Origin of the sequence: Bifidobacterium pluvialisilvae (assembly GCF_019331695.1) — a bacterium.
Lineage (GTDB): Bacteria > Actinomycetota > Actinomycetes > Actinomycetales > Bifidobacteriaceae > Galliscardovia > Galliscardovia pluvialisilvae.
In genome coordinates this window covers 172897-230567 of the sequence record NZ_JAHBBI010000001.1, presented here as the reverse complement: position 1 = coordinate 230567, position 57671 = coordinate 172897, and the positions used below count along the sequence as shown (strand labels likewise).

General features: G+C 63.6%; 46 protein-coding genes (2 of these 46 only partly in view). 20 read left to right on the top strand and 26 right to left on the bottom strand.

Annotated elements, in window-relative coordinates:
* The 3 genes in view from KIH77_RS00890 to ybaK are tightly spaced (at most 48 nt apart) and all read left to right on the top strand, a layout consistent with a single transcriptional unit that may run on beyond the window.
* A protein-coding gene (locus tag KIH77_RS00890; protein WP_219099203.1) for an alpha/beta hydrolase crosses the window boundary here: on the top strand, positions 1-262 show its 3' end. It extends 1115 nt beyond the left edge of the window; only the last 262 of its 1377 coding nucleotides appear in the window; the start codon falls outside the window, past its left edge; its stop codon occupies positions 260-262.
* The gene (locus KIH77_RS00885) at positions 259-2826 is read left to right on the top strand and encodes a bifunctional lysylphosphatidylglycerol flippase/synthetase MprF (RefSeq protein WP_236024352.1); all 2568 of its coding nucleotides are present in this window, start codon (positions 259-261) and stop codon (positions 2824-2826) included. Before KIH77_RS00890 ends, KIH77_RS00885 begins: the two co-directional genes overlap by 4 nt.
* A 48-nt stretch (positions 2827-2874) precedes the next feature.
* Entirely contained in the window at positions 2875-3381 is a 507-nt protein-coding gene (gene ybaK, locus KIH77_RS00880; RefSeq protein WP_219099202.1) for a Cys-tRNA(Pro) deacylase, read from the top strand.
* 48 nt (positions 3382-3429) lie between these two features.
* Here ybaK and KIH77_RS00875 read toward each other — a convergent pair whose 3' ends face one another.
* Positions 3430-4416 (bottom strand): 4-hydroxy-3-methylbut-2-enyl diphosphate reductase, encoded by a 987-nt coding sequence (locus KIH77_RS00875; protein ID WP_219099201.1) that lies wholly within the window; start codon positions 4414-4416, stop codon positions 3430-3432.
* Between the two features lie 131 nt (positions 4417-4547).
* Here KIH77_RS00875 and KIH77_RS00870 point away from each other — a divergent pair, with 131 nt between their 5' ends.
* Entirely contained in the window at positions 4548-5501 is a 954-nt protein-coding gene (locus tag KIH77_RS00870) for an aldose 1-epimerase family protein (RefSeq protein ID WP_219099324.1), read from the top strand.
* A gap of 86 nt (positions 5502-5587) precedes the next feature.
* Positions 5588-5662 (top strand): 50S ribosomal protein bL37, encoded by a 75-nt coding sequence (locus KIH77_RS10605; RefSeq protein ID WP_369299097.1) that lies wholly within the window; start codon positions 5588-5590, stop codon positions 5660-5662.
* Between the two features lie 89 nt (positions 5663-5751).
* Here the strand turns inward: KIH77_RS10605 and KIH77_RS00865 are convergent, their stop codons facing one another.
* Together KIH77_RS00865 and KIH77_RS00860 are read right to left on the bottom strand one after the other, a co-directional pair.
* Positions 5752-6069, bottom strand: coding sequence for a hypothetical protein (locus KIH77_RS00865; protein ID WP_219099200.1), 318 nt, complete (start codon positions 6067-6069; stop codon positions 5752-5754).
* On the bottom strand, positions 6066-6722 hold the full coding sequence (locus KIH77_RS00860; protein ID WP_236024380.1) for a sigma-70 family RNA polymerase sigma factor: 657 nt from the start codon (positions 6720-6722) through the stop codon (positions 6066-6068). Before KIH77_RS00860 ends, KIH77_RS00865 begins: the two co-directional genes overlap by 4 nt.
* Before the next feature lie 173 nt (positions 6723-6895).
* On the opposite strand from KIH77_RS00860, the gene KIH77_RS00855 reads away from it, so the two are divergent.
* The 3 genes from KIH77_RS00855 (at position 6896) to KIH77_RS00845 (ending at position 10436) form a co-directional block, all read left to right on the top strand.
* Positions 6896-7648, top strand: coding sequence for an exonuclease domain-containing protein (locus tag KIH77_RS00855; protein ID WP_219099198.1), 753 nt, complete (start codon positions 6896-6898; stop codon positions 7646-7648).
* A gap of 167 nt (positions 7649-7815) precedes the next feature.
* Positions 7816-9375 (top strand): UDP-N-acetylmuramoyl-L-alanyl-D-glutamate--2,6-diaminopimelate ligase, encoded by a 1560-nt coding sequence (locus KIH77_RS00850; protein ID WP_219099197.1) that lies wholly within the window; start codon positions 7816-7818, stop codon positions 9373-9375.
* Positions 9376-9434: 59 nt separating this feature from the next.
* On the top strand, positions 9435-10436 hold the full coding sequence (locus KIH77_RS00845; RefSeq protein ID WP_219099196.1) for a lipid II:glycine glycyltransferase FemX: 1002 nt from the start codon (positions 9435-9437) through the stop codon (positions 10434-10436).
* A gap of 77 nt (positions 10437-10513) precedes the next feature.
* Here KIH77_RS00845 and KIH77_RS00840 read toward each other — a convergent pair whose 3' ends face one another.
* Positions 10514-11734: a DegT/DnrJ/EryC1/StrS family aminotransferase gene (locus KIH77_RS00840; protein WP_219099195.1), complete on the bottom strand. Its 1221-nt coding sequence runs from the start codon at positions 11732-11734 to the stop codon at positions 10514-10516.
* 130 nt (positions 11735-11864) lie between these two features.
* Here KIH77_RS00840 and KIH77_RS00835 point away from each other — a divergent pair, with 130 nt between their 5' ends.
* Positions 11865-13115 carry a carboxylate--amine ligase gene (locus KIH77_RS00835; protein ID WP_219099194.1) on the top strand — a complete coding sequence of 417 codons (1251 nt, stop codon included), beginning with the start codon at positions 11865-11867 and terminating at the stop codon, positions 13113-13115.
* 89 nt (positions 13116-13204) lie between these two features.
* Here KIH77_RS00835 and smc read toward each other — a convergent pair whose 3' ends face one another.
* Together smc and KIH77_RS00825 are read right to left on the bottom strand one after the other, a co-directional pair.
* Entirely contained in the window at positions 13205-16810 is a 3606-nt protein-coding gene (gene smc / locus KIH77_RS00830) for a chromosome segregation protein SMC (protein WP_219099193.1), read from the bottom strand.
* Between the two features lie 117 nt (positions 16811-16927).
* Positions 16928-18355 (bottom strand): bifunctional folylpolyglutamate synthase/dihydrofolate synthase, encoded by a 1428-nt coding sequence (locus KIH77_RS00825; RefSeq protein WP_219099192.1) that lies wholly within the window; start codon positions 18353-18355, stop codon positions 16928-16930.
* A gap of 283 nt (positions 18356-18638) precedes the next feature.
* On the opposite strand from KIH77_RS00825, the gene KIH77_RS00820 reads away from it, so the two are divergent.
* The 6 genes from KIH77_RS00820 (at position 18639) to KIH77_RS00795 (ending at position 25115) form a co-directional block, all read left to right on the top strand.
* Complete coding sequence (locus KIH77_RS00820; RefSeq protein WP_219099191.1) at positions 18639-20255, top strand: aminopeptidase P family protein; 1617 nt, start codon at positions 18639-18641, stop codon at positions 20253-20255.
* Position 20256: 1 nt separating this feature from the next.
* Complete coding sequence (locus tag KIH77_RS00815; protein WP_219099190.1) at positions 20257-20760, top strand: NUDIX hydrolase; 504 nt, start codon at positions 20257-20259, stop codon at positions 20758-20760.
* Positions 20761-21176: 416 nt separating this feature from the next.
* Positions 21177-22217 (top strand): NAD(P)-dependent alcohol dehydrogenase, encoded by a 1041-nt coding sequence (locus tag KIH77_RS00810; RefSeq protein ID WP_219099189.1) that lies wholly within the window; start codon positions 21177-21179, stop codon positions 22215-22217.
* A gap of 195 nt (positions 22218-22412) precedes the next feature.
* Positions 22413-23729, top strand: a complete 1317-nt coding sequence (locus KIH77_RS00805) for an MFS transporter (RefSeq protein WP_219099188.1) — start codon at positions 22413-22415, stop codon at positions 23727-23729.
* Positions 23730-23870: 141 nt separating this feature from the next.
* Positions 23871-24752, top strand: a complete 882-nt coding sequence (locus KIH77_RS00800; RefSeq protein ID WP_219099187.1) for a helix-turn-helix domain-containing protein — start codon at positions 23871-23873, stop codon at positions 24750-24752.
* 72 nt (positions 24753-24824) lie between these two features.
* Positions 24825-25115 (top strand): hypothetical protein, encoded by a 291-nt coding sequence (locus tag KIH77_RS00795; protein WP_219099186.1) that lies wholly within the window; start codon positions 24825-24827, stop codon positions 25113-25115.
* A gap of 35 nt (positions 25116-25150) precedes the next feature.
* Here KIH77_RS00795 and KIH77_RS00790 read toward each other — a convergent pair whose 3' ends face one another.
* The gene (locus KIH77_RS00790; RefSeq protein WP_219099185.1) at positions 25151-26377 is read right to left on the bottom strand and encodes an ROK family protein; all 1227 of its coding nucleotides are present in this window, start codon (positions 26375-26377) and stop codon (positions 25151-25153) included.
* Between the two features lie 224 nt (positions 26378-26601).
* Here KIH77_RS00790 and KIH77_RS00785 point away from each other — a divergent pair, with 224 nt between their 5' ends.
* Positions 26602-28104, top strand: a complete 1503-nt coding sequence (locus KIH77_RS00785) for a xylulokinase (protein ID WP_219099184.1) — start codon at positions 26602-26604, stop codon at positions 28102-28104.
* Positions 28105-28203: 99 nt separating this feature from the next.
* Here KIH77_RS00785 and KIH77_RS00780 read toward each other — a convergent pair whose 3' ends face one another.
* The 4 genes from KIH77_RS00780 to KIH77_RS00765 form a co-directional block, all read right to left on the bottom strand.
* Positions 28204-28818 carry a TetR/AcrR family transcriptional regulator gene (locus tag KIH77_RS00780; protein ID WP_219099183.1) on the bottom strand — a complete coding sequence of 205 codons (615 nt, stop codon included), beginning with the start codon at positions 28816-28818 and terminating at the stop codon, positions 28204-28206.
* A 221-nt stretch (positions 28819-29039) separates the two neighbouring features.
* Positions 29040-29870, bottom strand: coding sequence for a carbohydrate ABC transporter permease (locus KIH77_RS00775; RefSeq protein WP_236024379.1), 831 nt, complete (start codon positions 29868-29870; stop codon positions 29040-29042).
* Positions 29870-30814, bottom strand: coding sequence for a carbohydrate ABC transporter permease (locus KIH77_RS00770; protein ID WP_219099181.1), 945 nt, complete (start codon positions 30812-30814; stop codon positions 29870-29872). Before KIH77_RS00770 ends, KIH77_RS00775 begins: the two co-directional genes overlap by 1 nt.
* A 51-nt stretch (positions 30815-30865) precedes the next feature.
* Positions 30866-32170, bottom strand: a complete 1305-nt coding sequence (locus tag KIH77_RS00765) for an extracellular solute-binding protein (RefSeq protein WP_219099180.1) — start codon at positions 32168-32170, stop codon at positions 30866-30868.
* A gap of 282 nt (positions 32171-32452) precedes the next feature.
* On the opposite strand from KIH77_RS00765, the gene KIH77_RS00760 reads away from it, so the two are divergent.
* On the top strand, positions 32453-34414 hold the full coding sequence (locus KIH77_RS00760; protein ID WP_219099179.1) for a right-handed parallel beta-helix repeat-containing protein: 1962 nt from the start codon (positions 32453-32455) through the stop codon (positions 34412-34414).
* A 205-nt stretch (positions 34415-34619) separates the two neighbouring features.
* Here the strand turns inward: KIH77_RS00760 and xylA are convergent, their stop codons facing one another.
* Entirely contained in the window at positions 34620-35966 is a 1347-nt protein-coding gene (gene xylA / locus KIH77_RS00755; protein WP_219099178.1) for a xylose isomerase, read from the bottom strand.
* Between the two features lie 264 nt (positions 35967-36230).
* On the opposite strand from xylA, the gene KIH77_RS00750 reads away from it, so the two are divergent.
* Positions 36231-38537, top strand: coding sequence for a zinc-ribbon domain-containing protein (locus tag KIH77_RS00750; protein WP_219099177.1), 2307 nt, complete (start codon positions 36231-36233; stop codon positions 38535-38537).
* A 173-nt stretch (positions 38538-38710) separates the two neighbouring features.
* On the opposite strand, the gene KIH77_RS00745 is transcribed toward KIH77_RS00750, so the two are convergent.
* The 6 genes from KIH77_RS00745 to KIH77_RS00720 form a co-directional block, all read right to left on the bottom strand.
* On the bottom strand, positions 38711-40303 hold the full coding sequence (locus KIH77_RS00745) for an ABC transporter substrate-binding protein (RefSeq protein ID WP_236024378.1): 1593 nt from the start codon (positions 40301-40303) through the stop codon (positions 38711-38713).
* A 173-nt stretch (positions 40304-40476) separates the two neighbouring features.
* Positions 40477-42111 (bottom strand): ABC transporter substrate-binding protein, encoded by a 1635-nt coding sequence (locus tag KIH77_RS00740; protein WP_219099176.1) that lies wholly within the window; start codon positions 42109-42111, stop codon positions 40477-40479.
* A gap of 243 nt (positions 42112-42354) precedes the next feature.
* A complete protein-coding gene (locus tag KIH77_RS00735) occupies positions 42355-43977 on the bottom strand; it encodes an ABC transporter substrate-binding protein (RefSeq protein ID WP_219099175.1) in 1623 nt (540 codons plus the stop codon).
* A gap of 191 nt (positions 43978-44168) precedes the next feature.
* A complete protein-coding gene (locus KIH77_RS00730) occupies positions 44169-44504 on the bottom strand; it encodes a hypothetical protein (protein ID WP_219099174.1) in 336 nt (111 codons plus the stop codon).
* Between the two features lie 234 nt (positions 44505-44738).
* On the bottom strand, positions 44739-45968 hold the full coding sequence (locus tag KIH77_RS00725; protein WP_219099173.1) for an MFS transporter: 1230 nt from the start codon (positions 45966-45968) through the stop codon (positions 44739-44741).
* Positions 45969-46013: 45 nt separating this feature from the next.
* The gene (locus KIH77_RS00720) at positions 46014-46691 is read right to left on the bottom strand and encodes a nucleoside/nucleotide kinase family protein (protein WP_219099172.1); all 678 of its coding nucleotides are present in this window, start codon (positions 46689-46691) and stop codon (positions 46014-46016) included.
* Positions 46692-46916: 225 nt separating this feature from the next.
* Here KIH77_RS00720 and KIH77_RS00715 point away from each other — a divergent pair, with 225 nt between their 5' ends.
* Positions 46917-48203 carry an ROK family transcriptional regulator gene (locus KIH77_RS00715; protein WP_219099171.1) on the top strand — a complete coding sequence of 429 codons (1287 nt, stop codon included), beginning with the start codon at positions 46917-46919 and terminating at the stop codon, positions 48201-48203.
* Between the two features lie 117 nt (positions 48204-48320).
* On the opposite strand, the gene KIH77_RS00710 is transcribed toward KIH77_RS00715, so the two are convergent.
* The 4 genes from KIH77_RS00710 to KIH77_RS00695 form a co-directional block, all read right to left on the bottom strand.
* Entirely contained in the window at positions 48321-50063 is a 1743-nt protein-coding gene (locus KIH77_RS00710) for a dipeptide ABC transporter ATP-binding protein (RefSeq protein ID WP_219099170.1), read from the bottom strand.
* Entirely contained in the window at positions 50060-51196 is a 1137-nt protein-coding gene (locus KIH77_RS00705) for an ABC transporter permease (protein WP_219099169.1), read from the bottom strand. Before KIH77_RS00705 ends, KIH77_RS00710 begins: the two co-directional genes overlap by 4 nt.
* Position 51197: 1 nt before the next feature.
* The gene (locus tag KIH77_RS00700) at positions 51198-52223 is read right to left on the bottom strand and encodes an ABC transporter permease (protein ID WP_308283121.1); all 1026 of its coding nucleotides are present in this window, start codon (positions 52221-52223) and stop codon (positions 51198-51200) included.
* Positions 52224-52447: 224 nt separating this feature from the next.
* Complete coding sequence (locus KIH77_RS00695; protein WP_219099167.1) at positions 52448-54073, bottom strand: ABC transporter substrate-binding protein; 1626 nt, start codon at positions 54071-54073, stop codon at positions 52448-52450.
* A gap of 370 nt (positions 54074-54443) precedes the next feature.
* Here KIH77_RS00695 and KIH77_RS00690 point away from each other — a divergent pair, with 370 nt between their 5' ends.
* Complete coding sequence (locus tag KIH77_RS00690; protein ID WP_219099166.1) at positions 54444-54794, top strand: hypothetical protein; 351 nt, start codon at positions 54444-54446, stop codon at positions 54792-54794.
* 55 nt (positions 54795-54849) lie between these two features.
* Here the strand turns inward: KIH77_RS00690 and KIH77_RS00685 are convergent, their stop codons facing one another.
* The 4 genes from KIH77_RS00685 to KIH77_RS00670 form a co-directional block, all read right to left on the bottom strand.
* The gene (locus KIH77_RS00685; protein WP_219099165.1) at positions 54850-56379 is read right to left on the bottom strand and encodes an aryl-sulfate sulfotransferase; all 1530 of its coding nucleotides are present in this window, start codon (positions 56377-56379) and stop codon (positions 54850-54852) included.
* Between the two features lie 151 nt (positions 56380-56530).
* Entirely contained in the window at positions 56531-57274 is a 744-nt protein-coding gene (locus tag KIH77_RS00680; RefSeq protein ID WP_219099164.1) for a TlyA family RNA methyltransferase, read from the bottom strand.
* A gap of 15 nt (positions 57275-57289) precedes the next feature.
* Positions 57290-57448: a hypothetical protein gene (locus KIH77_RS00675; protein WP_219099163.1), complete on the bottom strand. Its 159-nt coding sequence runs from the start codon at positions 57446-57448 to the stop codon at positions 57290-57292.
* Between the two features lies 1 nt (position 57449).
* Positions 57450-57671, bottom strand: partial view of an HAD-IIA family hydrolase gene (locus KIH77_RS00670; protein ID WP_219099162.1) — the 3' portion only. 846 nt of this gene lie beyond the right edge of the window; 222 of the gene's 1068 nt are visible here — the last part of the coding sequence; the start codon falls outside the window, past its right edge; the stop codon is at positions 57450-57452.

Here is a 57671-nt window from a genome sequence, read left to right as displayed (position 1 = left end):
GCAGCTGGATACCGAATCCATCAGGAACATCGGCGCCATCGCGCCGGTGGCGAAGTCCATCGGCATGGACGTCACCGCCTTCACCGTGGCGGACACCGGGCACGACTGGCACGCCGTGAGGCAGGCGTTCGAGGCCGGCCTCGGCAGGCTCGGCGCGCGCATGGGGTTGTCGGACGAGTCCGACGGACGGATCGTCGCGTCGGCGAATATTCGCATCATGGCCGTCACGGCCGCAGCACACGATACAGGGAGGAAGCAATGACACGTTGGAAGCCGATCATGCAGGACGCCGCGGCATGGGTGCGGGCGCATCCGCTGACCGTGGCGTTCACGGCGTTCGTCTTGCTGGCGAACATCGCCCTCGCGGCTTGGAGCATGCTGGGCGGGCACGCGTTCCCGCCGTCGTTCGGACGCATCAGCTACAGCCGTCTCGCCGCGGGAATGCTCTACGTCGTGCCGTTCTCGCTGACGCTGGTCGCCCATCCGCTGCGGCTGCTCATCGACGTGCCGGCGCTCCTGGCCGCCGGCTCCGCATCCGAGTCTCGGTTCGGCGCGGCCAAGACCATGTGGATCGCGCTGCTGTGCTCCCTCGGCGGCATCGCCGCCGGCATGGGCGTAAGCGTCATGGTCAACGGCCACTCCCCCGCGTGGGGAACGCTGGTCCGGTTCGGCTATGTGCTGGGGCCATTGACGCTGGCCGTGGGGCCGCTTATGGCGGCGAGCGCCTTCTCGTCGCTGATGTGGCGGCGCCGCATCCGCGTGGTCACGTATGCCATTGTGGCGGCGTTCGTGTTGTATCGCGGGGAGCCGGGCGACTATTGCATCGCCTTCGCCGCCGCGTTCGGGCATCTGCTCGGCTATCTCATGGCGCCGGCCGCCGTACGGGCTTCTGCCACGAACGCGGATGGGGATGGGAACGGGGAATCCGACGGGGACGATCCGCGGGATATGGATGGACCACGGCCGCACATCACCGCGTTGGAGGCGCGCAAGATGGTGGGTGTGCTCTGCGCCGTCTGCGCGCTCGGCCCGCTGGTGGCGCTGGCGTCGCCGATGCACCGCGGCCCGCTGTCCACGCTCGGCCTGTTGCTGGGCCCGAACCGAATTGACTACTCACGTCTGCACGAGTGCCTGTCGGGGGCCGGGCGGGCGGACTGCTTCCTGCAGTATCGCGTGCAGCGCGTCTCCATGCCCGGGGGCGTCATCGTGTCGGTGCTGCCATTGCTGCTCATGCTCGTCGTGGCCTACGGTCTGTATCGCGGACGGCGCACGGCCGCCGTGCTCAGCGTGCTGCTCAACGCCTGCACGGTGGCGCTGTCCTTGGTCTATTGCTTCATGCTGCCCATCGCCCAGTCCCCCGATGGTCTTCGCGCGCTGATCGCGCATGGGGCGGTGCGTGCCGCGTTCGCCACGGCCACATTGCCGTTGGCGTGCGTCATATTGGTCTGCCTGTTCCGTCGATGCTTCCCGCTGTCCACCAGACGAGGACGGATTCTCGAATCCACCGGACTGGTCGTCGTCGCGTTCCTTGCATTATGCGGAGCCTATCTCGTCGTCGGCGTCACCAGACCCTACGGATTCACCGTCGCGCCGACGCCGGCCATGCTGCTCGCCGACCTGCCGCAGCGGTTCCTGCCCATCGGATTCCTCAACGGCATCCAACCGTACTTCCTGCCGACCACGCCGGTGACGTCGATCGTCTATCAGGGCATCGGGCCGGTGTTCTGGGCCGTCATGACCGTGGCTGCGTTCTGGTGCCTCACCGACAACGCCATGGAGGGGCTCGAGGAGCGTCGCCGCGCCTCCGCACTGGTGGAACGCGACGGCGAATCGATGTCGTTCATGGGCACGTGGGACGGCAACCGCTACTGGTTCTCGCCGTCCGGGCGTTCGGCGATCGCCTACCGCGTGGCCTACGGCATCGCCCTGACCGTGACCGGCCCGTTCGGCGAGCGCGACGAATGGTCGGACGACCTGTCCCGGTTCGCCATGTTCTGCGCCGAACACTCATGGACGCCGGTGTTCTACAGCGTGCATGCGCATCAGCGCGACGAGCTCGCCGCCATGGGGTTCTCCTCGCTCGACATCGGCACCGAGATGGTGGTCTCCCCCGCCGAATGGCAGACGCGCGGCAGGAAATGGCAGGACGTGCGCACCGCCATCAACAAGGCGAAGCGCGTGGGCATCACCGATGTGATGTGCACATTCGACGAGGCCCCGTTGAACGTGCAGACGCAGATCGTCGACATCTCCGAGCAATGGGCGGAGGAGAAGTCGCTGCCGGAGATGAGGTTCACGCTCGGTGGCGTGGACGAGCTTATGGACCCGCGTGTGCGGCTGCTGTACGCCGCTGACGCCGACGGCGTCGTACAGGCCGTGACCAGCTGGCTGCCCACATGGCGCGACGGCGAGATCGTCGGCTGGACCCTCGACTTCATGCGTCATCGCGACGACAGTCCCAACGGTGTGATGGAGTTCCTCATCGCACGCATGGCCGAACGTCTGCGCGACGAGGGGGCCGGGTTCATGAGCCTTTCCGCCGCGCCGCTCGCCGGCATATCCGTGATGGCGATGGAGGGGAGGCCATCCGGCGCCGCGTTCCTCCAGCATGTGCTCATGGCCGTGGCCGACATCATCGAGCCGGTGTATGGGTTCCATTCGCTGTTCCGGTTCAAGAGAAAGTTCCAGCCTCATGAGGAGGGCGTGTACGTCGCCTACCCGGATTCCGCGAAGCTGCCGCAGATCGCGCTCGCCGTGGTGCAGAGCTATCTGCCCGACATGAAGCCGGCCGACGTGGCGCGATTCGTGCGCGCGCTGGGCCGGTAACGCCGTCGCGGCCGCCAAGGTTCGCGGCCGCGAGTATTACTGGTGGTCATGGGCAAGAAGAAGCATGACAAGGGCAAGGGGTCCACGCCGGCCACGCTGCAGCTGGAGCGTGCGGGCGTGGAGTTCCGCCTCTACGAGTACGAGCATTCGAACGACCACATGGACGACGGCTATGGCATCGAGGCCGCGGAGAAACTCGGTTTCGACCGGCATCAGGTGTACAAGACGCTGTTGGCCGATACCGGCGACGAGCTGGTGACCGGCGTGGTGCCGGTGAGCGGGCACCTCGACATGAAGGCCCTGGCCGCGGCCGTGGGGGCGAAGAAGGCGGCGATGGCCGACCCGAAGAAGGCCATGCGGCAGACCGGCTACGTGGTCGGCGGCATATCGCCGCTGGGGCAGAAGACCCGTCACCGCACCGTGCTCGACGAGGGTGCGCTTGAGTTCAAGGAGATTCTGGTGTCGGGAGGCAAGCGGGGGCTGAGCATCGGCGTGGACCCGCATGACCTCATCGCCGTGCTCGACGCCGTGACCGCCCCCATCGCCACCTGGTGACCGCCACTTGGTGACCGCCGCCTCGTGACGGCCGCCGGCGCAGCCTGCCTACCGCGAGGCCTTGCGCAGCTCCGCCGGCAGCACGAAATGCATCCGCTCCTTCGTGGTGGTCACATAGGAGACCTCGTCGTATCCCAGCGGGCGCAGGGCGTCCACGACGCCGGACACCAGCTCCTCGGGCACGGATGCGCCCGAGGTGACGCCGACCGTCCCGGCGCCGTCGAACCACGCCGGGTCCAGTTCGCCGGCGTCGTCCACGCGGTGGGCGTGGCCGCGACCGGCGAGCGCTTGTTCGGCGACCTCCATGAGCCGTACGGAGTTCGAGGAGTTCGCCGATCCGACGACGACCACGCAGTCGGATTGCTCGGCCACGGACTTCACTGCGGTCTGGCGGTTCTGCGTGGCGTAGCAGATGTCGGAGCTCGGCGGCTCGATGATCCACGGGAACCGCGTCTTCAGCGCCTCGATGACCGTGCGGGTCTCGTCGATGGACAGTGTGGTCTGGGAAAGATAGACGAGCTTCGTATCCGGCCGGAAGTCCAGCGCCGCCACGTCGTCGGCATGTTCGACCAGGTGCACGTGCTCCGGGGACTCCCCCACCACGCCGACCGCCTCGTCGTGGCCGCGGTGGCCGATGTAGACGATCTCGTAGCCCTCGCGCACATAGCGCAGCACCTCGCGGTGGACCTTGCTCACCAGCGGGCAGGTGGCGTCCACCACGTGCATGCCGCGCCGGCGAGCCTCCTTCTGGATGGCCGGCGATACGCCGTGCGCGGAGAACACGACGGGCACGCCGTGCTCGACGGCCGAGTCGGGTATCTCGTCCAGCTCCTCGACGAACACGGCGCCCTGCGCGGCGAGGTCGCCCACCACATGCCGGTTGTGCACGATCTGGCGGCGCACGTAGACCGGCGGGACGCCCTCGGGCAGCGCCGATCCGTCGGAGGTCCGCAGAATCGTCTCCACGGTCTGGATGGCCCGGTCCACCCCCGCGCAGAATCCCCGGGGATCGGCCAGAACGATTCGATTTCCCATACCGCCGCCTTCCATGAGAGCCCAGCATAACGAACTCATAACATAGTAGGACATCAGGATTCGACGGGGTAGACTTGGGCGATGACGATACCATTCGTTCAACACACACGATTCACTATGGGAGTGATGAGATCATGGCAAAGAACCTGCCTCCGCGCACCGGCCAGCAGTATTCGATTTCCTACGGCGACTACAAGGCCGTCATCACCGAGCTGGGCGCCACCATGCGCAAGGTGACCTACAAGGGCAAGAACGTCATCGTGCCGCTCGGACCGGACGACCCGGTGACCTGCTGCCACGGTCAGCTGCTCGTCCCGTTCCCGAACCGCATCGAGGGTGGCGTCTACACGTTCGAGGGCAAGACATACGAGCTGCCGATCGACGAGCACGACAGGAACACCGCCATCCACGGCTACGGCTACCGGTCCTACTGGAAGCTCGAGGAGCTCACCGAATCGTCCGTCACGCAGTCGTGGCGCGTACCGAACATGAACGGCTACCCGTTCGATGTGATCGTCACCGCGAAGCACGAGCTCGCCGAGGACGGCCTGCACATCACGGTGAGCGCATACAACAACGGCGACGCCAACGCGCCGTGGGCCCTGGCCATCCACCCGTGGCTCGACAACGGCTTCAACGGCTACGGCGACGAGATCGACGGCCACAACGCTCAGTGCCATCTGACCGTCCCCGCCGACACGCACGTGACCGTGGACGAGAACCTCATCCCCACCGGCACCGAGGCCGTGGACGGCACCAAGTACGACCTGCGCGACAACCCGCTGCTCGTCAACCAGCCGTTCGACGACGCCTGGACCGACCTGCACCGCGACGCCGACGGTGGCGTCCACGCGACGTTCACCCGTCCCGACGGCCTGCAGATCAAGGTCGGCGGCGACGAGACCGTCACCTCCTTCCAGGTGTGCACCGGCACGAAGTTCCCGGCGTTCAAGCACCCGGCGGGCACCGCCGTCGAGCCGCAGACCGCCTACGCCAACGCCTTCAACACCGGCAAGGACCTCATCGTCATCAAGCCGGGTGAGACGAGCGAGACGAAGCTGTTCATCAGCGCCTCCGAACTCTGATTCCACGTTTTCCGCCCCGAGTTGTATTCTGAAACGATGTGTGAGATAATCCACAAGGCTTATCTATCAAAGTAAAGGAGTCCAACATGGGCAAGCGCGGACGTCTGCGTCGTGACCGCCGTAAGAAGGCTGCAAACCACGGCAAGAGGCCGAACGCCTGATTTTCTCAGGCTTCATCAAGCTCGAAGGCCCCATGGATTTTCGCTTTCGCGAGATTCCATGGGGCCTTTTTCCATGCCTGGCGCATCCGTCACCGCTGCGGGCCGGGATGGGCCGCTCCTTCCTGGGCGGCGGACTGGATGCAGCGGTGAAGCCGTTCGATGAGGCATTCCGGGGCGTTGACCGGTCGTAGATAGGCGCGCAACGCCTCGATCATCGCCTTCTCCCGCGCATCGCAGCACGTGTCGATGTCGAAACAGCCGTCCGTGTCTGTTCCGGGCGCCGTGGACGTGGAGGCGTCGTCGTCGACGCTGATGACCGTCTCCTCCACCACGGTGCGTCGTATGGCGCCGGAAGCGTCGCCGGAGACGCTCACGCTGGTATGGCGTTCCACATGCCCGTTCATCATCGCTTCCCTTTCCTGTCGTTCTTGTTCCCGGTACCGCCGCCTGTGGCGGTTCCGTCTCCATTATCGCCCGGATGGGCCCCGCCGCCGTTCGCGTTCGGTGAAACCGACCGTCTCCTCCGACCGGCGTCGGCCACATACCCGCGCTCCCTCGCATAGGAGGCGAGCTCCTGCTTGAGCTGGGCCCGCGCACGGTTGAGACGGCTCATCACCGTGCCGATCTTCACCCCCTGCTCGTCCGCCACCTGCTGGTACGACTTGCCGTCGATCGCCGCGTCGATGAACACCTGCCGGCGTTCGGGGCTGAGCTTGTTCAGCGCGGCCATGATCTCCTCGGGGGCGAACGCGTCCTGATACGTCTCCTCGGCGGACTTGAGCCCCTCGGAGCTGTGCTCGGACGCGGAGTAGATGTCCCAGTCGTCGTATTCGCCGGTCGAGTCGTTGGCCCGCTGCGGACGCCGCTTGGCCTTCTGGTACTGGTTGAAGTAGAGGTTGCGTTCGATGGTGGTCATCCATGCGGCGAAGTTCGTGCCCTGCCTGAACGAACCGTAATGCTTGTACGCGCGCTCGAAGGTGTCCTGCACCAGGTCCTGCGCGTCGTCGGGATTGTTGGTGAGCTTCATGGCCTGCCGGTAGAGTCCGTCGACCACAGGCATGGCAAGCCGTTCGAACTCGGCACGTCTCGTGCCGTTCCCCGTCTCTTCGGAAGTCTTCGCATCAACCACGCCTTCCATTGTGCCACGCCGAACCGTCACGCCGTCACCGCGACGAATCACCGTCGGCTCACGATTGGCCGTATTTGTCTGGCAGCGCCGTGACAATACGGTACATGACCGATTTGCTTGAGGCTATTGACAACGCGCCCTCCCAGCCCGATGACCGCACCCTGGCGGAGTCATGGCTGCTCGGCTTCGACACGGAGACCACCGGCGTCGTCCCCGGCAGGGACGCCATCTGCTCGGCGACGCTCGTGCTGCGCGACCCGGCGAAGGGCCACGACGGCGACGTCCTGGGCGAATGGCTCATCGACCCGCATCGGCCCATCTCCCCAGGGGCCTCGCGCGTCAACGGGTTCACCGACGAGTTCCTGAAGGCCAACGGCGGCGACCCCGTCGAACTCGTCGAGCGGATTGCGCGGATCGTGGCGGCCGCGCAGAACAAGGGCATCCCGCTGCTCGCCTACAACGCGCCGTTCGACGTGCACATGCTGCAGGGCGACCTGCACCGCTGGGGGCTCGCACCGCTCGAGGAACGCCAGCATTCCGGCCTGCGCGTCGTCGACCCACTGGTCATCGACCGCAGAATCTCGCATCGCAAGGGCAAGCGCACGCTCACCGCCACGACGGAATACTACGGCGTGGTCCCCCACGGCGACTTCCACGACGCCACCGCAGACACCGTGGCCGCCGTCGACCTCATGGAGCCGATCACCCGTCTGCACGCCGACGTGGCGGCCCTGCGGCTCGGCGAGCTGATGGCATGGCAGCGCGCCGCCCACGAGCAGTGGCGGGAGTCGTTCAACCGGTGGCTGGCCTCGCGTGGACGCCGTCCCGTGACCGAGGGCTGGTTCCCGGAGGACTGACGGCATCCGACGCCCGCCCCGTCGGAGGCTTTCTCACCAAATCGGTACACGACCGGCATCATCCGCGAACACGCGGGGATGTAGACTGGCAGTTGGTTTCCGTGACCGTCCGGCTACGGATGTCGAACGATGCATACCTATCGGCGCATGAAAGAACTATGGAAAATATGACCCTTACACTCACTTCGGCCGTAGACCTGCTCAGGAAGCATCATCTGCTTCGTGAAATCATCACCCCCACCATGTGGACCATCGATCCGAAACGGCTCCCCGAGACCGAATTCACCGCGGTCTCCTATGATTCACGCGCCGTCGACGGGGGCACGCTGCTGTTCTGCAAGGGACGTTTCAAGGCGGAATACCTGGCGAAGGCCGATGAGGCGGGGCTCCCCTGCTATGTGGCCGAGACGGATTACTCGGACACGACCAAGGCCATCGGACTCATCGTCGACGACGTGCGCAAGGCCATGAGCCTGCTGTCGGCGGCATTCTACGGCCGTCCGCAGGATTCGCTCACGGTGATCGGCGTGACCGGCACCAAGGGCAAGACGACCACGGCATACTTCACGCAGGCCATCCTCAACGCCGCGTCGCACGGCAAGGCAGCGCTGTTCTCCTCCGTCGACAACTGCCTTGACGGCGAACATTACGAGGAATCGGACCTGACCACGCCGGAATCCATGGACGCGTTCCGCATGATGCGCACCGCCGTCGACAACGGCATGAAATATCTGGTCATGGAGGTCTCGTCGCAGGCGTACAAGGTCGACCGCGTCCACGGTCTGACGTTCGACGTCGGCGCGTTCCTCAACATCTCCCCCGACCATATCAGCCCCATCGAGCACCCCACGTTCGAGGACTACCTGTACTGCAAGCGCCAGCTGATTGCCAACAGCCGCCGGCTGGTGCTGAACGCCGACACCATGCACGCGGACCTGCTGCGCGAGGACGCCGCGGCGCACGGCATCGACGTCGACACGTTCGCGCTGCATGACGGCCACGGCGACGGCACGCCCGCCGACACGGTGGCCTCCCCCGCGGACGCCGACCACATCGATTTCGACATCGCGTACAAGGGCGACGACCTCGGCAAATTCCACCTGGCGATCGACGGCGACTTCAACTACGCCAACGCCGCGGCGGCCATCACCATCGCACGGGCGGCCGGCGTTTCGCTCGACGACGCCGAGGCGCTGCATGCGCTCGGATCGGTCCGTATCGCAGGCCGAATGGAGCAGTTCACCGACACGCAGAGCGACACGCTCGCCATCGTGGACTACGCCCACAACTACGCCAGCGTCACGGCGCTGCTGGACTTCGTGGACGAACGGTACGGCAGTCGCCACCCCCATATCACGTTGATCACCGGTTCGGCCGGCAACAAGGCGTACGACCGCCGCGAGGAGATCGTCAAGGCGGCACAGGACCGCATCGGCAATTTCGTGTTCACGGCGGAGGACACCGACACCGAGCCGTTCATCGACATCTGCATGCAGATGCAGGGCTACATCACGAACAAGGACGTCGCCTCCACGGTCATCTCCGACCGTCCCACCGCCATCATGAGCGCCGTGTACGACGCCCGCGCGCATCAGGACCGCTTCGACGTGATCCTGATCATCGGCAAGGGCGACGAGCGCTGGATCAAGGAACACAACAAGCACGTGCCGTTCGAGGGCGACGACCATATCATCGAACGGCTGTTCGGTCTGGGCGACAACGCCTGACAGGCATATGGCAACGCCCATCGAACTGTATGCAAACGAAAGACCCGAGTGGAGGTTTCATGATTTCCGTTGAGAAGACGTCGTTCGAGGACTGCGACCGGCTGGCGTCGGCGGCAGGCGTCACGCTGCCGATCGAGCAGACCGAGGTGTGGGCAAAGTTCCAGAAGGACATCCCCGGCCGTGAGCCGTGGGGCGTGCTGGTCGCGAAGCGCGACGGCGAGCCGGTGGCCGTGCTGCTGCTCATCGACATGGAGACGCACGGCTACCATTATCTGCGTTCCATGCACGGCCCGGTGTGGCTGGACGGCAAGCCGGAGCAGGCGCTGGAACGCGACGTGGTGAAGGCCATCGTCGATTTCGTGCATGGCGAGGACAAGCGTCAGGCGTTCCTGCGTCTCGACGTGTGGTTCGGCGAGGACTACGACACCGTGCTGTCCACCGTGCCGTACGACCAGACCGTGGTCATCGACGTGACCGGCGGCGACGAGGAGATCCTCAAGCGCATGAAGCGCCGTGGCCGCCGCGACGTGCGCAAGGCGCTGCGTGAGTGCCCCGCCGACAGCGCCGACGAGACCGAGCAGGCGCTCAAGGACTTCACCGAGTATTACGACGTGATGGTGGAGACCGGCAAACGCGACGGTTTCACCCCGGCGCCCATCACCGACTATTCCGACATGATCGGCGCGCTCGGCCCCGACCACTGCCGCGTGTTCGCCTCCCGCATCGACGGCCGCGTGGTCGCCTGGTCCATCGTCACCGTGAACGGCACGCATGCGGTGCGCTACTACGCCGGCATGCGCAACGAGGTTATGCGCCTGCACGTGACCGACAAGCTCCTGTACAACGAGTGCTGCATGCTGGGCTCGCAGGGCATCACCGAATACGACCTCATGGGCATCGGCTCCGACTTCGCGCCGAGTCTCAAGGGCCTCAACGAGTTCAAGTGCAAGTTCACCGACGAGATCACGCCCGTGGCCGCCGGGCACGACATGCCGATCAAGAAGGCGTTCTACCGTTCCCTCAAGGTCGCCAAGTCCGTCAAGGACGTGCTGAGGAAATAGCTCGGCGCCCCTGCCGTACGGTAAAAGGCGTCGTCCGGTTCGTTCCGAGCGACGCCTTTTCCGTTACCGGCCGGCCGTCACGCGATGACGGAACGTACGGCCGTGACGATCTCGCCGGCCTTGTCGAGGCTGACCTCGGTGGGCAGGCTCACCGCGCCTTCGACCAACCGTCCCGTGACCGGCACCGTGGAACGGTCGAGCGCATCGAGGCCATAGGCGTGGTCGTCGGTGACGCCGGGGAACAGTTCGGGACGGTACCAACGTTCGGCGTAGCCGCCCACGGCGCGTACGGCGGCGATGACGCGTTCCGCCTCCGCGGTGTCGTGCGCGAACAGGGGGAACCTCAGCAGCGGCTGGGCGTCCCCGTCAAGGATTCCGCCGGGGATATCCAGGCCGGCGAGGTCGCGCAGCCCGTCACGATACACGGTCGTCACACGGCGACGCCCCTCCTCGTTGGCGTCCAGTCCGCGAATGCCCGCCACGGCCCGTCGCACCATCCACGGGGTCATGCCCATGGGTTCATAGGCGAGCCCGCCCCGCTGCTCGGACGCGGCGATCGGCGGCTCGTACAGGCCGATGTCCGTCAGCAGCGAGCGCATGCGGCCGCCCGATCCCCCGGGCAACCGTCCCAACACACGGTTCTCGTTCACATACAGCCGGGTGACCATGTCGATGCGCCGCGGCGGCACCGGCAGATGGTCGAGATGGCGGCGAAGGTCGGCGTCGAGCTGGGGATCGGTCTCCGCCAGCCGTGGATTGACCCAGATGGCGCCGCCGAACCGCGTGGGCAGTATCTTCTCCACACCGAAGGAATGCACGGATACATCGGCGAGCGGTGAGCCGTCACCGGCGACGGCCATGCGCGTCACGCAATGCGCGCAGTCCTCGATGACCAGGGCGCCGTGCTTCCGCGCGAGGCCGGCGATCCTGCGCGAGGAGGCGTCGTCTATCAATCCGAACGTATGCTGCAGCATGACCGCGCGGAGGCCTTCGTCGGAATGCCCCGACACGTAGTCCTCCGCGGCGTCCGCATCAATCGACAACGTGTCGGCGTCCACGTCGACGTACCGTGGCGTGAACCCGGAACATACGATGGGGTCGACGGCGGTGCAGCAGGTGAACAGCTGGGTCATCACGGCCCCGCGGCCCCGACGTCCGTCGACGGATCGGAGGACCGTCAGCATGCCGTACCGGGCCTTGAACACGGGGAACCAGTCGCGGGCGTCCGTTCCCGTCCGCCCGGCCAGGGCGTCGCGAAGCTCCGTGGTCCGCTGACGGGACGTCAGTCGATCATTCATGAATCCTCTTTTCTTGACGACAACGACACCATTGTAAAATGGCTGGAGCCTCGCAACGGGGCATCCTCTTCCCGGGATGTCGAAGAATCCTGCGAACGCAGGTCATAGCACGACAAAGGACGTATCACATATGGCAACTTTCCAGCCGGTCATTCTCGGCGGCGACCTCGGCGCATACGCGCTGGCCCGCGAACTCAACGACGCATACGACGTCAAGCCGATCATGGTGACCGCATACAATCCGAACGCGATCCGGGATTCGTCGATCCTGACGCGACACGAGTTCGCCGAGGCCAACGAGGAGGGGCCCCTGATCGACGAGCTGCTGCGGCTGGGTGAGGACCTCAAACGCCGCAACCCGCGGAGGAAGCTGCTGCTGCTGGCCAACACCGACTGGCGCATCCACGTGATGGCCACGCACCGCGAGGAGCTGGAACGGTATTACGTGGTGCCCATCCCGCCGTTGGACGTCATCGAGCAGGTGAGCGACAAGCAGGAGTTCGAGCGTCTGGCCACTGCGCAGGGCATGCCGGTGCCGAAGTCGTTCTACGAGGACTTCTCCCACGCCGGCGACGAGGGATGGACCCCGCAGCCGACGCCCGCCGACCTGACGTTCCCCGTGGTCGCCAAGCCGGCCGACAGCTCCGAATACGAGAACCTGCTGTTCGAGGGACGGCAGAAGGTGTACCGCATCGACACGGACGAGCAGCTGACCGCACTGTGGCACACGTTGGCCGACGCGGGATTCCGAGGCACGTTCGTGGCGCAGGAGCTCGTGGAGGGCGACGACACCGAAATGTATTCGGTGACCGCGTACGTGGATTCCACCGGGACGGTGTCGCTGCTGTGCTCGGCGCACGTGCTGCTCGAGGAGCATCACCCCGCCACGCTGGGCAATCCGTGCGCCATGATCACCGAACCGATCGACGAGATCCTCCGGCCGGCGAAACGGTTCCTTGAATCGCTCCCCTACCGCGGATTCGCCAACTTCGACGTCAAGCGCGACCCTCACACCGGCAGGTTCTACTTCCTTGAGGTCAATCCGCGCATCGGCCGCAACAACTTCTACGTGGCCGGCGCCGGCATCAACCCGATGGAGGTGCTGGTCTCCGACGTGATCGACGGGCATCCGATGGCGCCGCGCACGGCCGACGGCGAAGTGCTGTACTCGATCATCCCCAACCGTCTGCTGCTGCGCTACGTGGTCGACCCGGACCTCAAGGCGCAGGTGCGCAGGCTCCAGAAGGCCGGCCGCATCAACCCGCAGCGCAATCCGAAGGACGGCGGATTCAAGCGTTGGCTGCATCTGACCGAATCCGAGCTCAACCAGTACCGCAAGTTCGGCAAGTACTACCCCAAGCCCACCAACACCGGCTTCTAGGATTGTTGAACGAACGACGTCCCATCAGCGAATACGAGTGCGGGGCGGGATGGATTCCCCTGAATCCTCCCGCCCCGCACTGCATCCGTCTATTTTCTATCGGCGATCCGTTCCCGTGATCGATCCAGCCGCTGGGATATCACCGCGGTGACGCCGTCGGCGCGCATCGTCACACCGTACAGGGCGTCGGCGATGCCCATGGTGCGCTGCTGATGCGTGATGACGATGAGCTGGGCATGTTCGCGCAGCCGGTCGAACGCCCCCAGCAGGCGGGTCAGGTTCACGTCGTCAAGCGCCGCCTCCACCTCGTCCATCACATAGAACGGGCTGGGACGGGCCTCGAAAATGGCGAACAGGAACGCCAGGGCCGTCAGCGAGCGCTCTCCGCCGGAGAGCAGGCTCAGCTGCCGGACGCGTTTGCCGGCCGGACGCGCCTGCACAAGCACGCCGGTGGTGAGCAGGTCGTCCGGGTTCTCGAGTTTCAGCGTGCCCTGGCCGCCGGGGAACAGGATGGCGAACATCCGCTCGAAGGCGGCGGCCGTGTCGTCGAACGCCTTGCGGAACACGTCGACCATGGTGGCGTCGAGCCGGCGTATCAGCGCCATGAGGTCGTCGCGCGAGGTGATGACGTCGTCGCGCTGGTCGTTGAGGTACCTGTTGCGCGCCTCCAACGCCTCGAACTCCTCGGTGGCGAGCGGGTTCACCCGTCCAAGCTTGGCGAGGTCGCGTCTGGCCCGTTCGAGTCGTCTGGTCTGGGTTTCGCGGGAGTACGGTTCCGTACGGGTTTCGCCGTCGGGGTCGTCTCCGGGCAGCGGCACGGGTACGTCGGGCCCGTATTCGCGTATGACGTCGTCGACGCCCATGCCGAGGACGTCACGTATCTTCTGCGCGGTCTGCCCGTGCTCGGCGGCGAGTCGTTCCCGTTCGAGGTCGAGCTCGTGCTCGTGGACTCGCAGTGTGCTGACGGTGGGGGCGAGTTCGTCGCGTCGGGCGCGCAGCCTGGCGAGTTCGCCGTCATGGGCGGCGATGGTTCGTTGGACATCGTCACGCTCCCGTTCCACCGCTCCGATGCGTTCGCCGAGACGTGCCGCGGCCGTGCGGGCCATGGCGGCTATGCGAGCCGCATGGTCGGCTTGTTCGCGACGGCGCCGGTTGAGTTCTTCGACGCGAACGCGACGTTCCTCGGCCTGTTTCGCGTTGCCGCGCAGAAGGTCGGCCTGTCGCTCGTAGGATTGCAGCCGGTGCGTGGCTTCGGACCATTGCATTCTGGCGTCGGTTTCCGCCTCGCGCAGGGTCGTAAGCGTCGTTTCGAGTTCGCGTTCGCGGGTGGCGAGTTCGTCGGCATCGGCCTGGTTGTCGTCTTGCCGGCTTTCGGCCTCCCAAGACCGGTGGAGTTCGTCGAGGGTTCGGCGACGTGCGGCGCTGTTGTCGATGAGCATCTGCATCCGGTTCCGCGTCGCCGTCTGTCGTGTGACGATGTCGTCGATACGCTGTTGGGCTGCGACAATCGCCGTCTCCAGCTGTCGGACCGCCATGCGTCGTTCATTGAGCGCGGTCTGCTCCCGTTGGACGCGCTCCCCCGCCATGCCGCTTTTACGTTGGGCTTCGGCGAGGGCTTCGGCGAGGTTTCGCTGTTCCTCGCGCAGGGATGCGATCTGTGCGAGCGCCTTGTCTCGCCGTGCGGCGAGACTCAGGTCGCTGTGGGCAGAGGTCCGGCCTCCGGATGCGGCCACGCCGGCGACGAACAGTTCGCCGCCGATGGTCACGGCCCTGTGCCATCCGGCGTCGATGGCATCGATGGCCTGTTGGCGGGTGCGCACCGCCGCCGTGTCGGCGACCAGCCGTCGCACGGCGTTGACGACCGCTTGCGCCACGGTATCGTCGGCGCTGTTGTGGCCATCGGCGCTGTTGTTGATATTCGCACCGTTGTTTGGGGACAGCAGATCGGCGAGGCTTCGTCCGGAAGGAGTTGCCGGCGACATCGACGACGGCTCTTCGACGTCCGTCCGGATCAGCACGGCCCTGCCGGTGCGGTCGTGTTCGATGGTTTCCAATGCGCGCAGCATGGTGTCGCCGTCCCGCACGATGACGGCGTTGGCGAAGGTGCCGAGCGTGTGGGAAACCGCGTCCTCCCAGCCGTCGTCGACGTGGAGGAAGTCCACGAGATTGCCCAGGGACCGTTCCGTGATGGCTTTCGTTGCCTGGGAGGAGCCGCGCGATTCCAGGGTGTCGGCGAGCGCGTCCGCCTTGGCTTGCAGGGAGACGATGGCCGTGTCCGTCTTCTGCTTGCGCGCTTCGATGTCCGAGGCTTCGTTCCGCGCCTGTTCCAGCGCGGCCTTCGCCTGGGTGAGACGGTCGTCGGATGGCTGGTGGTCGTCGTCGTGCAGCATTCGCTGCTGCCGGTCCTTGTCGGCCTTGGCTTCGTCCAGCTGTAGGCTCAGCGAGCGCAGCTGTTCGGTCTGTTCGGTTTTCTGCGTGTCGATTGATTGGACCGTCGCCTCCTCCCGTGCGATGAGTTCACGGAGTTTGGCGAGTCGCGCCTCCTGCCGTTGGGCGCTGCTGCGCAGTTCGGCCGCGGTGCCGCGGACCGCGGCGAGACGGTTTTCGGCGTCGATGCGGGCCGCCGTGGCATTGTCGAACCGTTGCTTCGTCCCCTCCACGATGCCGCGTTGCTCCTGTGCCTGATGGTCCAGTTCGTCGGCGCGGTTGAGCATCGGCTCCGGGTCGTCCGCCAGGGGCGTGATCTGCCCGGTCAAGGAGCGTTGCCGTTCGTCGGCCAGCATGGCCAGTGACCGCAGTCGTTCCTGGATCTGGCCCATGTCGTGCCAGACGGTGTTGAGTCGTGCCATGGCCGGGTTGGAGTCGCGTGTTTCGGCTTCGATGCGTTCGATATGCAGGTTGACGTCCGCCAGCGCCCGCTGTGATTCGCGCAGCTCCCTGCGGATGCGGGTGAGTTCGGCGCGGTTGCGGGTCTGCCGTCCGGCCGTTTGCGTGGCGTCGTCGGCAAGCAGGCGCGCCTGGGCGTCGCGCAGGGTCGCCTGGATGAGGTCCGCCTTGCGGGAGATACGGGCCTGGCGGCCGAGTGGTTTCATCTGACGTCGGATTTCACCGAGCAGGTCGTCGAGCCGGGCGAGGTTGGCCTCGGTGGACGCCAGTTTGCGCAGGGCCCGTTCCTTGCGTTTGCGATGCTTGAGGATGCCGGCGGCCTCCTCGATGAACGCGCGGTGCCCGGCGGGGGTGGCGTGCAGGATCTGGTCGAGTCTCCCCTGCCCTACGATGACGTGCATCTGGGCGCCGAGGCCGGTGTCGCTGAGCAGCTCCTGGATGTCGAGCAGTCGGCATGGGGTGCCGTTGATGGCGTATTCGGATCCGCCGTTGCGGAAGATGGTGCGCGATATCGTCACTTCCGTATAGTCGATGTCGAGCATACGGTCGGTGTTGTCGATGGTCAGCGACACCTGTGCGCGCCCCAATGCCGGACGCGAGACGGTTCCCGCGAAGATGACGTCCTCCATGGAGGTGCCGCGCAGGTTCTTCGCACCCTGCTCGCCCATGACCCAGGTCAGGGCGTCGACGATGTTGGATTTGCCCGATCCGTTGGGACCCACGACGGCGGTGATTCCCGGCTCGAACCTCATCGTGGTGGCCGAGGCGAAGGATTTGAATCCCTTGAGGGTGAGTTCCTTGAGATACATGGTGATGCCTGTGTGGTGACGTGGCCGTCATGCATGCCATGCATATGTGCATGGCTGACATATGCATTCATGCATGACGGCGGTAAGCGTGGATGATGCTGTATGACGTCGACGCGCTCAGTCCTGTTCCGCACGTTCGGACTTCGGCTTTTTGAGGTCCTCGTTCACCTGTTCCTTGAGCAGGTGGCGGGCGTCGCCGGCGGTGACGAAGCTGCCGCAGACGAGCACGCCGTGGCCGTAGCCGACGCCGGTCTCATCGGCGGAGTCCACGAGGTCCACCGCCGTCTGAATGGCGTCGGGCAGGAAGTCCTTGCGGATCACACGGTCCGGTCCGAACACGTCGATGGCGATCTTCTCGAGGTCCTCGGCCGGCATGACGCGGCTCTTCCACGAGTTTTCGGTGACGACGATGGTGTCGAGCATGGGTTCGAGCACGCCGAGCACGTCCTCCACGTCCTTGTCGGCCATCATGGAGACCACGCCGACGAGCTGCTGGAAGTCGAAGTTCTCCTCGATGGCGTCGCGCAGCGCGTTGACGGCGTTGAGGTTATGGCCACCGTCCACGATGATGGTCGGCGAGGTGCGGACCACCTCGATGCGCCCGGGGACCTTGACGGAGCTCAGCGATTCGGCCACGACGTCGCCGTCGAGCGGCCCATTGACCGGTACGACGACCTCGGCCGCGGCGAGTGCGCTCAGCGCGTTATGCGCCTGATGCTCGCCGAACATGGAGACGGGAACATCCTCGTACAGGCCGTTGGGCGTGCGCAGTGTGACGAGCTGGCCGCCGACGGCGGGCTTGCGGGAGACGACTTCCATCTCCTCGCCGTCGCGCACCAGCCCCTGCGCATGCTTCTCCTTCGCGGTGCGTTCGATGATAGGAAGCACGGCCTCGGCATGCGGTTGCGGTCCGACGATCACGGTGGAGTTCGACTTGATGATGCCGGCCTTCTGTTCGGCGATCTGTTCGACGGTGTCGCCGAGCCACTGCATGTGGTCCATGTCGACCGGGCCGATGATGGAGGCGTCGCCGTCGAGCACGTTGGTGGCGTCCCAGAGGCCGCCCATGCCGACCTCGACGACGGCCACGTCGACCGGGGCGTCGGCGAACGCCCAGAACGCCATGGTGGTGAGCACCTCGAAGAAGCTCATCTTCGGGTCGCCGAGCTTGGCGGACTTGGCGTCGAGCAGGTCGATGAAGTCCTTGACCTGGTCCCAGATGTCGATGAACTCGTCGTCGGAGAGCTGCTGGCCGTCGATGCGGATGCGTTCGGTCACCTTCTCCACATGCGGCGACGTGTACAGGCCGGTGCGCAGACCGTAATGACGACACAGCGATTCGACCATGCGGGCCGTGGACCCCTTGCCGTTGGTGCCGGTGATGTGCACCACACGGAACGACTGCTGGGGGTTGCCCAGCATGTCCATGATCTCGGCCATGCGGTCGATCTTCGGGTCGAAGTCATGCTCCGGCGCCCGTCCCATGATCATACGGTACACTTCGTCGAGGGTCTTGCCCTCCCTGTTGGGATGTTCGAACGACATACTCCGCCTTCATCGCCCCGTCAGGGCATCAATTCACATTACTTTTTGCTCGATGTATTCTAGGCAATCGCCGTGACCACCCGACGTCGCTTTGGCATGGGCGAACATCCCGTCGCACGTATCGTGTCCCATCCTCCACACTGTCGCCCGCCCCGGCGCGGCGTCCGACCGTCGGCCACGGCCACGTGAGGACGGCGAAATCGGCGTCCGCGTAAACGAATCATCGAACATTCGGGTCCTACAATGGGCGAGGAATATGACCATGTTCTTATGAAAGGAGCGGATGGTGTCGGCAGATGACGAGGCGCGCAGGGCGCAGGCCGCGAAACGATACGAGGCGGATGAGGAGGAGCTGACCGCTCAGGCGGTGGGCGAGCGCGTGACGAACCGCACGCTCTCCCCGAAGTCGGAGTCGTTCAAGGCGTTCATGACCGAAGGCTGGGGCGCGGTCGACCCCGGCATCGAGCCGCTGGAATCCAGCAAGTACATCCCGGCCCGTCTCGAGGCGCTGGGCAAACGCTTCCCCGACAGCCGCATCGTACTGCCGGCCGGCCAGCCGAAGGCCCGCAACAACGACTGCGACTATGCGTTCCGCGCCGATACGTCGTTCGCCTACTACACGGGCCTCGGCGAGGACTACGAGGCCGGCGCAGTGCTCGTGCTCGACCCGGTGGCCCCCGACTCGCCGGAGGCGAAGGCCGGCAGGACCCATACGGCCACACTGTTCCTCAAGCCCCGCGCCGACCAGACCACCGAGGACTACTACCGTTCCGGCTACGGCGAATACTGGGTGGGCGCGCGCCCAGGCCTGGAGGAGTTCACCACGATGACCGGCCTGGACACGCGTGACATCTCCCAGCTCGACGACGCGCTGAGCAAGGACGTCGGCCCCGAGGCCGGCGCCGTGCAGCTGCGCGTGATCCGTGAGGCCGACCCGCAGGTCACCGGCGAGGTGGAGCGCATCCGCGAGCAGAACGGCTGGGACGACCCGGACCGCAACCGCGCGGCCGACGACCGTCTGCACGAGTTCGCCGCCGAGGCACGCATGGTCAAGGACGAGTATGAGGTGGGCGAGCTGCGCAAGGCCGTGGCCGCCACCCACCGCGGCTTCGACCGCATGCTCGCCGCCCTGCCGCGTGCGCTCGGCAAGCCGCGCAGCGAACGCATCCTCGAGGGCGCGTTCAACGCGAACGCCCGCGAGGAGGGCAACGACGAAGGCTATGAGACCATCGTGGCGTCGGGCCCGCACGCGGCCACGCTGCACTGGGTGCGCAACACCGGCAGCATCGGCTCCGGCGAGCTGCTGCTCATCGACGCCGGCGTGGAGGTCAACAGCCTGTACACGGCCGACATCACGCGCACGTTCCCGACGAACGGCAGGTTCACGCCGTTCCAGCGGCGTCTCTATGAGGCCGTGCTCAAGGCGCAGCAGGCGGGCTTCGACGCCGCCAGGCCGGGCGTGACCTACCATCACATCCACGATGCGGTGATGCGTTCGATCGCCGAGTCGCTGCACGAGTTCGGCATCCTGCCGGTGAGCGTGGAGGAGTCGCTCTCCCCCGAGGGCCAGCAGCACCGCCGTTGGCTCGCCTGCGGCGTGGCGCATCATCTTGGCCTCGACGTGCACGACTGCGCGCAGGCCCGCTTCGAGTCGTATCAGGATCGTCCGATCACGCCGGGCATCACGTTCACCATCGAGCCGGGACTCTACTTCAAGGAGAACGACCTGCTGGTGCCGCCCGAATACCGTGGCATCGGCATCCGCATCGAGGACGACGTGCTCATGACCGAGGACGGCCCCGAATGGATCAGCCGCGACATCCCGAAGCAGCCCGACGACGTGGAGGCGTGGATGGCCGCCCAGGCGGCGAAGGGCGCGGACGCCGGGAAGGCCGACTGACATGGCGACCCCGGAGTTCGTGCTGGAACTGAGGAAGAAGATCGGCCATGACCCGCTGTGGCTCATCGGCGTCTCCGCCTATGTGGAGGACGCCGAGGGCCGCGTGCTGCTCGGCCGTCGCGCCGACACGGGCGAATGGGCCATGGTCTACGGCATCAACGAGCCGGGCGAGGAGCCGGCCGTCACGGTCGTGCGCGAGGTGAAGGAGGAGACCGGCGTGGACTGTGTGCCCACGGAGCTGGTCTCGGTCAAGTCCTCCACCGTCATGATCACGTATGCGAACGGCGACCAGGCCATGTACATGGATCATCTGTTCCTGTGCTCGCTCGCCCCCGGCGGCAATGCGGACCCGTTCGTCGGCGACGACGAAAGCCTCACCGTCGGCTGGTTCTCCCCCGACGACCTGCCGCAGCCGCTGGCCGCGACCACGGTGGAGCGCATGGGCTATGTCCGCGAGTTCCGTCGTCGCGGCGACCATCGGGCGCTGTTCTCCGTCGACGAATAGTATCGCCCTATTCGACCGCGAGACCAAGCAGGCCATCTATCCCATATAACGGGATAGATGGCCAATTTTTTCCATATAACCACGCACATTGATACAATTTTACTTTTCTTAGCCCATAAAGATACTTTCTTTGCATCATAGGTCCCTATATGCGAACGCCTGCTCCATCTCGAAGAATGGCATATCCGGCAACATGTTTGACATACTGCAAAACAGCATATTTCACCATATCCAAAATGTTATCTAGGACACATCGCATATGTCTGTCAAATCGAAGGTGCAAAATTAATATCATTTCTCGTTATTGACACCCGATATCTGACGGATTTTTTCGTCCTACGATGGTGTCAACGCCAACGAAGGCGCACCGATTCACTCAAGGTTGAGGGAACGGTCAACGACAATTAGGAGGAACCATGAAGGCTGTCGTTCTCGAACATCAGGGTCTGATCAACATCCGCGAAGTACCGGACGTCCCCGCTCCGGGCCCGGGTGAACTGCGCATCGCCCCGCACACCGTGGGCATCTGCGGCTCCGACGTGCACTACTACACGCACGGACGCATCGGACAGTTCGTCGTCAAGGCCCCGATGATCCTCGGACATGAAGCCGCCGGCACCGTGCTTGAGGTCGGCCCCGGCGTCACCGACTTCAAGCCGGGCGACCGCGTGGCCATGGAGCCTGGCATCCCCGACATGACCTCCCGCGCCAGCCGCATGGGAATGTACAACGTCGACCCGGCCGTGCGTTTCTTCGCCACCCCGCCGGTGGACGGCTGCCTGTGCGAGCAGGTCATCCACCCCGCCGCATTCACCTACAAGCTCCCCGACAACATGAGCTTCGGCGAAGGCGCGCTGCTTGAGCCCCTCTCGGTGGGCATGCATTCGGCCACCAAGGCCGGCATCAAGCCCGGCGACATCGCCGTCGTAGCCGGTTCGGGCACCGTCGGCATCCTGACCGCGGCCTCCGCGCTGGCGGCCGGCGCCGCAAAGGTGTACGTCTCCGACATTTCCGACGTCAAGCTCGACATCGTCTCGCAAATTCCCGGCGTCGTCCCGGTCGACCTCAAGAAGGAGGACCTCGTCGAGAAGGTCAAGGACGAGACCGGCGGCTGGGGTGCGGACGTGGTGTTCGAATGCTCCGGCGCCGAGAAGTCGTTCGAGACGATCCTCGAGGTCGGCGCCCCCGGCAACACCACCGTGTTCGTGGGCATGCCCGTGGACAAGGTACCCTTTGACGTGGTCGCCGCACAGGCCCGCGAGACCACCATCATGACGATCTTCCGCTACCGCAACGTCTACCAGAAGGCCATCGATCTGGTCGCCGCCGGCAAGCTCAACCTCAAGCCGTTCATCACGGACACCTACTCCATGGACAACGCCATCGACGCGTTCAAGCGCGTCGAGGAGGTACGTCCGGAGGACGTCAAGATCCAGATCACCGTGGACCAGCAGTAAACATGCCCCACAGGCGCCGGCGCGCTCCTCGTAACGGCACCGGCGCCCCTCTCCTTTCGTTTCTTCCTCTCCTTCCACGATGCCTCGCCAAGGCCTTCGGACACGGGCCGGTAACCCGTGCGTTCGCAAGCGCCAACCTTGGGAACGCCTTGGCGTAGCATCGGTTTCTTCGTTCATTCTTTTCAAGGGGTAATTATGCTTTTCGGCGTCAACAAGAAACTCATCGCCGGTTACATCGCTATCGCCATCTTCATGACGGGCGACGGCTTCGAACTCACATTCCTCTCCCGCTTCATGGTCGACCAGGGCTTCTCGGCCGTGCAGGCATCGATGATGCCCACCATCTACGGTCTGGTGGGCGCATTCGCCGCCTGGGCGTCCGGCGTGGTCTCAGAACTGTGCGGAACCAAGCGTGTCATGATCTTCGGAGGCGTGTCCTGGGTGGTGCTGCAGATCATCCTGCTGGGCGTGGCCATTCCTTCCGGCTCCTACCCGTTCATCCTCACCGTCTACGCCATTCGAGGCATCGGCTACCCGCTGCTCATGTACTCGTTCCTGGTGATGATCACCGAAGTCACCGACAAGCGCCATCTCGCCTCCGCCGTCGGCCTGTTCTGGGCCGCGTTCGAAATCGGCATCGGCGTGCTCGGCACCTACGTGCCCAGCGCCGTGATCCGCGCGTTCGGCGAATACACCACACTGTGGGTGGCCGTACCGTTCGCCGTGGTGGGCACTCTCGTGGTGGTCTTCTGCCTCAAGCCGACCAGCGATGCCAAGGGCAAGGGCATGACCGGCAAGGAGGTGGGCCGTGAACTCGCCCGCGGCGTCACCGTGATCTTCCAGGACCATCAGGTGTTCCTCGCCGTGTGCGCCCGCGCCATCTGCAACTTCTCCCTCTACGGCCTGCCCGTCATCATGCCGCTGTATCTGGCCAGCCACACCAACGGCGGCGGCGCGTGGTTCGAGGTGACCGACTGGATGGTCATCTGGGGCACGATGAACGTGATCACCGTGTTCACGAACGTGATGTGGGGCCGCATAGGCGACAAGCACGGCTGGATCCGCCAGATGCGCTGGTTCGGCGCCGGCCTGTGCGCACTCGGCACGCTGTGGTTCTACTATGTGCCGCAGTTCTTCGGCAAAAGCTGGCCGCTGATGATCGTCGGCGCCGTCATCCTCGCCTTCGGATTCACGGCGTTCGTGCCCATGGCCGCCATCTTCCCGGCGCTGATCCCCGACCATCCGGGCGCAGCGGTCTCCGCCAACAACCTCGCCAGCGGACTCTCCACCTTCGGCGGCCCGCTGATCGCCACTCTGCTCATCCCCGTCGTCGGATTCGGCGGCGTGTGCTGGGCCTACGCGATCTTCTACATCATCGGATCGCTGCTCACCTGGTTCATCCACCCCAAGCAGCCCGGCTTCGACCTCAACGGCCGCAAGCTCCCCGAGGAGCAGCGCCGCAAGGAGCTTGAGCTGGAGGAAGCCGCCTTCACCGCGGCGCAGCCGGCCTGACCGCCTTCCCGCCCGGCGGCCTGACGGAAAAACGGCATCCCATTCCCTCCGTCGCATGTCATACGGTGTCATACGGTATGTCGTGCGACGGATGCGGTATGGTGAAAACCGATTTCCGAGGATAACGGCGAGAGGTGAATCATGCCAGCACCGATGAACGGCAACGGACAGCTTGAGGTCATCGTGCCCGATTACAACACATCGATTCGATGGGTGGAACACGGCTACCCCTGTAATCTGACCAAATGGCACTATCATCCGGAAATCGAATTCCATCTCATCCGGCAATCCACCGGCTACATGATGGTGGGCGACGGTCTTATCCCGTTCGAACCAGGGCAGTTCACGTTGATTGGAAGCAATGTGCCCCATCACTGGATCTCCGACATCGATACGGACGAGGTATTGTCCGAACGAGATGTGGCCTGCCAGATTCATCCGAACAAGCTGATGTCCCTCGTCTGGCTGTTTCCCGAAGCGGCTCCCATCCACACCGTACTGGAGCGTTCGCGCCACGGCATCCTGCTCAAAGGCGCATCCGCGGCACGGGCGGCGGAGCTGCTGGAATCGGAAAAGGACCACTCGCCGTATCAGCGGCTCATCGACGTGCTCGCGCTGCTGCAGGTGTTCGCTCTTGCCCCGGATGACGAATGGGAAACCATCGTTACTCCGTCGTTCGCCCCGGACACCGGTTCCGACGTCTCCGAACGCATCAACACGACCCTGGCCTACATCAACGCCAATCTCGGCGGAGACATATCCCTTGACGACATCGCCGACCGGGTGGCCATGAACCCGGCGGCGTTCTCCCGCTTCTTCCACCAGACCACCGGCATCAATTTCTCCGATCTGGTCTCACGGCTGCGCATATCGCACGCCTGCAAGCTGCTGGTGACCACCAGCCAGCCCATCAGCCGCATACGCGCGGCCTGCGGCTACCGTAATGCGTCGAACTTCAACCGACGTTTCCTGGAAGAAATCGGCATGACGCCTTCCGCCTACCGCAGCTCCTACGGCAAGTGACGCAGCAGGAAGCGTCGGACGTCGGTCCATGGCCTGTTCCGCAAGGTCCGTGTCAGGAGGACAATGGGAGTCATGTTCTATGCAATCACCGTCATACTCACCGTCGCATCGTTCCTCATCGGCGTGCTGATCGTCTCGCTGCCACGTTCGTCACGCATGATGAGCCGTGCACAGCTCATCGTCATGCTGCTGCTGGTCATCCTGCTCATCGGCATGCTGGCGGTGACATACATGTTCCACAGCGAGTTCGCATCATGGGCGGTCCTCATCGCGGCTCTCGTCGGCGATATCATCGGCCGAATCCGTGCGGTCAACGAGTTCGTCGTCGAACACGACCCGTGGGACATCTTTGCGCTGCGATGATACCCCGAGTACGGCCCGGCGCAGCGGGGAGACGTTCATACGTTTAGGTAGCGGACCGGATGCTCGACGAACTGGCGCAAACCATGGCAGGCTGCGCCATACAGCGCCGGCCGGTCCACGGTCCGACAGCCGATCACACGCACGTTCAGGGCATACCTGGCGAGGATCTGCGGCACGATGCGCATACGGAGTCTCGCGGTCAGGTCCTCTTCGAAAGTGGACCAGAATCCGCCGAGCACGATGGTGCTGACGTCCACCATGTTGATGACCGACACCGCCACCGACGACATCGCGTCCAGCGCCTGCTCGATGGCCCGCACCGCTTTGCCGTCGCCCTCCCGCCAACGATGGTAGAGCTCATCCGCGTATTCGGGCCTGGCGGCTTCGTCGCCTTCCGCGATGCCGGCCGACCGGACCAGCTCCCGGCGACCCGCGTACATCTCCAGGCATCCCCGACGGCCGCAACGGCACTGCGGGCCGTTCATGTCCACGGAGACGTGTCCGAGTTCGCCGCCGAACCCATGGTCCCCCCGCACCACGCTTCCGGAGCGCACGATGGCACCGCCGACGCCGACGTCCGTGGATATGTACAGGAATGAGTCGTTGGGGTCGAGGGGCGTCTCAGCCCGGGTGCGGCGGGCGGCATAGCCCGGCACTTGGGCGATGGCGGCGAGGTTCGCCTCGTTCTCGCCCACGGCGTCGAGACGCCGCACCACGTCGAAACGGTCCAGTTCCAGATTCGACCATCCCAGATTGGGTGCCATGATGAGGCTCCGATCCGCCGCGACCAGACCGGGAAGGGCAAGACCTGTGCCGACAATCCGATACCGCCGCTTCTTAAGACGGGTCTCCACGGGGGCGACAAGAGCGTCAAGACGGGCGAAGGCGTCATACGGGTCGGCATTGGTGAGGTCGCATTCGACCCACTCCTGCGCCACGGTCTTGCCGGCGATATCGAGGACCATGTAGCCGTATCCGTCCGTATTGATCTGCAAACCGATGCCGGCCCACTTGCCGGACCGGAAGCCCAGAGGGGTGCTGGGGCGGCCGTTCGACGACTCCTGCTGCGGGGCGAGCTGTTCGACGACACCGTTGCCGAGCAGAATCTCGGCGAGCAGCGACATGGTCGCCTTCGTCAGACCGGTCTCCTTGGCCAGCTGCGCGCGCGACAGCGGCGTCGTCGAATGCAGCAGCGTGGTAAGTACCACGGACAGGTTGTGGTTGCGCAGATCGTCCTGGTTGATGCTGCGTGCACGTGGCATGATAATCCACCTTCGGGTTTTAGAATCGTAATGAACTAACTCTTAACATTCAGAATACAGTAGGCACAAGTCATATACACCTATGACGTGATAAGAAGTGATACATTTTTAACCCTCTTAGTTTTTCCGTCTAATAAACAAGTATACTGAAAACCGATGGAGCAACAACGAGGTTCCCATCCGGGATCTCCCGCCAGTTTCCCCCGATATCAAAGGAGTCATCAATGGTCGATCGAATTCTCGTTGCCGGCGTGGATACGTCCACGCAGTCCTGCAAGGTGCGCGTCACCGATGCCGCCACCGGCGAACTCGTCCGGTTCGGTCAGGCGAAGCACCCCGACGGCACCAGCGTGGACCCCGAGGCCTGGTGGAACGCGTTTCTTGAGGCATCCGAACAGGCGGGCGGCCTCGACGACGTGTCCGCCATCGCCGTGGGAGGCCAGCAGCATGGCATGGTGCTGCTCGACGAACAGGGCGACGTCGTTCGCGACGCGCTGCTGTGGAACGACACCCGCAGCGCCCCGCAGGCCGAACAGCTCATCGACATGCTCGGCGAGGCGCCGGCCTCTGAAGGCGAAAGCGACGACCCGCACAAGCGCGGCATCCAGCGCTGGGTCAAGGCCGTGGGCTCCTCCCCCGTTGCCTCGTACACGCTGACCAAGATCATGTGGGTGGCGCAGAACGAACCGGACAACGCGGCACGCATCGCCGCGGTCTGCTTGCCGCACGACTGGCTCAGCTGGCGTATCGCGGGATTCGGCCCGGTCGGCCCCGGCGAGGACGCGCATCTCGATTCCCTGTTCACCGACCGTTCCGACGCCTCCGGCACCAGCTACTACGACGCCGCCCACGACACGTACCGTCCGGACCTCATCGACATGGCCATCGGACGCCACGACATCATCCTGCCCGTGGTCCTCGGCCCCAACACCGCGGCTCCGGTGAAGGCCGACCCCGCCATCGCCGGCAAGGATGTGCCCGGCGGCTGTCTCATCGGCCCCGGCGGCGGCGACAACGCCATGGCCTCCCTCGGACTCGGCATGGCCGTCGGCGACGTGTCCGTGTCGCTTGGCACGTCGGGTGTAGCCGCCGCCATCGCCGAGAACCCGGTGTATGACCTTACGGGCGCCATCAGCGGCTTCGCCGACTGCACCGGCCACTTCCTGCCGCTGGCCTGCACCATCAACGGCTCACGCATCCTTGATGCCGGTCGCCACGCCCTCGGCGTCGATTATGACGAGCTGGCCGAGCTGGCGTTCGCCGCCGAACCCGGCGCCGGCGGCATCACGCTGATTCCGTATTTCGACGGCGAGCGCACGCCGAACCGTCCGAACGACAAGGCTCGTCTCGAAGGCCTGACTCTGGCGAACACCACGAAGGAGAACCTGGCAAGGGCGTTCGTGGAGTCCCTGCTGTGCTCCCAGCGCGACTGCATCGAGTTGGTCCGTGCGCTCGGCGCCAGCATCGACCGCATCCTGCTTATCGGAGGAGGCGCCAAGTCGAAGGCGATTCGCGAGCTCGCCCCCGCGGTCTTCGGCATGGATGTGACCCTGCCGGCCACCGACGAATATGTGGCCATCGGCGCCGCACGTCAGGCCGCATGGGTATTGGCTTCGCAGGACAATGCCTCGGCACCGACACCCTCCTGGGACATCTCCATCATCGGCACGGAATCCGCCGAGCCCACTCCCGAGGTCTACGAGGCCTACGCCAAGTGGCGTGGCTGATCTGACTCGTCGTCAACGAGTCGTCAACGCGCCATCACACGACGAGACGAAAGGGCCGGTACATCGCAGTGATGTACCGGCCCTTTCGTCGTCTTCGAACTACTTACCGTCATGCTCCGGTATCAGTCGGTTGATGATGTGCATCCATTCGTCAACGAAGTCGATGCCGTCGAGATTATGCAGCCATCGCAACTGCAGCCCGTCCATGGCTCCCAATACCTCAATGGCCGTGCTTTCGGGGTTCTCCACACCGTCACGTCTTGCGCCGTCCGCGTATTCGCTAAGCACACGGTGCTCGCGATCGAGGAAGAATTCGTAGGCGGGATGTTCCGGTGCCAGCGCTTCGGCCTGCAATACGGAATACAGACGGACGAATTCCGATCGCGACTCATTGACCTGCACGTTGGCGATGGTCAGTTCCCGCAATCCCACGGGAAACACGTTGGCGATGCCATTGCCGACTTCGTCCGGAGGAAGGCCGAGTTTCACGGCTATCGCACGTCGGGTAATCATGTCGTGATGATCAATCACCGAGATAAGCAGTTTCTCCTTGTTGCCGAAGTAGTACAGCACCCCCGCCTCGGTGATTCCCTCGGCCTCGGCTATCTCACGGATGGTGGCACCCCAGTATCCGTATTTCGCCACCAGGGTCATGGCCGTGTTGAGTATGCTGTTCCTCCGCTCGGCCGCACTCATCTTGACGGTAGGTGTCATTCGCGTACCGCGTGGCATGGGATACTCCCCTCATACAATTCGCGTACATAATGTTTCACAACTATGCCGCTCCCATACAGCATAGAGAATGACGGCATCATCTTAGAATAACTCGCCCCCCCCCACGCAAGAATCCCGACGCCGAGGAAGTCAGCGTCGGGATTCGTTCATTCTTTTTGGGGCTCCCGTATGGTGGTAAGTCATACGGGAAATATTATCGGCTACTTGCCGAAGCCGGCGGTAAGACCGGCGACCATCTGCCGCCGCCCGATGATGTAGGCGGCAAGAATGGGCAGAACCGATATCACGACTGCGGCGAGGATGCCGGGGACGTCCACGGTGAACTGTCCCTGGAACAGCCACAGGGACAACGGGATGACACGGTTCTCGGTGCTCTGCGTGAGGATCAGCGGGAAGAGGAAGCCATTCCACACGTTGAGCGCATCGTAGATGGCGACCGTGATGACGGCCGGCTTGACCATCGGCAACGCCAGCTGAATCATGGTCTTGAACTCGGATGCGCCGTCGACGGCCATGGCCTCGAACAGCGACTGCGGGACGTCACGCAGGAAGTTCGTCAGAATCAGGATGGTGATCGGGATGGCGAACGCCGCCGAGGGCAGGATCAGCGCCCAAAGGGTGTCGTACAGTCCGATTTGGATGATCAGATAGTAGACGGGGATGATCGTCGCCTGCATGGGGATGGCCAGTCCTGAGATGAAGATCTTGTACAGTCTGCGGGAACCGGCGTCGGTTCGTCGCACTATCACGTAGGCGGCGGGGATGCATACCAGCAGGATGACCAGCACGGTCACGATGGTGACGAACACCGAGTTCTTGACGTACATGAGGAAGTCGTTGGCGAACACGCGTTCGTATGCGGAAACCGTCGGGTGTTCCGGGAACGAGAGCGGGTTGTCGGCGTAGACCGCGTTGGATTCACGCAGCGACGTAACGACGATATAGTAGATCGGCACGACGGTGATGAGCAGCCAGATCCAGCCGAGCGCACCGCCGATGATGTTGTATTCCTTGCCCTTTATACGAATCATCACACACCCTCCATCTGGCTTTCCATCTTGTCGGCGCCCGAAAGCTTGTTGAGCAGCAGCGAGATGACGATACCCATGGCGAGGATCAGCACGCCGATCACACTGGCACCGCCCATGTCGTAGCTCTTGAAGCCCTTGATGTACATGTCGAGCGGCATGATCCTGGTGGCGTTGCCGGGTCCGCCCGAGGTCATGACGTAGACCAGATCGAAGTAGGTCAGCGAGCCGACAATCATCAGCGTGGAATCCGTGGCGAAGGTGTACTTGAGCTGGGGCAGGGTGATGGAGAAGAACTGTCGGACGGTTCCCGCGCCATCGATGCGGGCGGCCTCATACAGGCTGGCCGGAATCTGCCTTACGGCACCTTGGTACAACAGGGAGTGCAACGGTACGAAGCACCAGGAGACCACGAGAATCAGCACCCACAGTGCGGTCTTCGGATCGCCGAGGAAGTTCTGCTCCAGCCATTTCCAGCCGAAGGCTTTGCCGATGCCGAACTGTGGGTCTAGCAGGTTTTTGAAGGCGATGGCCACGGCCGTGGAGGAGAACAGCAGTGGAAGGAAGAAGAACACGGCCAGGAAGGCGCGGTACTTCTGCTTGCCCGCCATGAAGACGCCAAGGAGAATGGACACCGGGGTCTGCACCGCCCAGCAGGCTAGCGTGAGGATGAGGGTGAGCTTCAGGCCATTGAGTGTCAGCGGGTCGCTGAGCATGGCCTTCCAGTTCCCCAAGCCGTTCCAGGTGACGGCGCCGAGGCCGTCCCAGTTCATGAACGACAACACCACCACACCTACCAGAGGGATGAGGGCGAAGATGCCGAACAGTATCATCGCCGGGGCCGCATACCACAGCGACGGCCCCTTGCGCAGTGCCGCGGAACCTGAACCCCCACGGCTCCGGGAGGCGCGTGAGCGTCTGCCCGCCTTTGTTTTCATTTCCGTCATTGCCATTCTCCTTATGCGCCTGTTTACGCCTTCAAGTGGTCAAGCCTCATATCACTTGAGGGTCTTGTTCATGTTGTCCACAAACTGCTGCGGGGTGATCTGGAGCAGGAAGACCTGTTCGAGATTGTTGAGCACGGCCTCGGCCTGATCGGAAGGCAGGGCCTGGTCCCAGGACAGCTGGTAGGAGGGGGCTTCGGAGGCGGCCTCGTAGATGTAGGAGTAGAAGCCGGACTTGGTGTCGGCCTTCTTCACCTTGTCCGCGGCGTTCTTCACGGGAGGCACGGATCCGGTCTCGAGCATGGACGAGACCATGGTGTCGGAGTAGGTGTTGTTCTTCAGGAAGTCGATGGCGTTCTTCTGCTGGGTCTCACTCGCCTTGGAGGAGATGGAGAAGTAGTTGGAGAGGTTGCCTGTCAGATCCTTGGCGTCGCCCTTGCCTCCGGCCACGGTGGGGAATGCGGCGAAGGACAGGTTGTTATCGGCGAAGTCCTTGTTGAGCGCCACGAAGTCCGGGTAGGCCCAAGATCCCTGCATCTCCATGGCCGAGGTGTCATTCACCAGCAGGGCCACGTCCTTGCGGTCATCGGCGGTGAGGGACTGGTAGGTGTTGTCGAAGGCTCCGGCCTTGACGAGGTCCTGGATCTTGGTCATGGCCTCCAGGACCGCGGGATCGCTCCATGCGTCCTTGTCGCCGTTCTCGATCTTCTGGAAGACCTCGGGCCCGCCGATGCGGTCCACCAGGTATGCGGCCCACATCAGGTACGGCCACTTGCTGCCGCCGGCGAGGGTGATTGGGGTCTTGCCCGTAGCCTTGACCTTGTTGACTGCGGTCAGGAGCTCATCCCATGTCTGCGGCTCCTTGGAAACGCCTGCTTCCTTGAGGACCTTCTTGTTGAAGAACAGCAAGGCCGGCTGTACGCCGTTGAACGAGGTGCCGTACAGTTTGCCGTCCACGTAGCCGCCTTCGGCCACGGAATCGAGAACCGTCTTGTCGACGGTGTCCTTGAGGTCGCCGGTCAGGTCGACGATGGAGCCCTGGTCGGCGTAATCCTTCAGCGAGGCCCCGCCCCAGCTCATGATCATCGTCGGCGCGTTGCCGGAGCCAATCGCCGTACGAATCTTCTCCTTGTAGGCGTCGTTGGCGAAGGTCTCGGACGAGATCTTCTTGTCGGGGTTGTCTTTGTTCCACTGCTCGATGGCGTCGCGGACGGGCTTGGTGTTGTTGTCGTTGAACACCCACAAGGTGGCGTCGCTGCCCGACGATGAAGATCCTCCGGGGGTGGAGCCACAGGCACCCAACGGAATGAGCATGGCCAACGAGGCGGTTACCGCCAATGCCTTTACTACCGATTTCATATGAACACTCCTCACTGAGTCGCTCATTGATCCATGGTGGTCCAACCGAATCCATGGTTTTTATTGACAGCCGTCTTCGTGACGACGATTTTTAGTATATACTAAGTAACTACTAAGTGCAAATCTTAGCTATTTAACTCAATTCATCTAATCGAAAGAAGGTTGATATTTCAACAAATATAGATACTTGTCTCTTTTATTTAATTCGTTCATTAATCTAAATAAATTAATATAAATAATCATATAATCAGCGGTATTCGCTGAACCATGAAAGAGGTCACCATGACTCATTCACTGCAACGAGGCAGAGAATTGCACGTGTCCGCCAACGCGGGCGGACCGGTGCAGGACGGCACCGCGCAGGCGCCGTTCGCCACGATTCAGCAGGCTGCGGACATCGCGCGCCCATACGACACGGTCATCGTCCACGACGGCGTATACCGAGAGAACGTCAATCCCAAGAGGGGCGGATTCCGGAACGACGCGCGCATCACCTACACGGTCGCCGAAGGCGAGCACGCAATCATCAAAGGCTCCGAAATCGTCAGCGGATGGGAGAACACCGAAGGCACGGTCTGGCATGTCGTGGTACCCAACTCCCTGTTCGGCGATTTCAACCCATACGACACCCCACTGGAAGGCGATTGGCTGGAGCAGCCGTCCACATGGAAGCCGAGCCTTGGCGACGTCTATCTGAACGGCAAATCATTCTATGAGGCCCCTGACCTCGACGCTGTCATCGCTGCCGAACGCCGCGAAACCGGTCCCGGACCGGACTGGATGGAGATTCCGCTCACCATTCCCCGCGCCGACGAAACCATCTTCCAGTGGTACGCGAAGGTCACCGACGACCACACCGACATCTGGGCAAACTTCCATGAGTTCGACCCGAACCGCGAAACCGTGGAGATCAACGTCCGCAAGGAATGCTTCTACCCACAGCACACCGGCATCGACTACATCACCGTACGCGGCTTCGAGATGGCGCAGGCGGCATGCCCCTGGGCCCCGCCGACCGGCGACCAGCCGGGCCTGATCGGCCCGCACTGGAGCAAGGGCTGGATCATCGAAGACAACACGATCCACGACGCAAAGTGCAGTGCGATCAGCCTCGGCAAGGAATACTCCACCGGAGACAACGAGGCCTTCCGCTGGGACCTCAAGCCCGGCTACCAATGTCAGCTGGAAACGGTGTTCCGAGCCCGCCACATCGGATGGGACAAGGAACACGTCGGCTCGCACATCGTACGCAACAACACCATCTACGATTGCGGGCAGAACGGTGTGGTCGGCCATCTCGGCTGCGTGTTCTCCGTCATCGAGAACAACGAGATCTACAACATCGGCACCAAATACGAGTACTTCGGCCATGAGATCGCCGGCGTGAAGCTGCACGCGGCCATCGACGTGCAGCTGAGGAACAACCGCATCCACGACTGCACGCTGGGCACCTGGCTCGACTGGCAGGCGCAAGGCACGCGCGTCTCCTCGAACGTGTACTACGCGAACGTACGCGACTTCATGATCGAAGTCACGCATGGACCGTGCCTGTTCGACAACAACGTGTTCGCATCGCCGTACAACTTCGACAACATGGCATGGGGCTCCGCGTTCGTGCACAACCTCTTCCTCGGCTCGGCCAGGAAGCGCGACGTACGCAACCGCTTCACGCCATACCACCTGCCGCACAGCACGCAGGTGCTCGGCACGGTGTGCGTCTACGGCAACGACGAGCGCTTCTACCAGAACATCTTCGCCGCATCGAAAATCCTACCCGGCAACGACGCCAAGGACACCAGCGTCTACGATGGCGCCCCCACCAGCCACGAGGAGTTCACCACGCGGGTCCACGCCCAGGGCATCGGCGACCTCGAAATCTTCGAGACGATCCCGGAGGCCATGTACGTGGACGGCAACGCGTATCTCAATGGCACACAGCCGTTCGACCGCGAGGAGCACGCCTACGTCTCGCCGGATGACCCGACGGCGCGCGTCTACACCGACGACGACGGGGCCCTGTGGTGCGAGATCACATTGGGCAAGGAAGGCCTGGACGTCGAGACGCAGATCGTCGACACGGCATTGCTCGGAGCACCGCGCATCGTCGGCGAAGCCTACGAGAACCCGGACGGCTCCCCCATCGTCGTAGATCATGACATCAACGGCGAGGCACGCGGCGAGGCACCCATACCCGGACCGTTCGCGAACCTGAAGCCCGGCACGAACCGCATCCGCCTGGCATAACGCGATCGTTTCCGCCGGCTCCTCCTCCACCGGCGGAAACGACTTACCGCAAAGCCCCTGAACCTCCTTCATGGATTATTCAGGGGCTTTCTCCATGCCTGTTCTCTCCGCTGGTCTCCACCGGAGTCAACGAAACGAATGGGAAGCAAGCAAAAGGGGCATCCCGATAGACTCGGGATACCCCTGATTACGCTACGTCAGTCAATCACGCTTCGGCGAGCGCGTCGACGATGTAGTTGTTGATGGAGGCCTTGACGACCTCAAGCTGGTCGGAGCGCTCGGCGCCGATGAGCTCGGCCTGGGTCTTGTCGAGGGCGTAGCTTTCCAGCGAGGCGAGGGTCTCGTTGCCTTCCTCGATGCTCTTGCCGATGCCGGAGTCGAAGGACTCGTAGCGCTTGGCCTGCACGTTCTCGATGTAGCCGTCCTCGTGCATCTTTGCCGCGACCAGCAGGCCGGCGGCAAAGGTGTCCATGCCCACGATGTGGGAGCGGAACAGATCCTCGGCCTCGAAGGAGGAACGGCGAGGCTTGGAATCGAAGTTCAGGCCACCGTGCGGGCCGATGCCTCCGGCGGCGAGCACCTCCCACATCACGGCGACGGCGTCGTACAGGTCGGACGGGAACTCGTCCATGTCCCAGCCGATGAGCTTGTCGCCCTGGTTGGCGTCGAGGGATCCGAGGAACCCGTTCTCGCGGGCGTAACGCACCTCATGCTGGTAGGTGTGGCCGGCGAGGTTGGCGTGGTTGCCTTCGAGGTTCAGCTTGAAGATGTCGTCGAGACCGTAGGTCTTCAGGAAGGCGACCGTGGTTGCGGCGTCGAAGTCGTACTGGTGGAGCGTCGGCTCCTTCGGCTTCGGCTCGATGAGGAACTGGGCATTCATGCCGATTTCCTTGGCGTACTCGTGGCCCATGCGGTAGAACTCGGCGATGTGGTCCTGTTCGCGCTTCATCTGCGTGTTCCACAGGCTCTCATAGCCTTCGCGGCCACCCCAGAACACGTAGTTCTCGGCACCGAGGCGCTTGCCGATCTCGAGGCTCTTCTTCAGCTGGCCGCCGGCGTAGGCGTAGATGTCGGCGAACGGAGTGGTGGCGCCGCCAGCGAAGTAGCGCGGGTTGGTGAACAGCGAGCAGGTGTTCCACAGCAGCTTGACGCCGGTGTCCTTCATGTTCGCCTCGATCTTGTCGACGACCTTGTCGAGGTTCGCGTTGGTCTCGCGCAGGGTATCGCCTTCGGGGGCGATGTCGCGGTCGTGGAAGCAGAAGTACTCGACGCCGAGCTTGGTGAACAGCTCGAAGGCGTAGTCGACCTTGGCGAGGGCCTGGTCCATCGGGTCGGTGTACTTGTAGTACGGACGCTGCGCGGTGCCGGTGCCGAACGGATCGACCAGCTCCTGGTTGAACGTGTGCCACCAGGCGACGCCGAAGCGCAGCCAGTCCTTCATCTTCTTGCCTGCGACGACCTTGTCGGCATCATAGTAACGGAAGCCGAGGGTCTCGGGAGTGCCGCCCTTGCGTCCGATGTACTCGATTTTGTCAACGTTCCACAGTCCCATGTCTGCTCCTTTGCACTGCGGTTTACTTAACGGTTATATAGTAAAACCATTAAACGAAATTTGTCAAATCAAAAAACTTACTCGTAGCCCCATCCGTTCATCCCATGGTTTTGTGGGTCTGCGATATACGCGAGGAACCGGTTTCCGGCGTCCCCATGTATGTCTTAGACCCACAAACCCCTTTATGAACTCATGAACATGACGGACCCACAAATCCAGGATGGCAGGCGGTAGTCTTGATGTGGATACGGGGAGGAAGACGTCATGTTCTGCGAAAACTGCGGCGCGAAGACAACGCCGGACGAACGATACTGCGAAAACTGCGGTCATCCACTCGGTTCGGAGCCCACGCCATCCACCAATCGAACCCTGCCGCCGATTCCCCTTCCGCGCATGGGCCGCGTCGCCCCCGATCCCATCACCGGCGCACGTCCGCAGCCCCAGACACCGATTCCGGCATCGGCGAACGCACTCGACGGCCCTTCAACCACGGCAAAGCCACGTCACGTCAGGCTCATTCCCATCCTCGCGGCCGTCGTCGCGCTCGTACTCGTCATCACGGGAGGCGGACTGGCGTTCACCCATCATGCGGGAATGTGGGGGCACCGCACCCTGCCAGCGGCCGCCGAACTGCAATCCGAATCCGGCAAAAAACTCACCGCGAACATCGTGGCCGACCAACTGCACAGCCAAGGCATCAAAACCAAGGTCAACAAGGTCTATTCCGGTAAACGATCCGGGGAATTCGCCGGATACCAGAACGCCAAGGCCGGAGACAAGATCGCCGCCGGACAAACCGTCACCGTCAACGAATCCATGGGACCGGGCGTCCCCAAAGGCACGGTCGGACGCAAGGCCGCCGACGTGGCCGCCGAACTGCGCGCCATGAACGTGCCGGTCACGTTCCGGCAGATGCCGGTAGATGACATCAAACGATACCCCGCCGGCACGGTCGTCACCACGTTCCCGGCCGACGGCTCCCCCGTCGCCGACACCAAGACCGGCATCAACGTGGCCGTGGCGTCGGACGGCCAGGCCGACGTCCCCTATGACATCATCGGACTGGACAAGAACACCGCGAAGAAGTCGCTGGAATCCGCAGGATATCTAGTGACACTGAAGCCGAAATTCTCGTCAAAACGATATCTTGGCAAAATCGTCGACTCCGACCCAAAGCCCGGGGTTTACCGTCCCATGGGCAGAAGAACGACGCTGTACTATGGCGCGGATGCCAGCCAAGGAATCAACGTTGTCGGGGAACACATTGACTACGATGACGGAGATGACGGCACCGCGATAACCAACGTAAGAGGTCTGGCCGGAACCTACTGCACGGATGGCAGCGACTGCGTCACATTGACTCCGGACGGCACCAGCGGATGGGAGTCCACGCTCGTCACCGATGAACAGCTGAAGTCCGGAGAATGGAAGATTCCCGATGATCCCGATGGCGTCATGCATTTTGAAAACGGCCTGTCATTATGTACGTATGTGCAAGCCGAAACCAGTTGCATACCTCGTTCCAGAGAATCACGCGGCTATCTGGACGACTTCCTGATCAATGGCGATACCGGTGCCATGGAACTATACTCCGGCAACGGGCTTCCCAACTGCGGCACCCAGATTTTCCCATTCGACTCCCCTGTGTATTGCACTAACGGGCAAATCGTATCCGGTCCTGCCAACATAGACAACTACAATTCCAAGGATGCCACCAAGGAACTTGTCTACAAGCCGAAGGAGTTCTTCGTCGTCATGCCGGTCGGCGCGAATCTCGCGAAACTCAAGGCGAGCGGATATTTCGCCGGAGCGTCGGACTACCGGCCCGACGCCAATCGTCCATATCTCATTCGCCGCGACAACTCCGCCTACCAGACGGTCAAGGCCTATGCCGATGACGGTATGACGCTCAAACCCGACCCGTATGCGCCAGGCAGCGGCAGGACCGCATTCAAGCAGGCCCCCAACACGAAGAACGTCTACTATCTGGTCGAGGATGGCGGCGTCCTCGACTGGGACGCGCTGCAGCCGCTGACCGTCACCCCGAACAGAACTGACGGTACGACCGACACCAAGGCCGTGTTCAATCAGGCGTTCACCACACTGGCCGGAAAATACACGTATCGGCCCGGCGCGGACGGCAAATTCACGGAATCCATGACAGTGAAATCCGACGGCTCCTTCACCGGTCAGGCACGGACGCTTAACAACGGCAAATACAGGGACACGTCCAAGCCCGAGGAGATTGCCACCTCGTTCAAAGGCCGGTTCACATCCGCTACCGAGAACAGCGACGGCACCTATACACTGCAATGCGACGCGAAATCGTTCACGGCGGACGGCGACGGCGACCGCAAGTCGATTGGATTTGAGACATGCGGCAAATTCGTCGCCTATCCAAAGGGCACATTCGTCGACGTCGCGTTGGGAGGCAACAAGGCCGGCGAAAAAATCGATACTCCCGAAGCCTACAAGTACTTGAACAACCGGTCGACGTTCGAAAACTGGACCATCGTCAACAAGGGCACCGGCAAATCCGACTTCGGCGTATACGAACGCGCCTCCGAGTAGCGGAGTCGACAGCGAATAACGGACCAGGGAAGCCGGACCGGCGGTTTACGGTGCGTTTTGGTCGTTTTTGGAACGGGAAACGACCAAAACGCACCATGAATCGCGGAGAACGACAGCAACCGCCCGTATGTTAGCCGCCACATCCACGGTCCCGACAACCAACGGCCGCCGCCTTACCCCTTGGTCACGCCCGCGTAGCGGAACCGCAGCGACGAATCGAGCACCACGCCCGTCACGTCGCCGCGCACGACGGCGATCTGCGGCACGTCGAGCAGCGGTATGGCCGGCACGTCGGCCGTGGCCTGTCGCTGCACCTGTTTCAACAGTTCGGCGCGTCGGTCCTCGTTGCGTTCCGACTGCTGCCGTGCGATCAGCGTGTTCACGAGGTCGTTGCGGTATCCGTTGCCGAGGTAGTTGCCGAGGCCGACGTCGCGCAGCAGCGGCGAAAGATAGTCGTCCGGGTCGGGGAAGTCCGGCCCCCAGCCGAGCTGGTAGGCCGGGTAGGCGCCGTCGGAACTCTCCGAGACCACACGCTCCTTGTTGTATTGCGTCCATTCGGTCGAGCGCACGTCCACGCGGAACAGGCCGCCGTCCTCCAGCTGGGCCTTGATGGCCGCATACTCCTCCGTGGAGCTCTGCCCATAGTGGTCGGTGTTGTATTGGATGCGCAACGTCACCGGCGTCGGCACCCCGGCTTCGGCGAGCACACGACGTGCGGCCGCGAGGCTCGCCCCTTCCCTGCCGTCGCCGTATGCCGTGGCGAACGTGTTCTCATGGCCGAGATATTCCTCGGGCAGGAATGAATATGTGGGTTGGTATGTTCCGAAATACACGTTGCGGCTCAACGCCTTGCGGTCGATGAGGTCGGCGACGGCCCGTCGTACGGCGAGCGCCTTCTTGGCGTCGGCGTTGGGCCGTCTGCTTCCGTATGGCTGGGTGCGCAGGTTGAACGTCAGATACCGTTGCGAACCGGCCGCGCCGGTGATGACCCGGAGCCCCTTGCGCTTCCGCAGATTGTTGACGTCGGTGGGTGTCATGGAACGGTAGGCGACGTCGACCTGGCCCTGCTGCACGGCGAGCTTGAGATTCGACGAGTCGGCGAAGTACCGTACCTGGACGATGTCGTTCTTCGCCGGCGTCAGTCCCCGATAGTTCGGGTTACGCCGGTATTCGAGCAGCTCGTCGCGTTTCATGGACGTCAGGGAGTAGGGGCCTCCGAACGCGTTCGCGGCGATGATGCCCTGGTCGTCGGCGAGGCGTTTCGCGGGGAAGACCTCGTCGTCGACGATAGCGGCCGCCGGCGAGCCGAGCACCTGCCGCAACGTGACGTCGTAAGGCAGCCGGTCGGTGACGACGATGGTCGTGGCGTTCGGCGCGGAGACGTCGGTGATGTTGGCGAGCAGTGATGCCGGACCGTTGGGATCGTCGATGGTTTTCATGCGGTCGAGGGAGAACTTCACGTCATGCGCGTCGAGCACATGCCCGTTCGCCCACTTGAGACCGGGTTTGATGCGGACGGTGAAGCGCGTCCCGTCGTCGTTCCAGCTGCCGTCGTCGGCGGCGAGGTCGCGGCCCATGCCGGTTTCGCCGTAGTCCTGCGCGTAGAGGAACGGATATATCTGGATTTTCACGGCGGACGATCCGATGTCGTATGATCCGGCCGGGTCGATGGCCGAGACCTTGTCGGTGGTGCCGATGGTGATGGTGCCATCGCCCGCCGCCACGCCGCCCGGCCTCACTCCTCCGCAGGCCGCGAGCGCCAGCATGGTCGTGGCGACGATGATTGCGACGACGGCCGAGAACACGTCATGGCGGCGGGCGGCGCGGCCGCACCTGCGCGATGCCCACCGACCGTTGCGTTTGCGGCCGTTCATCGGCATCTCCCTCGTGGTATCTGATGTCATTCGTCCGGTATTGCCTTCGTGCCGCCGATGCGGCGTCATGATTTCGTGATCGAAGCGTAGCGGAAGCGGAACGACGCGTCCAATGTCACGCCATGCACGTTCCGTCCGGTTACGGCGACCTGCGAGCCCTGCAGCAGCGGCAGCGTGGACAGGTCCCCGGTCTCCAGCCGCTGGACCTGTTCGAGCAGGTCGGCGCGGCGGCGGTCCTGCTCCCCCGCCTGCCTGACGAGCAGTTCGTTGACGCGGTCGTTATGGTATCCGTTGCTGGGATAGTTGTCGTCACGGAAGAACGGCGAAAGATAGTTGTCCGGGTCGGAATAGTCGGGCAGCCATCCGAGCTGGTAGATGGGGTAGAGTCCGTCCGACGTCCGGGTGACCACGCGGTCCTTGGTGTATTGCGTCCATTCGGTCTGCTGCAGGTTCACCGTGAAGAGGCCGCCGTCCTCCAATTGGGTTTTGATGGCGGCGTATTCGTCGGCGGATGCCGGACCGTAGTGGTCGGTGTTGTATTGGATGTCGAGGCGGACCGGGGTCGTCACACCCGCCTCGTGCAGCGTCCTTCTGGCCTTGTCGGGGCTCGGCCCTCCCATGCCGTCGCCGTATGCGGCCTTGAGCGTGTCGGCGTGGCCGGCGAGCCCGTTCGGAATGAACGAGTACAACGGTTCTACGGTGTTCTTGTACACGTTGCGGGCCAGTGCGGGACGGTCCACGAGGTCGGCCATCGCCTTACGCACGGCCAGCGCCTTGGCCGGGTCGGCGTCGGGCCGCGCCGCGCCGTATGGCATGATCCGCATGTTGAAGACGAGGTACCGTTCCTCGCCGCCCGGCCCGGTGACGACCCTGACGTTGCCGTCGTGGCGCAGATCCTCGATGTCGGTGGGGGTGAGCGTCCGGTAGGCCACGTCGACCTGCCGCTGCTGCACGGCGAGTTTGAGATTGGCCGAATCGGCGAAGTATTTCACCTGCACGACGCCGTTGCGCGCCGGGGTGAGCCCGCGGTAGGCGGCGTTCCGCTCATAGGTGGCGGAATCGTTGAGTTTGAAGGCGGTGAGCCGGTATGGGCCGGCGAAGGCGTCGGCGCCGACGATGGCCGTGTCCTGGGTGAGACGGCCGGCGTCGAACGACTGCTCGTCGACGATCGGACCTGCCGGTGAGCCGAGCACCTGCTTGAGGGTCACATCGTTCCGTACGGCGTCCTTGAACACCACGGTCGTGGGATCGGGGGCCTCGACCGATTCGATGTTCGCCAGCAGCGGCAGCGGCCCGTTCGCGCTGTTGATTCTTCTCATGCGGTCGAACGAGAACTTCACGTCGGATGATGTCAGATCGTGGCCGTTCGCGAAGGTGAGGCCGGGCTTGAGCTTGACGGTGAATTCGGTGCCGTCCTTGCTCCAGCTGCCGTCGTCGGCGGCGATGTCGGGACTCATTTCGGCGCTGCCGTAACGCTGCGAATACAGGAACGGGTATATCTGCACGAACACGGCGAACGACCCCATCTCATACGTGCCCGCCGGGTCGAGCATGTTGACCTTGTCGGTCGTGCCGATGGTGATGACGTCGCCGCCCGTCGTCGCCGCACCGTCCGGCCGCACTCCCCCGCAGGCCGCGAGCGCCAGCATCATCGCGGCGACGACCATCGCCGCGATGCGACGTATGACGCAAGTATGCATGTTCCCCCTCCATGACCGTCGGCCGCCGATGCCGGCGTTCCCGGCATACGTGCGCGTGGCCGCGGCCAAGTCATCATTATGGTTCCTCCGTCCGGGGCCCGGCCATGCTTTGCTATAGGAAAAACTTAGAGCGCGGGACGCAGGACGTGGCGAACACGACAAGGCCCGCTCTCCGTAATGGAAAGCGGGCCTTGGGGGAAGCGGCCGCGCAGTATATGTCGCGTCCGCTGGGTGGTCAGCGTATCAGGACTTGGTCACCGAGGCGTAGCGGAAGCGGAACGAGGCGTCCAGCGTCACGCCGGAGATGTTCGTCCTCGTGACGGCCACCTGCGCGCCCTGCAGCAGCGGGATGGTCGACAGGTCCTGGGTCTCGAGCTCCTGGATCTGCTTGAGGATGGCCTCGCGCTTCGTCTTGTCCTGCTCGCCGGCCTGCTGCACGATGAGGTCGTTGACCTTCTTGTTCGCGTAGCCGTTGTTCACGAAGTTGCCGTCGCGGAAGAACGGCGAGAGGTAGTTGTCGGGGTCCGAATAGTCGGGGAACCATCCGAGCTGGTAGGCGGGGTAGGCGCCGTCGGAGCTTTCGGTGACGACACGCTCCTTCTGGTACTGCGTCCATTCGGTCTGCTGCAGGTCGACCTTGAACAGGCCGCCGTTCTCCAGCTGCGACTTGATGGCGGAGTATTCGTCTGCCGAGGACGCGCCGTAGTGTTCGGCGTTGTACTGGAGCTTGAGCTCGACCGGGGTCTTCACGCCGGCGTCGGCGAGGACCTTCTTGGCCTTCTCCACGCTGGGCTTGCCACCCTCGCCGTATGCGGCCTTGAGCGTGTCGTCATGGCCGGAGAGTCCGTCGGGGATGAACGAGTAGAGCGGGGTGTAGGTGCCCTTGTACACGTCGTTGGCCAACGCCTCGCGGTCCACGAGGTTGGCGGCGGCCTGACGGACGGCCTTGGCCTTGTTGGCGTCGGCGTCCTTCTGCGCGGTGCCGTACGGCTGGATCTTCATGTTGAAGGTGATGAAGCGTTCCTCGCCGCCGGGGCCGTTGACGACCTTCACGTTCTTGTCGTTCTTGAGGTCGGAGATGTCGGTCGGGGTCAGCTGGCGGTAGGCGATGTCCACCTGGCCCTGCTGGATGGCCATTTTGAGGTTCGAGGCGTCGGCGAAGTACTTCACCTGCACGGCGTCGTTCTTCGCGGGCGTCAGTCCCTTGTAGCTGTCGTTCTTGGCGTAGCTCAGCGCCTCGTTGAGCTTGAACGAGGTGAGCTTGTACGGACCGGCGAAGGCGTCGCCCTTGACGATGGTGTCGGCGTCGGTGACCTTGTCGGCGGAGAAGACCTGCTCGTCGACGATCGGGCCGGCCGGGGAGCCGAGCACCTGCTTGAGGGTCACGTCGTTCTTCACGGAGTCCTTGATGACGACGGTCGTGGCGTCGGGCGTCTCGACGGACGAGATGTTGGCGAGCAGCGAGCTCGGGCCGTTCTCGTCGTTGATCTTCTTGATGCGGTCGAGGGAGAACTTCACATCGGAGGAGGTCAGATCATGGCCGTTCGCGAACTTGAGGCCGCTCTTGAGCTTGACGGTGAATTCGGTGCCGTCCTTGCTCCAGGAGCCGTTGTCGGCGGCGATGTCCGGGCTCATCTCGGAGCTGCCGTAGTCCTGGGCGTACAGGAACGGGAACACCTGGATCTGCACGGCGTAGGAGCCGTTGTCGTATGATGCGGCCGGATCGAGGCTGACGATCTTGTCGGTGGTGCCGATGGTGATGGCGTTGCCGCTCGAGGCGGCGTCGTTCTTGACGCCGCCGCAGGCCGCGAGCGAGGCGATTGCGGCCAATGATGCGACGACCGCACCGATTCTTCTGACGTTCATATGGTTCCGTCCTCCTTGTCCCTCTATATATCTTGGGGCTAAAGAGTACTATCGGCCGCCGGTGTTGCATTGGGATTTCACGACGACCCTCTGGAAACGGCGCCGTATTGCGCAGTTTTCCTGCCCGTAATATACAAAGGGCACGCATACCGACCGAATCGGACTCGAAAGGCCCAGGCCAAGACTTCCGCCTACGGATACAGCGGATTGTCGCCTGCGGCATGAGGCCAGATAATCTCGAACATCCGGTCGAACGCGTCCATGGCCGCCTCGACCGGAGTGTCGCCCTCGCCCAGTGACGCATAACGGGCGAGACGGTCCGGCTCCGTCCATTCCACATCCCGCAACCAGTCCTCATACCGTTCGGTCATATACGCCGAGGCCATGTCACGAGCCGTATGGCCGGGATGATGCATGGCATGGTATGGATGACCGTCGGCGGCATCCTCCCAGTATCCGACGACGTATTCGGTGACTTCCCGCATAAGCTCGGCATAGCGGTGGTCCGCGGAGTCCACGGTCGTCATCGTCACGTCCTTTCCTGACAGGGTTGGATTAGCCCTGGCATAACAGACGATGGCGACCTGTCTGGCACAACGAGAAAAAAAGACCCCGCCCAGATGGACGGGGTCTTGGCGTCATGCCGCAGGTCGCCTGGTCGACGAAGGCCGACCAGAACACAGACTACTTGTCTTCCGCGGCGAGAAGCTCGTGCAGGTGGGCGCGAGCTTCTGCCGTTCGCGTGAATCGGGTCGGTCGGATCAGGACCTTCCCTTTTCGAGAACCCCATAGGCAAGGGCGACGATAAGGATATAGAGGCAGCCCGCGGCCAGCACGAGAACACCGCCGAACTGTCCCGCCCAGTCGGACGCGACTCCCATGATCGGAGGGAAGACCGCGCCGCCAATCAGGCCCATGAGCATAAGGCCGGAGATTTCGTTCTGACGTTCCGGACGATACATGAGGGCATGGGAAAGAAACAGCGAGAACACGTTCGAGTTGCCGAATCCGATGAGTACGACGGCCAGCCAGAACAGCCACTGCGGCGGGTCGGACGGAACCAGGGCGAAAATCGCGAAGCACACCGCCGCCAGGGTCACAATCACGCCACAGACGCGCGTACCGAACCTGTTGCTCACCCTTTTCAGCACGACGCCACCGGTGAAGCAGCCGATCATGCGCGCGATGAAGTACACCATCGTGGCATTGGTGGCAAAGGTCAGGGCGATGTCCGTATGCTCCATGAGAATGCGCGGCGCCTGGGCGTTGACGCCCACGTCGACGCCCACATGCGCGACGATGCCGAGGAAGCACAGGAGCACGACGCGATCGGAGAACAACAGTCCGAAACAGCGTGCGACAGTGGTCGAACCGGCATCCGGGGCGGGTTCCTCGATCCTGTCGAGGGCAAGGCAGACGTAGCCGACGATGCCGACGACCAGATAGATCACGAACAGGATCCACCACATGCCCAGACGGCTGGCACCCCATGCGGCGATATACGGGGCGAACAGGGATGCGAAGGCCTTGACGAACTGCCCCGTGGTCAGTGTGGACGCGAGATTGTCGCCTTTGACGAATACCGCCAGCAACGGGTTGAGCGACACCTGCATCAGGGTGTTGCCGATGCCGAGGAATGCGAAAGACGCAACGATCAACGCCAACCGAATGGTCGATTCGTCCGGACATGCGACGTATGCGATGATCGGCAGGGCCATGGCCACGAGCGTGACGAGGATGGACCACAGCACGGTCCTGCGACGACCGATCCTGTTCATCAGGATGCCGGTCGGGACGGAGAAGATGAGGAACCAGAAGAACACCATGGTGGTGAGCAGGTTCGCGATGCCGTCGGTCAGTGCGAACTCGGCCTTGACGTAGTTGATGGCCGTGCCGACCAGGTCGACGAAGCCCATGACGAAGAACGCCAGCATGACCGGCGCGATTCCGGCGAATCCGGCGTTGCCGGTCTTGGTGGTTCCATTGCTCATTGCGGTACTCCTTCGTATCGATGTTCCGATGGGATTCCGGACCGGTCACAGGTCCAGCGGCGGCAGCGAGACCGTCGCATCGGCGCGGTCGCGGCAGGCCGCGATGCGTCGGGCGTTGACTTCATCGACCTCCATGACCCATTTGCGGGCCTGCTCCGGCTCCTTGCCGAACCGGATATGCCGTTCGACGAGGCGCTCCCGGCGCAGGTCGTCGTCGACGTCGACGTACCACACTTCGGTCATGGCGGCGCGCACGTCCTTCCACGCGTCGGCCTCGTCCAGCAGGTAGTTGCCCTCGGTGACCACGAAGCGGGTCCACGGGAACACCGGAATCGCGCCGGCGAGCGGCTGTTCGAGGTCGCGCTCGAACATCGGGGCGTAAATCACGCCGTCCTCGCCTTCGTGGATGCGACGCAGCAGCGAGCGATAGCCGCGCGCGTCGAACGTGTCGATCGCGCCCTTGCGCTGCAGACGGTTCAGTCGCCTGAGTTCGACGTCGGCCAGATGGTAGCCGTCCATCGGCACCCATGCCGCGAAATGGTCCTTCGGCGCGTCCCCGCTGCCGGGAACACCTTCGGAGAACGCCTCGGCCAGCAGCTGCGCGAGCGTGGACTTGCCGGCGCCGGGCGCGCCGACGATGCCGAGGATCACGCGTTCGTGGGTCGCGAGCAAGTCCTTGACGCGGGCCTTAGCCTCTTCGAGATTCGCAATGTGGACAGTCATCGTCGGTTCCTCCTATGGAAATATGTGGCATTCGTCGTCGTCATGGCGTCGATTTCTCGGGGTTCCGTCGCCGACGGAACCGTCCGGAGGGAACGGATGCTTCACCGCCATCCGTCATCCTCCTTGTGATACATAACTATACCATTGTTCTGTATAGAGATATACAAAAGTATACCAGTAATTGTGAAGATATTGTTATAACAGCTGTGTTGTATGCTGGCAATTATGACCAAAGCGGAGGAAAACACCACTCTCAATGACGGAACCCTCGAGCTACTCACCCGGCTCCGCGCACGCGGGGCGATGACGCGCAGCGAGATCGGCGCCGCGACCGGATGGGCGCGCCCCACCGTGAACAAACGCATCGACGAGCTGGTCTCCATCGGCATCGTGCGCCCACTGACCATGCCGAGTCCGACCGGCGGACGGCCGGCGCAGGGGTTCGCCTTCGACGCCTCGTGCGCGGTCATCCTCGCCGTCGACATCGCCACCACCGTCACCACGCTCGCCCTTTGCGACCTATCCGGACGGCCGGTCACGATTCGAACCATCGAGGTCGGCGCCGAAAACGGACCGGAGGAAACGCTCGGCCTGATCTATACGACCGCGGACGGGATGCTTGCCGACGACACCAACAGCGACGGCGATACGGATGACGACGGCGATACGGATGGCGACGACGCCTCGGATACGCCAGGCGCGGACGCGTCCGGCGCCGCCCCCCATGCGACGCGACTGTGCGCCGTGTCCATAGCGGTGACCACACGCGTCGAGACGTCCACCGGCAACATCATCCAGGCGCCGGTGATGCGCCACTGGGAGAACCACAATCTGCGAGACCTGTTCTCCCGGCGTTACCAAGTGCCCGCGTTCGTCGAGAACGACGCCAACGTCCGTGCGTTGTGCAAGGCGTATGAACTGGCCGGCGACGGAGAACGCATGGTCGGCGACCTGCTGTACGTGCATGCCGGCATGGGTCTGGGAGCCGGCATCATCTCCTCCGGCGTCATCATGCACGGCTCGGGCGGCGCCGCCGGCGACATCGGTCACATCCACGTGCTCGGGGAGGTCGGTGCGGACCGCCCGTGCCGATGCGGCAACATCGGCTGCGTGGAGGCGTCGGCCGGTGGCTGGGCCATACTGCAGTCCTTGCAGGATGCCGGCAAACCCGTGCACACGCTGGCGGATGTGGTCGGACTCGCCAGACAGGGCGACATCGAAACCGTGCAGCTGGTCCGTCGTGCGGGACGACTGATCGGTGATGCGATCTCCACCTGCGTCAACCTGCTCAATCCGTCGTACATCATCGTCGGCGGCGAGCTTTCGGATTGCGGAGAACTGCTCATGAGCGGCATCCGCGAACGCGTCTGGGCCCGCGCGCAACCGCTGGCGACCACATCATTGCATATCGAATCCTGCGATGACGAGGCCCGGGCCGGCATTATCGGACTGGCGTATGCGGCCATCGACCAGGGGCTGACGTCCTTGGAATTCCTGCGACAATTCGCCTAGGAACCCCGGAGGAGCCCCACGCATACGAGGGGATGCCTCCATAACCGACAGGACCCCGCCCATATGGATATGGACGGGGTCCTGTCATTGGCAGCCGCAGAATAACTGCGGATGTCCTTACTTGTCTTCCGCGGCGAGAAGCTCGTGCAGGTGGGCGCGATGCTTCTGCTGTTCGCGCGGATCGGGGATCGGCAGCGAGGCGAGCAGCTTCTTCGTGTACGGGTTCCGCGGGTTGCCGAGGATCTGGTCGGCCTCACCGTGTTCGACGATCTCGCCCTGGTGCATCACCATGATGCGGTCGGCGAGCATGTCGACGACGGCGAGGTCATGGGTGATGAACAGGCAGGCGAAGCCGATCTCGACCTGCAGGCGCTTGAACAGCTCAAGCACCTTGGACTGCACCGACACGTCAAGCGCGGAGGTCGGCTCGTCGGCGATGAGCAGGGACGGCTTCAGGGCGAGGGCGCGGGCAAGGGATGCTCGCTGGCGCTGGCCGCCGGAGAGCTCGTGCGGGAAGCGATCCATGTACGCCTTGGGCAGCTGCACCATTTCGAGCAGCTCCTCCACGTACTTGCGGGCGGCGGCGAGCGAATCGTACTTCTTGTGCACGAGCAGCGGTTCGGCAACGTTCTGCGCGATGGTCATCAGCGGGTTGAACGAACTGCCCGGATCCTGGAACACGAAGCCGATGTCGGCGCGCTTCGGCTTGAACGCACGCTCCTTGAATCCGTTCATCTCCATGCCGAGCACGTTGAGCGAGCCGCCGGAGATGCGCTGCAGGCCGGCGATGGCGCGGCCGGTGGTGGACTTGCCGGAACCGGACTCGCCCACGAGGCCGAGCACCTCGGAACGGTGGATCTCGAAGTCGATGCCCTTGACGGCCTTGAAGTCGGGCTGCATGAGGTGGCCGGGGTAGGTGATCTCCAGGCCCCTGGCCTTGACGGCGATGGGCTGGGTGCGCCAGTCCTTCTTGCGTTCCACGATGTCGCCGTTCTCGTCGCGCACGACGAGCTTCTGGCCGATGCGCGGCACGGCGGCGAGCAGACGCTTGGTGTAGGCGTGCTGCGGGGAGTAGAAGATCTGCTCCACGCTGCCCTGCTCGACCACGTGGCCGCGGTACATGACGATGACGTTGTCGGCCACGTCGGCGATCACGCCCATGTTGTGGGTGATGATGAGCACGGAGGCGTCGAACTCGTCGCGGGCCATGCGCAGCAGGTCGAGGATCTCGGCCTGCACGGTCACGTCGAGTGCGGTGGTCGGCTCGTCGGCCAGAATCAGGCCGGCGTTGAGCACGAGCGCCATGGCGATGACGATGCGCTGCTTCTGGCCGCCGGAGAACTGGTGCGGATAGTAGTCGATGCGGGTCTCGGCGTCGGGGATGCCCACCTTCTTGAGGATGTCGATGGACTTGGCGCGCTGCTCGTGCTTGTCGGTGATGCCGTGGGCGCGCAGGCCCTCGGCGATCTGCCAGCCGATGGTGTACACCGGGTTGAGCACGGAGTTCGGCTCCTGGAACACCATGGCCGCCTCCTCGCCGCGCATTTTGCGCAGGTCCTCACCGGAGAGCGAGAGCACGTCCATCTCGCTGGAGCGGTCACGGCTCTTGAGGTAGATGGCGCCGGAGGTGGTGGCGGTCTCGGGCAGGAGCTTGAGGATGGAGCGCGCGGTGACGGACTTGCCGGAACCGGATTCGCCCACGATGCCGACGATGGACCTGCGCGGCACGGTGAGGTTCACTTTGTCGACGGCCTTGATGGGGCCGGCGTCGGTGACGAAGGAGACGCTGAGGTCCTTGATGGTGGCGAGGTCGCCGTCCGCGACGACGCCCTTGCCGGGTGCGTTCTGCGCGATGGTCATGATTCATCCCCCTTGCTTGCGGTGGCGTTGCCTTCGGCCGGCTCCCCGGCCTTGGCGGCGGCGGACCGGTCGGTGAACACGACCTCGGCGGCGTCCTTCTGCGTGGACGGGTCGACGGAGGTGTCCTCGATGCTGCCGATGACCTCGCCCGCGGACTTGCGTGCGCGCAGTCGCGGATCGGAGAGGTCGTTGAGCGATTCGCCGACGAGCGTGATGCCGAGCACGATGAGCACGATGGCCACGCCGGGGAACACGGCGGTCCACCAGATGCCGGCGGTCACGTCGGAGACGGAGCGGTTGAGGTCGTAGCCCCATTCGGCGGCGGCGGTCGGCTCGATGCCGAATCCGAGGAAGCCTAGGCCCGCGAGCGTGAGGATGGCCTCGGAGGAGTTCAGTGTGAGGATGACCGGCAAGGTTCGCGTGGAGTTCTTCAGCAGGTGCTTGGTGAGGATGCGCCAGGTGGGCGCGCCGATCACGCGGGCGGAGTCGATGAACGCGGACTCCTTCATGCGGATGACCTCGGCGCGGATGGTGCGGAAGTACTGCGGGATGTAGACCACGGTGATCGACAGGCCGGAGGCGAAGATGCCGCCCCAGAGGCTGGACTGGCCGCCGGAGATCATGATGGCCATGAGGATGGCCAGCAGCAGCGACGGGAAGGAGTAGACGGCGTCGGCGATGACCACGAGCACGCGGTCGACCCAGCCGCCGAAGTAGCCGGAGACGAGACCGAGGATCACGCCGATGAAGATGGAGCACAGCACGGCGATGACGATGGCGATGACGGCGGTGCGGGCGCCCCAGACGGTGCGGCTGAACACGTCGAAGCCGCCGACGGTGGTGCCCCAGATGTGCTCGGCGCTCGGCGCCTGCTGCGTGGGGAACGCCTGTCCGTTGGCGTCCTTGATCTGCGCGTACCCGTAGGGGGCGATGAGCGGCGCGAAGATGGCGACGAGCAGGAAGAAGGCGCACAGCACCAGGCCGGTGATGAGCATGCCCTTCTGCCAGCCGACGGCGACGCGCAGCTGCTTGATGATGGGGAGCTTGGAGAAGAACGTCTGCTTGTTCTTCTGGCGCAGCTCGGCGAGTCGGTCGTCGCCGGGCACGGTGGGGGTGCTATTCGCTGCGGTCATGTCAGTACCTCACTCTCGGGTCGATCAGGGCGCTGACGACGTCCACGATGAAGTTCACCACGGAGACGATGATCGCGATGAGGATGACGATGCCCTGCACCGCCACGAAGTCTCGCGCCTTCAGATAGGTGGACAGCATGAATCCGAGGCCCTTCCATTCGAAGGTGGTCTCGGTGAGCACGGCGCCGGCGAGCATGAGGGCAATCTGCATGCCCATGACGGTGATGATCGGGATGAGCGCCGGCTTCCAGGCGTGCTTGCTCAGCAGGCGCTTCTCGGAGACGCCGCGGGAGCGGGCCGCCTCCACGTAGCCGGACGTGTAGGTGCTGATCACGTTGGTGCGCACGAGTCGGATGAACACGCCGGCGGTCAGCAGGCCGAGGGCCAGCGAGGGCAGGATGGCGTGCTGGAGCACGTCGAGCAGGACGGCGGGGTCGCCGAGCTGCAGCGCGTCGATGATGTAGAAGCCGGTGGGCGAGACGAGACGCGAGAACTGCATCTCGGACGTCAGCGAGCTGCGGCCGGAGCTGGGCAGCCAGTTGAGCCACACGGAGAAGATGAGCTTGAGCAGCAGGCCGAGGAAGAACACCGGGGTCGCGTAGCACAGGATGGCGAAGGTGCGGATGCCGGCGTCGACGGCCTGGTCGCGGCGGCGGGCGGCGATGCGGCCGAGCCCGATGCCCACGATGAGCGCGATGATGAGCGCCAGGAACGCCAGCTCGAAGGTGGCGGCGCCGTAGCGGGTCAGTACGGTGGCGACCGGCTGGTTGTCGGTGAGCGTGGTGCCGAGGTCGCCGTGCAGGAGGCCGCCGAGGTAGTCGAGGTACTGCACGATGAGCGGCCTGTCGTATCCGGCCGCATGTATTCTCGCCTGCAGCTCCTGCGGGGTGAGGCGGCCGCCGAGAGCCGCGGTGATGGGATCGCCGGTCGCGCGCATCACGAAGAACACGATCGTGACCAGAATGAAGATGGTGGGGATGATCAGCAGGAACCGGACGATGACGAATCGGAAGAACCCGCCCGATATCCTGTTCTTTTTCGGTTTGTTCTCAGAAGCGTCAGCCGTCTTCTTGACCGGCTGCTCCGCCTGAGCGTGGGCTTTCGACGCCACTCGTTTTCTCCTTGGTTGACGATGAACCCCGCGGAACGGGATTCCTTACGGTTGAAGGGGATGCCCGACGCGTGCAAGACGTATCGGGCATCCCCCGCATAGTTATGGTTGAGACTAGTCCCTCAATGTTTCGCGAAACTTCAGGACTTGGTCACCGAGGCGTAGCGGAAGCGGAACGAGGCGTCCAGCGTCACGCCGGAGATGTTCGTGCCGGTGACCGCCACCTGCGCGCCCTGCAGCAGCGGCAGGGTGGAGATGTCCTCGGTCTCGAGCTCCTGGATCTGCTTGAGCAGCTCCAGACGCTTGGCCTTGTCCTGCTCGCCGGCCTGCTGGACGATCAGGTCGTTGATCTTCTTGTTCGAGTAGCCGTTGTTCACGAAGTTACCGTCGCGGAAGAACGGGGACAGGTAGTTGTCCGGGTCGGAGTAGTCCGGGTACCAGCCGAGCTGGTAGGCCGGGTATGCGCCGTCGGAGGAGTCGGTGACGACGCGCTCCTTCTGGTACTGCGTCCACTCGGTCTGCTGCAGGTCGACCTTGAACAGGCCGCCCTGCTCGAGCTGGGACTTGATGGCGGCGTACTCGTCGGCGGAGCTGGAGCCGTAGTGCTCGCCGTTGTACTGGAGCTTGAGCTCGACCGGGGTCTTCACGCCGGCGTCGGCGAGGACCTTCTTGGCCTTGTCGAGGCTGGGCTTGCCGTTGTCGCCGTACTGCTCCTTGAAGGTGTTCACCTGGCCGGTGATGCCGGACGGGATGTAGGAGTACATCGGGGTGTAGGTGCCCTTGTAGACGGTGTTGGCGAGCTCCTCGCGGTCGATGAGGTTGGCGGCGGCCTGACGGACGGCCTTGGCCTTCTTGGCGTCGGCGTCCTTCTGCTTGGTGCCGTACGGCATGATGTTCATGTTGAACGTGATGAAGCGTTCCTCACCGCCGGGGCCGGTGACGACCTTGACCTTGTTGTTCTTCTTCAGGTCGGAGATGTCGGTCGGGGTCAGGGTGCGGTAGGCCACGTCGACCTGGCCCTGCTCGATGGCCATCTTGAGGTTGGACGGGTCGGCGAAGTACTTCACCTGCACGGCGTTGTTCTTGGCCGGGGTCAGGCCCTTGTAGCCGTCGTACTTGGCGTAGCTGACGGCCTCGTTGAGCTTGAAGGCGGTGAGCTTGTACGGGCCGCCGAAGGCGTTGGCCTTGAGGATGTCGTCGGCGGAGGTCAGCTTGTCGGGGCTGAAGACCTCGTCGTCGACGATCGGGCCGGCCGGGGAGCCGAGGACCTGCTTGAGGGTCACGTCGTTCTTCACGGAGTCCTTGAACACCACGGTGGTGGCGTCCGGGGTCTCGATGTCGGTGATGTTGGCGAGCAGCGAGCTCGGGCCGTTCTCGTCGTTGATCTTCTTCACGCGGTCGAAGGAGAACTTGACGTCCTTGGAGTCGAGCGTGTGGCCGTTGGCCCACTTGAGGCCGGGCTTGATCTTGACGGTGAACTCGGTGCCGTCCGCGTTCCAGGAGCCGTTGTCGGCGGCGATGTCGGGGCTCATCTCGGAATCGTTGTAGTTCTGGGAGAACAGGAACGGGAACACGTTGATGATCACCGCGAAGGAACCGTTGTCGTACTGGCCGGCAGGATCGAGGCTGACGATCTTGTCGGTGGTGCCGATGGTGATGGCGTTGGCGTCCGATGCCGCGCCGTTGTCCTTCACGCCGCCGCAGGCCGCGAGCGACGCGATCGCGGTGATGGATGCGATCGCCGCGAGAATCTTTTTACTCTGCACGAGTACCTCTCTTCGTTTGCGTTGCCCCCGCGCGAGGCGCGGGGCCCGGCGTTGCCACGACGCGGCCGACCGGTAACGGTTGTGTTACCACGTCGGGAATTCGTAACAAACCCGGGGTACTGAAGTACAACTTAGTGTTATATCCGAAACCCCGGATTTTTTCCTGCAAATTCCATGAATTTCCCCATATCGCCCATAAAATGGGTCGGATGCGGCTTGATGCCACGATAGAATGTGTCCGGTAACATGTGTGTCTGGCCGACATATATGGTCCGGCAACATGTGAGGCTGGCAACATGGTCCGTTGCGACGATGCACGGTGTCGTCACACCCCCTCGAATTATGCCCACGGCGAAAGGAATCGGTCCTTATGCAGTATGTGTTTCTCGCGGTCATCGGAGTCGTCTGTGCGGTCATCGGTTTCGCGTTCGCGCTGTTCCCCCGTCGCACCTTCGACATGGACCCGTTGCAGCAGAAGGTGTCCCGCGCGTTGGGCATCGTCTTCTGCCTGCTGTTCTTCGTGTTCATGGTGGCCGGTCGCGACGCCGAATCGTGGGCGGTGATCGGCGGCGGCCTCATCGGCTTCGCACTGGGTTCCGTACCCCCGATTCGCCGTTCCTGCCGGGAGCGTTTCGTGCTCTTCACTCCCCCGGCCAAGCCGGCGAAGGATTCCAAGTCCGCAAAGGCCGCGGCCCCGAAGAAGACGGCAAAACGCAAGTAGCGTTTCTTTCCTCGCCGCCAGGCTCCCGATTATTCGCGATTGTTCGGAACACCGACTATTCGAAATACTGCGTGCGGTAGCTTTGCGACGACGAGGATACGATCTCGCTGATCACCTTGTCGTTCCTGAAGTCGTAGAGCGTGGCGAGCACCTTGTTGGATGCCATGCCCCATCCGATGAAGTACCGGTCGGGCGAGATCTGCTGCACGCTGCCGCAGTACATGGAGAAGTGGTCGCCGAGGTCGAAGTTCCTGAACGCGGTGACCTTGTGGTTCTTCTCGTCCAGCGTGTAGCGCTTGATGGTCGAATGCCCGGAGGCGACGCCGTTGTCGAACAGCAGCAGGTTGTGGTCGTTGTCGAAGTAGGCGTAGTGCTGGCGTGAGAACCGCTGGTCCTTGGGCAATCCGAACTGGTCGTTCTTGCCGCCGAGCGTCCATATGATGTCGCCGGTGCGGTGGTTGATCTTCATGACGGCGTCCTGGTTGCGCGCCGAAAGAATGAAGTTGTCGTCCTTCGGGTCGATGACGAGGCTGTTGGAGTGCATGTAGTCCTCGTTGTTGTCCATGAGCTCCTGGTAGCTGTCGTCGAGCTCGTGGTGCTCGCTGCTGAGCCATTCGAACCCGACCTTGCCGCCATTAAGTTCCTGGATGTAGGTGGAGCGCATCTCGTTGGTGTTGCCCTTGTCGTCGCGGATGGGCGAATACACCTCCCCCATGAGGATGTAGTGCGTGGGCGAGAGGAAGATGTAGTCGTGGTTCTCCGCGTAGCCGCCCTGCGGCAGCTTCTTCGTGGGGGTCAGTCGGATGCGGTTGATCTGCCGGTACTGGTCGTCGAGCAGTACGATCTGGCCGAATTTCAGGCTGAAGTTCTTGATCTGGTTGTATTCGGGCACGGCCTCGAAGAACGAGTAGTAGGTCTTGCCGTCGAACACGTATTTCTTGAGGTTGTCGATGTCCTGTCCGCGACGGTAGTAGAGGATGCTGCCGGCCGGGGTCATGCGGTAGACGTACGTGTTCGCACCGGTGCCGACGTTGCCGTAGTAGTCGCCCTTGGGCGTGGTGAAGTTCTGGCCGGACACCTCGAGGTTGGGGAAGTCGCTGGGCAGGGACGGGATGGTGATCGTGCGCTGCTCCCCCGTCGTCCGGCTGATCTTGATGACGGTGTTGTGGCTGACCTCGCGTGAAAGCCGGTCGAACCGCAGGCTCATCGGCTTGGTGTACCGGTGGCCGTTGACCGTGACGGTGGTGTTGACGGGGACGTCGAGGGAAAGTCGGTTGTCGATGCCGACGGCCAGTGATCTGGCGTTGACGCGCGGGTTGATGACGTTGAGCTTCACCGGCGTGGGAATGCCGTTGATCTTCAGTCCGAGGTCGATGCCGCTGAGCGAATCGTTGATGCGGTCGTTCTGTTCGTCGGTCTGGTCCTCGACGGATTCGCCGAGGTCCTTGACGTTCGACGCCGTGGTCTGGATGTTGTCGTTGAGCTGTTGGATGGCCTGGTATCCCAGGAATCCCCCGACCCCGGCGAACACGATGATGACGACAAGGACCACCCCCACGGCGGCCGCGATGATCTTATCCCTCATATCCGCCATTATTCCGCGTGAAGCAGCCGACGGCGGCGTTATGGGAGGGTTTTCATCCGCCCGTAACCTTCAGAACATCTCGCCCGCGGAACGTCCGGGAATCGTCGTGGATTCCCGCGTATGGCGACCGATGCCGCCGCCATGCGGTCTGTCACCGTCTGGTAATCCACAGCAGGTATTCGACGTTGCCGTGGGTGCCGGTGATCGGCGAGGGCGCGGAGGCGCGGACGTCGAAGCCCGAGCGGCGGGCGCATTCCTCCACATCATGCAGCGCCTTGCGGCGCAGCGCATCGTCCTCCACGATGCCGTTCCTGCCGAGATGCCCCCTGCCGACCTCGAACTGGGGCTTGACCAGCAGCACGGCGTCCGTGCCCGACTCGACGATTCGGGCGATGACGGGGATGACGTACGTCAACGATATGAACGACACGTCGGACACGACCATGCGCGGGGGAAACGGCAGGTCGTCGGATTCTACGTCACGGATGTTGACGCCGCTCATCTCGATGACGCGGTCGTCGTAGGCGATGCGATGGTCGAGCTGGCCGTGGCCGACGTCGAGGGCGATGACGCGGGAGGCGCCGCGACGCAGCAGCACGTCGGTGAATCCTCCGGTGGAGGCGCCGATGTCGAGACAGCCGGCGCCCGCCGGCGACGGCAGTCCGAGCGGCATGAAGGCGTCGAATGCGCCGACGAGCTTGTAGGCGCCGCGCGAGACGTAATCGTCGCCGGCGTCCACATGCAGGTCGTCGATGGTGAGCACCTTGGCGGCCGGTTTGACGGTGACGGCGCCGTTGACGGTGACGGCGCCGTCCCGTATCAGCCGCTGCGCCTTCGCACGCGAGTCGACGAGTCCGCGGGATACGAGTTCGGCGTCCAATCGGGAGGATGGCATGGAATGACGCGCCTTTCAGATGGTGATGGACTTGAGTTCGCCGTTCAGCTGGTCCAGCACGCCACGGTAGGCCTCGATCTGCGCCTCGTGGTCGTCGTCGGGCAGTTCCGCCAGCCGCGGGAACCGGGCGTCGAAGTCGTCGTCCGCCGATGGATGTGTCGTTGCCGTTCCCATATCAGATGTGGAATTCGGGGATGGTGATGCCCGCCGGGTCCACGCCGGCGTCCATGGCCTCCCATACGGCGCAGCAGGCGGCGCGAAGCGCGTCGAGGCTGGCCGTCGGGTCGTCGCCGTCCGGGACGGCGAGACGAAGCGCGCCGTCCTCCAGACGGGCCGAGGCCTTCGCGCACGCCCATGCGCCGTCGTCCTGCCGGACCGGGGCGGGATGCGGCTCGTT

What these genes read in the sequence shown, in the direction of transcription:
- KIH77_RS00885 (WP_236024352.1), top strand. Translation starts at nt 259, where the DNA reads ATGACACGTTGGAAGCCGATCATGCAGGACGCCGCGGCATGGGTGCGG.
- ybaK (WP_219099202.1), top strand. Translation starts at nt 2,875, where the DNA reads ATGGGCAAGAAGAAGCATGACAAGGGCAAGGGGTCCACGCCGGCCACG.
- KIH77_RS00875 (WP_219099201.1), bottom strand. Translation starts at nt 4,416, where the DNA reads ATGGGAAATCGAATCGTTCTGGCCGATCCCCGGGGATTCTGCGCGGGG.
- KIH77_RS00865 (WP_219099200.1), bottom strand. Translation starts at nt 6,069, where the DNA reads ATGATGAACGGGCATGTGGAACGCCATACCAGCGTGAGCGTCTCCGGC.
- KIH77_RS00860 (WP_236024380.1), bottom strand. Translation starts at nt 6,722, where the DNA reads ATGCCTGTGGTCGACGGACTCTACCGGCAGGCCATGAAGCTCACCAAC.
- KIH77_RS00855 (WP_219099198.1), top strand. Translation starts at nt 6,896, where the DNA reads ATGACCGATTTGCTTGAGGCTATTGACAACGCGCCCTCCCAGCCCGAT.
- KIH77_RS00850 (WP_219099197.1), top strand. Translation starts at nt 7,816, where the DNA reads ATGACCCTTACACTCACTTCGGCCGTAGACCTGCTCAGGAAGCATCAT.
- KIH77_RS00845 (WP_219099196.1), top strand. Translation starts at nt 9,435, where the DNA reads ATGATTTCCGTTGAGAAGACGTCGTTCGAGGACTGCGACCGGCTGGCG.
- KIH77_RS00840 (WP_219099195.1), bottom strand. Translation starts at nt 11,734, where the DNA reads ATGAATGATCGACTGACGTCCCGTCAGCGGACCACGGAGCTTCGCGAC.
- KIH77_RS00835 (WP_219099194.1), top strand. Translation starts at nt 11,865, where the DNA reads ATGGCAACTTTCCAGCCGGTCATTCTCGGCGGCGACCTCGGCGCATAC.
- smc (WP_219099193.1), bottom strand. Translation starts at nt 16,810, where the DNA reads ATGTATCTCAAGGAACTCACCCTCAAGGGATTCAAATCCTTCGCCTCG.
- KIH77_RS00825 (WP_219099192.1), bottom strand. Translation starts at nt 18,355, where the DNA reads ATGTCGTTCGAACATCCCAACAGGGAGGGCAAGACCCTCGACGAAGTG.
- KIH77_RS00820 (WP_219099191.1), top strand. Translation starts at nt 18,639, where the DNA reads ATGGTGTCGGCAGATGACGAGGCGCGCAGGGCGCAGGCCGCGAAACGA.
- KIH77_RS00815 (WP_219099190.1), top strand. Translation starts at nt 20,257, where the DNA reads ATGGCGACCCCGGAGTTCGTGCTGGAACTGAGGAAGAAGATCGGCCAT.
- KIH77_RS00810 (WP_219099189.1), top strand. Translation starts at nt 21,177, where the DNA reads ATGAAGGCTGTCGTTCTCGAACATCAGGGTCTGATCAACATCCGCGAA.
- KIH77_RS00805 (WP_219099188.1), top strand. Translation starts at nt 22,413, where the DNA reads ATGCTTTTCGGCGTCAACAAGAAACTCATCGCCGGTTACATCGCTATC.
- KIH77_RS00800 (WP_219099187.1), top strand. Translation starts at nt 23,871, where the DNA reads ATGCCAGCACCGATGAACGGCAACGGACAGCTTGAGGTCATCGTGCCC.
- KIH77_RS00795 (WP_219099186.1), top strand. Translation starts at nt 24,825, where the DNA reads ATGTTCTATGCAATCACCGTCATACTCACCGTCGCATCGTTCCTCATC.
- KIH77_RS00790 (WP_219099185.1), bottom strand. Translation starts at nt 26,377, where the DNA reads ATGCCACGTGCACGCAGCATCAACCAGGACGATCTGCGCAACCACAAC.
- KIH77_RS00785 (WP_219099184.1), top strand. Translation starts at nt 26,602, where the DNA reads ATGGTCGATCGAATTCTCGTTGCCGGCGTGGATACGTCCACGCAGTCC.
- KIH77_RS00780 (WP_219099183.1), bottom strand. Translation starts at nt 28,818, where the DNA reads ATGACACCTACCGTCAAGATGAGTGCGGCCGAGCGGAGGAACAGCATA.
- KIH77_RS00775 (WP_236024379.1), bottom strand. Translation starts at nt 29,870, where the DNA reads ATGATTCGTATAAAGGGCAAGGAATACAACATCATCGGCGGTGCGCTC.
- KIH77_RS00770 (WP_219099181.1), bottom strand. Translation starts at nt 30,814, where the DNA reads ATGACGGAAATGAAAACAAAGGCGGGCAGACGCTCACGCGCCTCCCGG.
- KIH77_RS00765 (WP_219099180.1), bottom strand. Translation starts at nt 32,170, where the DNA reads ATGAAATCGGTAGTAAAGGCATTGGCGGTAACCGCCTCGTTGGCCATG.
- KIH77_RS00760 (WP_219099179.1), top strand. Translation starts at nt 32,453, where the DNA reads ATGACTCATTCACTGCAACGAGGCAGAGAATTGCACGTGTCCGCCAAC.
- xylA (WP_219099178.1), bottom strand. Translation starts at nt 35,966, where the DNA reads ATGGGACTGTGGAACGTTGACAAAATCGAGTACATCGGACGCAAGGGC.
- KIH77_RS00750 (WP_219099177.1), top strand. Translation starts at nt 36,231, where the DNA reads ATGTTCTGCGAAAACTGCGGCGCGAAGACAACGCCGGACGAACGATAC.
- KIH77_RS00745 (WP_236024378.1), bottom strand. Translation starts at nt 40,303, where the DNA reads ATGCTGGCGCTCGCGGCCTGCGGAGGAGTGAGGCCGGGCGGCGTGGCG.
- KIH77_RS00740 (WP_219099176.1), bottom strand. Translation starts at nt 42,111, where the DNA reads ATGCATACTTGCGTCATACGTCGCATCGCGGCGATGGTCGTCGCCGCG.
- KIH77_RS00735 (WP_219099175.1), bottom strand. Translation starts at nt 43,977, where the DNA reads ATGAACGTCAGAAGAATCGGTGCGGTCGTCGCATCATTGGCCGCAATC.
- KIH77_RS00730 (WP_219099174.1), bottom strand. Translation starts at nt 44,504, where the DNA reads ATGACGACCGTGGACTCCGCGGACCACCGCTATGCCGAGCTTATGCGG.
- KIH77_RS00725 (WP_219099173.1), bottom strand. Translation starts at nt 45,968, where the DNA reads ATGAGCAATGGAACCACCAAGACCGGCAACGCCGGATTCGCCGGAATC.
- KIH77_RS00720 (WP_219099172.1), bottom strand. Translation starts at nt 46,691, where the DNA reads ATGACTGTCCACATTGCGAATCTCGAAGAGGCTAAGGCCCGCGTCAAG.
- KIH77_RS00715 (WP_219099171.1), top strand. Translation starts at nt 46,917, where the DNA reads ATGACCAAAGCGGAGGAAAACACCACTCTCAATGACGGAACCCTCGAG.
- KIH77_RS00710 (WP_219099170.1), bottom strand. Translation starts at nt 50,063, where the DNA reads ATGACCATCGCGCAGAACGCACCCGGCAAGGGCGTCGTCGCGGACGGC.
- KIH77_RS00705 (WP_219099169.1), bottom strand. Translation starts at nt 51,196, where the DNA reads ATGACCGCAGCGAATAGCACCCCCACCGTGCCCGGCGACGACCGACTC.
- KIH77_RS00690 (WP_219099166.1), top strand. Translation starts at nt 54,444, where the DNA reads ATGCAGTATGTGTTTCTCGCGGTCATCGGAGTCGTCTGTGCGGTCATC.
- KIH77_RS00685 (WP_219099165.1), bottom strand. Translation starts at nt 56,379, where the DNA reads ATGAGGGATAAGATCATCGCGGCCGCCGTGGGGGTGGTCCTTGTCGTC.
- KIH77_RS00680 (WP_219099164.1), bottom strand. Translation starts at nt 57,274, where the DNA reads ATGCCATCCTCCCGATTGGACGCCGAACTCGTATCCCGCGGACTCGTC.
- KIH77_RS00675 (WP_219099163.1), bottom strand. Translation starts at nt 57,448, where the DNA reads ATGGGAACGGCAACGACACATCCATCGGCGGACGACGACTTCGACGCC.